Raw genomic sequence first — 57,671 nt, forward strand, 5'->3', positions numbered from 1 at the left:
CACACTACACACAAATAAAAAAGGTCCTGCAGCAATGCGGGACCTTTTTGCGTTTAGCCGTTACGGGCTATCCATTATTTCTTGAATATCCGTTTCACCGCTTTACCCAGTTTATTCAGATTCGCAATTTGCTCCTGTATAGGCGCCAGCGTCAGATCTTCGGATTGAAGGCCCGCTTCCAGTGAATCAAACTCCCTTTGTTCAGGATACAGCAGGATTACATTATTGTCTTTAAAATGACGTTCCAGTTTAGCGGGAATGCCATCCATATAGGCATGATAGGAAAGCGTGCTTTTACGGGCAGTGACTACCACTACCAGGTCGTCCCTGGTTATTTCCCTTGAAAGGATCAGGAAATCCTCGATGGTATCAAACTGGCGGAAACTAAGGTCCACGCTCATTTTTGTCTGCTCCGCAAAAGCAGTGGTGATGGTTTGCGTTTTCTCATTACAGAAAACCAGTAACCTGGCGCCTGCCTGTTTGGCCAGCATAAACATTTTCTGCATGTAATGCAGGAAGCCCAGCTCGTATTCCGTATTGGGCGGCATTACCAGCACCATTTTTTTAGTGGTATTGAGTGGCGAGTGGAAGTTGCACACGTACACGGTTTCCCATACCCGTTGTAATACGTTATCAAGCGTGGTACCGAAGATGTTGCCCAGCCAGCGGTCGGTGGTGCTTGTTTTATCGGTCCAGCCCAATATCACATCGCTGATCAGCAGTTCCTTTGTGGCGCGCGTAATACCGTCGGAAACGTTGAGGTCTATGCGGGTCACCACCTGCACCGCGCTTTCCGTGGCAGCAGCATGTATCACCGCTTTTTCCAGCATTTTATTGGTGAGATGGATCTTTTCTTTTGCTTCTTCATTATCCTGTACCACGGCCAGCGGATAAATAGGAGTAGGGGCGTTGCTGTCTTTAATCATTACTGCAAAGTCCAGCAGGGCCTCAATACGGTCGGGGTTGGAAACCGGCACCAGTATGCGTTCGGGCTGATCGTCCGCTTCGGGTTTGCCTTCTGCTTCCTGTATGGCCAGCCGGCGGCCGGCATTTTCTGTTACAAAAGAGCCCACCAGGCAGGTAATGAGGATCAGGATCACCGTACCATTCAGCACATGTTCATCTACAATATGCATATTATACCCGATGAGTATTACTGCAATGGTAGCGGCAGCGTGGGCGCTGCTGAGTCCGAAGATCACCTTGCGCTGGTTGGCGCTGTATTTAAACACCAATTGTGTGAACAGGGCGGCCAGCCATTTGCTGCTAAGCGCCATCAGGGTAAGCGCGCCGGCAATGATGAGGGCTTCGGGGCCTTTCAGCAATACCCGCAGGTCTACCAGCATGCCTACGCTGATCAGGAAAAACGGGATGAAAATAGCGTTGCCCACAAATTCAATCCGGTTCATCAGCGGGGAAGTATGCGGGATCAGCTGGTTCAGTGCCAGCCCGGCCAGGAATGCCCCGATAATACCTTCTACCCCTGCCAGTTCTGCCAGGAAGGCGGAAGCAAATACCAGCGCCAGCACAAATATGAAATGCGAAGTTTTATCGTCTTTAATCTTCTTAAAAAACCAGCGGCCAAGCATGGGCATCAGCCAGAGGATAATAGCGGCAAAAATGGCCAGTGAAATGCCCAGCCGTACCCAGAAGTAAGTATTGAGGTTGCCTGCCTGCGCACCGGTGATCACGGCCAGTATCAGCAGTACGGCCGTGTCGGTAATAATGGTACCGCCCACCGCTACGGTAACGGCCTCATTTTTTGTAATGCCCAGCCGGCTTGCCAGCGGATAAGCCACCAGCGTATGGGTGGCAAACATGCTGGATACCAGCAGCGTAGCCATGAAATTAAATTGCAGTACATAGGTGCATACCACAAACCCCATTGTAAGGGGGATAAAAAAGGTAAAGGCGCCGAAAATCATGCTCCGGTAGCGGTTCTTACGGAATTCCGTCATGTCCAGTTCCAACCCCGCAAGGAACATAATATACAATAGCCCGGCTTTGGCAAAGAGATCGATACTATCTTTCTGTATAATTTTAAAACCATGATCGCCGATCAGCATCCCGGCAATGATCAGCCCTATGATACTCGGTATCCGCAGTTTACGTAACAGGATAGGCGCCAGCAGTATTATAAACAACACCAGCGAAAAGATCGGCACCGGATCTTTTAACGGCAAATTTGTATTCATCAATAAAACCAGTCCGTTCATCATAACCATTTTTTAAATTCGGAAGTATCCTGAAATCAACAGATCTCTGCTAAATATGGATAAATTAACGAATAATCCATGTAATTTTGCATAAAGCTTTTATTAAAGATGAGCGATCGTACAAGTACAAAAGGATTACCAGAGGAAGAGGTAGATGTGCTGGTGGCGGAAGATGAACAGTTTCCGTTCAGCCTGGTAGTCTGGAATGATGAAGTGAATACATTCGACTGGGTCATTGCTTCACTGATGGAGGTATGCGGTCATACGCATGAACAGGCAGAGCAGTGTGCGCTGATCATTCATTTTAATGGAAAGTATGCCGTAAAACAGGGCGAATACCTGAAACTGCGCCCCCTGTGTGAAGCCCTGCAGGAGAGAGGATTAAGCGTTACTATTGAAGAAATGGCAGGCAGCTGATTCCTGATATGTCCGTTTTCCGTCTTAACAAGCAACTGATTTTTCCGCCCGTTCAGCTTTCCGAGCCGGACGGATTACTCGCCGTGGGTGGTGATCTGTCTGTAGAAAGATTGCTGCTTGCTTACCGCTCCGGTATCTTCCCCTGGTATGATGAACCCCCTATCCAGTGGTGGAGCCCCGATCCCCGCTTTGTATTATTTCCGGATGAACTGAAAGTATCTGCCAGCATGAAACAGGTGCTGCGCAAAAAAGAGTTCCGGATTACGTTCAATGAAGATTTTGCAGGCGTAATTGCCCGCTGCAGCAGTATTCCCAGGGCAGGGCAAACCGGTACCTGGATTACCCGCGAAATGCAGGAAGCCTATATCCGGCTGCACGAGGCAGGCTACGCTATGTCGGTGGAATGCTGGCAGAACGAAGCGCTGGTGGGTGGCCTCTACGGTGTTAAAACAGGCCCTTTCTTTTTTGGGGAGTCGATGTTCGCTACCGTCAGCAACGCTTCCAAAGCGGCTTTTATCACCTTTGTACAAACCTATGCACACGAGCTGGAAATGATCGACTGCCAGGTACATACCGACCACCTGGCCTCACTGGGCGCGGGATTTATTACCCGGGAGGAATTTCTGGAGATCATCGGTTTTTCGTAACTTACTTACTTATCTTTCTTCTTACTTACTATTACCCCCATTTACTGGCACTTAAAATATTATCCACGATGAAAAAACTAGCGCTGTTACTCGCTATTGCTGTCTTTTCTGCGGTCACTGCTTTCCGGCCTGGTACCAGCGTCAGGGAAGACAGAAGCCTCCTGATCACCCAGCTGCAACAAACAAAAGATCAGCTCCTGAAGGATGTACAGGGACTCACCGATGCACAACTGGAATATAAGCCTGCGCCGGATCGCTGGTCAGTGATCGAGTGCGTGGAGCACATCATGCAGATTGAAAAAGCTATCATGGAAGGAGAGCAGCACCTGGTACAGCAACCCGCCAATCCTGAAAGAAGAAAGGATATCAAAATTACCGATGAACAACTCATTAAGAATGTGGAAGACCGCAGCCACAAAGTAAAGGCGTCTGAAGCCGGTATTCCCAAACACAGCTATTCCTCCAATGCAGAAGCTATAAAAGCTTTCACAGACCAGCGGGATAAACTGATTGAATATGTAACCAGCACAAAAGACGTCATGCGTGATCACATCATGGATCACCCGGCGCTGGGGCCTATCGATGCTTACCAGTTATTGTTGCTGGATGCAGCGCATACCAACCGGCATACACAGCAGTTGCAGGAAGTAAAAGCAGATCCCGGCTTCCCGAAATAATTACCGGAGATCCCAGTCGATCAGCTGGTTGTGCCATTCCTGGCGGAAAGGAGTGGTTACCTTGATGTAGTTATCGGTGTAACCTTCCATCATACCATCTTTACCCAGCGATTCAAACAGCACCTTCCTCGTTTGATGGAGGTGTTGTTCGTTAAAGTATTGCTGTTTTTTGTGGCTGAGGTTACGCAGCATTTTGTTGCGTTCGTTCCTGATATGAACGGGTACTACCGGTTTTATATCCAGCGCAGTGGTGTTGGAGCGTTCTGAGTAGGTGAATACGTGCAGATAAGATACATCCAGTTCATGCAGGAAGTCGTAGGTTTCGCGGAAATGCGCATCGCTTTCAGATGGGAAGCCTACAATCACATCCACGCCGATGGCGCAGTGTGGCATAAATTGTTTAATCAGGGCTACTTTTTCTGCATACAGTTCACGGCGGTAACGGCGGCGCATCAGCCCCAGGATTTCGTTACTGCCGCTTTGCAGCGGAATATGAAAATGAGGCATAAACCTGCGGCTGTTGGCCACAAATTCAATGATCTCGTTAGTGAGCAGGTTAGGTTCTATAGAAGAAATGCGATAGCGGGAAATACCTTCCACTTTATCCAGTTCCTGCGCCAGTTCAAAAAAGGTTTCTTCTCTTTTCTTACCCCCTTCAAAGCCTTTACCAAAATCACCCAGGTTTACACCGGTGAGCACAATTTCCTTTACACCGGTAGCGGCCAGGTCCTGCGCATGCTTTACCACATTGGCAACACTGTCGCTGCGGCTTTTGCCACGGGCCATTGGAATAGTACAGAAGGCACAGGTATAATCACAGCCGTCCTGTACTTTCAGGAAAGTGCGGGTACGGTCGTTAAGAGAATAGGAAGCATGGAAACTATTTACCTCGTCGATATCGCAGGAGCAGATTTTAGCGCTGTCTCCTTTGGTGAGTGTTTTGAGGTGTTCGGCGATATTGAATTTTTCGGCGGCGCCCAGAACCAGGTCCACCCCCTCAATAGCCGCAATTTCGGCGGGTTTCAGCTGGGCATAGCAACCGGTAATTACCACCATGCTGCCCGGCGCGCGGCGTTGTATACGGCGTACCAGCATACGGCACTCCTTATCGGCATTGTCTGTTACAGAACAGGTGTTGATCACATATACATCCGCTGTTCCATCGAAATCCGTTTTTACAAACCCGTCCTGTTCCAGCAACCTGCTTATTGAGGAGGTCTCTGAAAAATTCAGCTTACAGCCGAGGGTATGAAATGCTACTGTTTTTACCTGTTCCATAAAGGGAAGCAAAGGTAGGAACTTTTTATGTCATAGTCAGGTAAGGAATTTTTGACTATTTTGCGCGGCGTTCTATTGTTTTTATGAAATCAATGCAAAAGTACCTTCCCGTTCTCCTTTTATCCATCTTATTGCTTGCCGGCTGGCAGCAGAAGTGGTGGAAAAGTGCGCCCACAGCCCCTTCCACGGGCAGCCGTCCCGTGGTAGCCCGTAGCAACTCCAACAGTCCCGCTATTGCCGGCGAAGTTATTAACCGGCATGCCCATCTTGAATATACCAAACATGCCATTTGTCGGATGGATTGCCGTCAGGTGACAACCGCCGAAGTGGAGGAAATCCTGGCAGAAGGTAAGATCAACCCGGAAAAGTCCAACCCGGAAGACCATCCCTGTCCAACCTATGCCCTGGAAGGCTATTCCAGCGAAGGCCAGCACCTGCGGATCGTTTTTGCGCCCTGCGATTCACAGAACGCCAAAGTAATTACCTGCATCGACCTGGATAAGGACTGGGTTTGTCACTGCGATTAAATCGGCGCCCGGTTCCACGTAATTAGTAATTTTCTTCGTAGTTTTCCGCCATATTAAACCTTCCGAGGCGTTTATGAATTTTTTACTGAAACCGTTGCGTGTTATTTATGTGATATACGCCGCCGCCACTTTCCTGGGCATCATGTTTTTAATATTGCCGCCCATTTTCCTGGCCTCTTTACTGGGCCGGCAGAAAGGAGGTAACATTATATTTTATTTCCTGCGCTTCTGGGCCCATACCTGGTTCCCGCTGGTTGGCATGTGGGTAACCCGTAAATATTTATGTGAGCGCGACAACGAGCCCTGCATCTATGTGGTAAACCACCGCTCTTACCTCGATGCTGCCATCGCCGTAAAAGTAATGCGCCTCCCTTTCCGCCCGCTGGGAAAAGTAGAAATGTCTAAAATTCCGTTCTTCGGTTTTATCTATAAAAATTCTGTGGTACCGGTGGACCGCTCCAGCGCAGCCGCCAGGGCCCGCAGCGTACGGGAAATGATGACCGCCCTCAAAGCCGGCATCTCCATCCTCGTATTCCCGGAAGGCACCACCAACGACACCGATCAGCCGTTACGCCCCTTTCACAACGGCGCGTTCCGGATGGCCATCGAATTGCAAAAACCAATTAAGCCGGTACTGTACCTCGATGCAGGCCACCGCTTACCACATAAAGGACCTATGCACATCTCCCCCGGCAAATGCCGCGTGGTATTCCTGCCGCCAATACCCGTAACAGGAATGACACTCGATGATATCAATACCCTTAAACAACAGGTGTTTGATGCAATGGACACCGAATTACGCAAGTATCACAAGTATCCAACCCTGCAGCCAATAGGATGAAGTACGCAGATGTAATATTGCCATTGGCGTTACCAAAAAATTATACTTACGCGGTTCCTGAAAATATGTCCACCCTGAAGGTAGGAAGCCGGGTAGCTGTACAGCTGGGAAAACAAAAGAAATACGCCGGTATCGTGAAAGCCATTCACGAACAGGCCCCCCTGTATAAAACCAAGCCACTGCTGGATATGCTGGATGCCGAGCCTATCGTATATCCTACCCAGTTAGCCTTCTGGACCTGGGTAGCCGCTTACTATATGTGCACGGAAGGAGAAGTGCTGAATGCCGCTCTGCCCGCCCATCTCAAGCTTTCCAGCGAAACGCTGCTGCTCTTCAACGATGCCTTCGGCGACGACTTTACTTCCCTCAGCGATGATGAATACCTCATTGCGGAAGCACTGCTCATCCGTAAAGAACTGCGGATTGAAGAAGTACAAATGATTCTCGATAAATCTGAAGTATACTCTGTTATCAAAACACTGATAGAGAAAAAAGTATTGCTGGTTTATGAAGAACTGAAAGAAGTATACCGGGAGAAACAGGAGAATTATGTGCAGTTACATGCAGATTACCAGGAAGAAGAACAACTGGCCGCATTGTTCAACGATATGGGCCGCGCACCCAAGCAGATGGAACTCCTGCTCGCTTATCTTCACCTGCTGAAAACACAGGGCGTTGTACTGCAAAAAGAACTGCTGAAAAAATCCGGCGCTACTACCGCCCAGCTAAAAGGACTGGTAGACAAAAACATCCTCTGGGTGGAGAAACGTACGGTAGACCGTATTCCTACCGGTAAGGTAGATACGCAGATCGATTTTGACCTGAGCCCCGCACAGGAAACGGCCCTCGCAGAAGTACAAACACACTTTAAAGATAAACAGGTAACCCTGCTTCACGGCGTTACCTCCAGTGGTAAAACACAGGTATATGTGAAGATGATGGAAGCGTGCCTGGCCACCGGCAAACAGGTGCTGTACCTGCTGCCCGAAATAGGACTTACCACGCAAATCATCCGCCGCCTGCAGAAACATTTTGGCGCCAGCATCGGCATCTACCACTCCCGGTTCAATAACAACGAACGCGTGGAAATATGGAACAAGGTAAAAACCGGGGAGCTGCAAATTATACTGGGCGCCCGTTCCAGCCTGTTGCTGCCTTTCCGCGACCTGGGCCTCATCATCCTTGATGAAGAGCACGATGCCTCCTATAAACAGCAGGACCCTGCCCCGCGCTACCACGCAAGGGATGCGGCTATTTATTATGCCGGCCTCTTTAAAGCTAAAGTGCTGCTCGGCTCTGCCACGCCGTCCCTGGAATCGTATTTTAACGCCCAACAGGGAAAATATGGACTTGTTGAACTGAATGAACGCTATGGCGGCGTGGAAATGCCCACCATAGAAATAGTGGATATCAAAAAAGAAATGGCGGAGAAAACAATGGACGGCCATTTTACCTCCGCCCTGAAAGTTGCCATCACACAAAGTATGGCAGAGGGCAAACAGGTGATCCTGTTCCAGAACCGCCGCGGCTATGCGCCTTTCCTGTTATGCACCACCTGCGGATGGATCCCGCATTGCAAACAATGCGATGTATCTCTCACCTATCACAAAAACCAGGATAAGCTGCACTGCCACTATTGCGGCACAAGATATCCATATGTACATACCTGCGCCGCCTGCGGCTCGCAAACCATTGAACCAAAAAGTTTTGGTACCGAGAAAATAGAAGACGACCTCCAGGTGGCCTTCCCGGAAGCCCGCATTGCCCGTATGGATGTGGATACGGTGAGGAACAAAGACAGCCACAATAAACTTATTCAGCTGCTGGAAGACCGCAGTATAGATATCCTCGTGGGCACACAAATGGTGGTAAAGGGGCTGGACTTTGAAAACGTAAACCTGGTAGGGATCCTGAGCGCCGATAACCTCCTGGGCTTCCCCGACTTCAGGGTGAACGAAAGGGCCTTCCAGATGATGGAACAGGTTAGTGGCCGCGCCGGCCGTAAAAACGGGCTGGGAAAAGTACTGATCCAGGCCAGCAACACCCGGCACCCGGTATTGCATTATGTAATGGCGCACGATTATAAAGCCATGTTTGAAGCAGAAATTGCCGAACGGCAGGTATTTGGGTACCCGCCCTTTTTCCGTTTACTGAAACTCACCATCCGGCATAAAAACCAGCAAACAGCAGAACAGGCCGCACAGATCCTGGCCAGCTGGCTGCAGCCGCATATCGGCGCACAACTGGTAGGACCGGCAGCTCCGCTGGTGGCAAGGGTGCGCAATAACTATTTGCAGGAAATGCTGATCAAACTGCCGCGTGAAGCCAGGCTGATCACCCATATCAAAAGGGTATTGCAGGAGTTCATTATTCAGCTGAAAACGGAAAAAAGATTCCGTTCCGTAGTGATTATTCCGGATGTAGACGGGGTGTAGAATTTATTCTTTCACCAGTACCAGGTCCTGCTGCTGAAGCGTATGGATCCTTTCCAGCAATTGCCCGAATACGGCTTTACTGCTTCCGGAGAAATCTGTTTTCTTATACCACTCCAGTACAAAAATGCGCAGTTGATTGCCGTCCTGCTCACACCGCATTTTAAAACCTAATGCAGGATCAGCTCCTTTATCATTTATTTCTGCCGAAAAATCTTCTTTGTTCGCTACTTTATAACCCGCCGGCAGAGGAACAATCACGCGCCTTTCCTGGTAATAAGGAAAAGTAATCTGCACCGGCAGATCGCCTGGCGGAAGCGGGATATCCACAGGTATATTACCACCCAGTAAAGGACCAACGTGGATAACAATGCTGTTATTTTTATTTTCTACGGAAGATGTGGTAAGTAACGTACTGTTCAGCAACACAGGTTTATCCAGGGTGCGGTTATTAAACACTTCGTTTTCTGCTTTCACTTCCGTGGGTTTCCTGATACCCGGTTCAAACGGAAGGATGGCATTATATACCTGCAGCCGGCCTTCCGGTGTGCTGCCGGTACCGCCAAAGGCTGTTTTCAGGTTAGATGCAGGGTAGCCGCCAAAAGATTGCTTTACATCCCAGGTAGGATCTGTTACCGACCGGAGCGTGGCCTCAGTGGTAATGTTACTCAGGGTATACGGCGGCGCGGGTGTTTGAATAAAATCGGTCAGTACTTTGCTTTCTCCCGCCACCAGCGTATCACGGCAGCGCAACGCAGGAATACCGGTCCACAATGAGGGGTAACACGGAAAACGTGTATTTGTTTCCGTTGGCGCCAATGCCTGTTGCAATCCGGGGAAGTACAGCAATACATTGGTGGGCAGCTGCCGGTACACCAGCTGGCTGTCCATCAGTAAACTGTCGCGGGAAGTGGTGAACAATATCTGCGTGGGAATATTCAGCATATAATACACGGCATTCATCAAACGGGTAAACCCTGCTTTCTCTGCCTGCTTATTACGGATAATGGAAATGATATCCACCGTTTCGCCGGTTTCAGAAGGCTCTACCAGCCGGTAATTGGATTTGATAAATTGTTCTACCAGGTAGATCATCTGCGGAACAGGAATCCGTTGTTTCAGGAAAGGCCACTTCTGTAATTCTTTTTCCAGTTGCTTATATTCTGCTTTTGATACTGCCACAAAGGGGATATAACTATCTTCCCCAAACTTTTGCCAGGTCATACGTACGGTATCTTTTCCTTCTATTGCCTGCTTCAATCCGAAATCAATCCGTTTCAGCTGCGGCAGGTAAAAATACAGGTCGCTGTTGGGTAGCGCCGGCATATTCTGCATGCTTAACTGGTAGTAGTGGTTGTTACCGGCAATACTGTCCTGCAACGCGGGTAAACCGGCGCTGGGCTTCACCACAAAATCAAGCGTTTTTGGCGCTATCAGCACAAAGCTAAGCTGGTTGCAGGGAATGCCGGACTGCAGGTAGTCGGTGCCGGCGTAATCGTACTGTACTTTCAGGCTCAGCTCATACTCAATTTCACAGCCGGCTTCCAGCACGAGGTTGTTAGCCACTATTGCTTTCCGTTCGCGGTCCATTTCAATCATCCTTACCTGCTCGTTCAGGCTGGTCACGGTGCCACCGGGATGTATCACCCGGATACGTAAGCCACGCAAGGCTTCGCTGGGCTCCATTGACATTACCAGGCGGGTGAGGCTATCCGCCGCGCGCTGTGTATTTACCTTTATATTTTTGTACAGTGTTTTATAGTGCGAAGTGGCTTGTGCTTTATCACGCGGACTTACATTAAAATCCCTGACCATTCTGTAATCAACGATCGTGTAAGGAGCATCGGTAGATGGAGTGGTATGCAGCTGTGGATTATCTTTCCATATCTCAGGAAAGTAGCTGTTTACCTGCGCCTGCATAGATAGCGGCAGTATTGCAATACCTGCAACAGCCAGAAGAAGGACCCATTTTTTCATACGGGTTAAAGATAAGACTCAAATTCCGGATTTTCACGACTCGCCCATGCTCTGAATAGCATCCGATTCATAGATGCTCACGCCTTCATTATTCTCCTTTGCTGCTATGAGCATGGCATTGGCAACGGTTGCCGCTTTGATGCCCCGGTATTTTTTCCATCTTCCCTGTAATAAAAAATAAAAAAGCTGGATAAGATATCTGCCGATCCATTCGCCGAATCTGAATTCTTTACGCTGACCTATCAGCACAGAAGGCCGGAAGATATTCACGCTGTGGAAACCCACTTTCTGAATGGCTTCTTCTGTTGCTCCTTTTGTACGCAAATAAAAGTTGCGGGAGTTAGGATTGGCGCTGACAGAAGACATCAGCAGGAATTGGGTGACGCCCTGTTCCTTTGCAATCCGGGCACATTTCACAGGAATATCATAATCCACTGCCCTGAAACGTTCCTGGCTGCCGGCCTTTTTGATAGTGGTACCGATACAGCAAAAGAGAATGTCCCCGTGCAGCGCCGCCGCCAGGCTCTCTTCATCTTCAAAGTCCACAATGATGCTTTCCAGTTTTGGCCTGGCATGCGCCCAGGGCCGCCGCACCAGTACCTTCACTTTACTGAAGGCCGGGTCGTGCAGCAGGGCTGCCACCAGGTGGGTGCCGGTGAGTCCTGTTGCGCCTATTACAATCGCCGTTTTATTCATGAAACTGGATTATAGGATTTATGATTTCTAAATGATTTGCGGCTATCTTTGCTGACCATAAATTTAAGTTATTATGCAGGTATCAGAAAATGTTCTGCTCAAATCATATAATACTTTCGGTATCAACGCCACTGCACGTTATTTCGCGTCCTTTTCCTCCGCGGAAGAGCTGAAGTCGTTCGCAGAACATCAACAGCAGGACGGCCTGCCCCAGATGATCCTGGGCGGCGGCAGCAATATCCTCTTCACACAGGATTTTAACGGCTGGCTGCTGAAAAATGAAATCAAAGGCATCACCGTTACCGGGGAAGATAACGACTACGTATATGTGAAAGCAGGCGCAGGAGAGAACTGGCACGGGTTTGTGCAACACTGCATCGCGCAAAACCTCGCCGGCCTGGAAAACCTCTCCCTGATACCAGGTAACGTAGGCGCCAGTCCCATGCAGAATATCGGCGCCTATGGCGTGGAAATAAAAGATGTATTTCATGAGCTGGAAGCCCTGCACCTGAAAGATCACAGCATCGTTACTTTCAATAATGCCGATTGTCATTTCGGTTACCGCGAAAGCATCTTCAAAAAAGAGTACAAAAACCAGTTTGCTATTTTATCCGTTACTTACCGGTTAAGCAAACAACCACATTTTAATACCAGCTACGGCGCTATCAACGAAGAACTCCAGCGTATGAATGTGCGGGAGCTTTCTATCCAGGCCATCAGCCAGGCAGTGATAAACATCCGCTCTTCCAAACTGCCCAACCCCGCAGAAATAGGGAATGCAGGTAGTTTCTTTAAAAACCCCACTGTCACTAAAGCGGTATATGAACAACTGCATGCAGCGTTCCCCGCTATGGTAGCCTACCCCGTAGCAGATGAACATTTCAAGCTGGCCGCCGGCTGGCTCATTGAACAATGCGGCTGGAAAGGATACCGTAACGGCGATGCCGGCGTACACGCCCGGCAGGCGCTGGTACTAGTGAATTACGGTCATGCAAAGGGAAGCGAAATTTACCACCTGTCCCAGGAGGTAATGGATAGCGTAAAGGAGAAGTTTGGGGTGGAGCTGGAGCGCGAGGTGAATATTGTTTAGGATCGCCGCGGATTTTGTCTTTCTCAGGATTAAACTGATTCAACTGATTTCGTTGATTTTATTTTGGGGATTTTATAAATGATTTTGGGAGATATAAACGAATATTTTCGCTTATATCTCTCAAAATCAGTTTAAATCAAAAGTGATCAAATCAACGAAATCAGTTGAATCAGTTTAATCCTGAGAAAGACAAAATCCGCCAGCGCCGAAGGCGCTGCTCTACGCATTCGTTTTTATGTGCTTCATAATCTTCTCCGCATGATCCCGTGAGTTTTCAATAAACCACACATGCGTGTTCATCCCGCCGCAAACCACGCCGGCTAAGTAAATCCGCGGCATATTGGTTTCCATCGTTACCGGATTATACGCAGGTAGTTTGAGCTTATCATCCGACAAAGCAATACCGGACTTTTGCAGCAGGCTGAAATTAGGCTGGTAGCCGGTCATGGCGATAACGAAATCATTGGCAATGGTAACAGGACCATCGGGGGTGGCAATATCCACTTCTTTATCGCGGATGGCGGTAAGCGATGAATTAAACCACGCTTTGATGGAGCCCTCTTTGATACGGTTTTCAATATCCGGGCGTACCCAGTATTTTACGCGGGAGCCAATGTCTTCCTGGCGGATTACCATTGTTACGCGGGCGCCTTTACGGTAAGTTTCCAGTGCGGCATCCACGGCGGAGTTATGGGCGCCTATCACTACTACGTCCTGTGTGGCGTAGAAGTGAGGATCTTTGTAATAGTGCGTTACTTTGGGAAGATCTTCACCGGGTATGTTCAGCAGGTTGGGGATATCGTAAAAACCGGTGGCAATTACTACATGCCGCGCATGATAAACACTTTTTCTGGTAGTAATCGTATATTCGCCGGCGTTAGGCGTTACCAGCTCCACTTCTTCAAACAGTTTTATATTCAGTTCATGCGAAGTGGCCACCCTTCTGTAATATTCCAGCGCCTCCGGCCGGGTAGGTTTCGGGTTGATGGACACAAAGGGAACATTGCCAATTTCCAGCCGCTCAGAGGTAGAGAAAAAAGTCATGTACAACGGGTAGTTGTACAGGGAATTCACCACACAACCTTTTTCGAGGATAATATAGCTCAGTCCCGCTCTTTTGGCTTCCAGCCCACAAGCGAGACCAATAGGTCCTCCGCCGATAATCAAAACATCAAACGCAGCAGTCATACAATTATATTTTATTTACAGCACTGCCATATAATCCAGCAGGCGGTACATGGTTTCAGTGTTTTGCGTCAGCAGGTTCATATGCTGGCGGATCTTCTCTTCATTTTGCACAAACGGCCCGCCAGCGGCAATGGCGCCGGCGCCGTGCAGGATCATTTCCTGCAAACTTTCTGCCGTTAATTCCATATGGAACTGGAGACCAATTACGCGGTCGCCGTAAATGAATGCCTGGTGGCTGCAGGCTGCGGAAGCCGCGAAGCGGGTAGCGCCTGCGGGCACATCAAAGGTATCGCCGTGAAAATGAAAGGTACTAAAATGATGGGGCAGCACTGTTTCCAGTGGAGCTGCCTGACCCTGGAAAGTGAGGTCCAGCGGGAACCAGCCGATTTCCGGCTGCGTATGCGGGTATACGTTAGCGCCGAGAGCCGCCGCAATCAGTTGTGATCCCAGGCAGATGCCCAATACCTTTTTATTTTGTTGGATAGCTTCCCGGATAAGGGCTATTTCGGTGGTCATCCACGGATGATGATCCTGTTCATACACGCCCATTGGCCCACCCATGATGATGAGCCAGTCCGCCGTTGCAAGTGCGGTAGTGTCAGTGCTTTCATACCAGCGGGTATAGGTTACCTGGTGCTGATGACTGCAGGCCCAGTCGGCAATGCAGCTGAGTCCTTCAAAAGGCACATGTTGAAAGTAGTGAATATGCATATGCAGAACGCTAAAATGATGCACCGAAGATACGGCTGCTATTTCACTTCTGCTCTTACTACTCTTAAATATTCATAGCCTTTCATCTGCTTACTCTTTTCTCCGAAATATTTTGCGCGGTAATCCCCGCCGCCGCCATCATAGTGCAGTTTCATATGATGTAATTCCAGGAAGGCATACAATTCTGCCGGACGGATACCAAAATCCCAGTTCTCACCGGCACGGCTTAGCAGCTTATTTATACGCACAAATCCATAAAATGCGGTTGGGTTTTCCAGCACTGCTTTTTCTACATAGGTAAAGATGATCTGTGTACCCGGACTAAAATTTTTCACATGGTGGAAAATCGTTTCCGCCTGTTTGGCTTCCTGCCGGGTAGTGATTCCTTCCCAGAGGAACAATGTTTTTAAATGCGCGCCGTAGAAGAGTTCCGGGAATACTTCAGAGATCTGTTGCGTGTTCAGATCCAGCTGCACATAATCCACATGAATGGTTGGTAATCCTACCAGGCCGGCAAGTATTTTCTTCTTGGTATACTGAAGTGTTGGGTGATCCATTTCCACATAATGCAGTGGTACACCAACATTCAGGCGATGCGCCCTCGTATCAAAAGTAGCGTTGAGAATGATCACCTGGTTGATACCCTGCGATCTTACCGCATGGATGATCATGTCGTCAATCAGCCTCGTTCTGGCAACAGCGGCGGTGAAGCTGCCGGGCCAGCGGAACTGTATACAGGCAGTAACTATTTTCCTGATGAAAGCAATCGTGCAACCCGCCAGTAAGATCTGATAAAATCTTGACAGAAACGCGCTGGCAAACGGATCATACAACAGGCGCTCTTTCTCAGGTTTCGTACTTTCTATTGCCCGGAATGCAGCCATATAAGTGCCGGATTTGGTAGCAGGAGACCGGCTCATAAATTACGTGTAGTCATCTTGGTTATTGAGATAAATGATGCGAGTATCACAAATGATCGATGATCAAATATATGTAAAAATGAGAATAGGATTATCACGGGATTTTCCCCGGTATCAGGCCAGGCAGCAGATGGCCAGCAGGGTTCCGGCACTGATCAATACCCATAGTATTACCCCGTGGATCAAGGGTTTGCGGCCGATTCCACGCAACGCCTCGCGGCTGAGATTGGTGCCTATCAGGAACAGGGTGAGCGACAAACCCGTTTTGGCACTTTTTACCAGGAAGGGGCCTGCCTGCTGAAACAACGGCACCCAGGTATTAAGCAGCATGGCAGCAATGAACACGGCAATAAACCACGGGATCCTGATGTTGCCCGTATCTGTTTTAAACAACAGGGTGGTGATAAACGCCACGGGAACAATCCACAGGGCGCGCGAGAGTTTCACGGTGGTAGCTATTTGCAACGCCTCTTCACCATATTTGTTGGCGGCGCCTATTACAGAACTGGTATCATGAATAGCGATGGCACTCCACAGGCCAAACTGTTGCTGGGATAAATGCAGCCCGTGGCCTACTGCCGGGAAAATAAAAAGTGCCAGTGCATTCAGCAGGAAGATGATGCCCAATGCCACGGAAACCTGTTTCTCGCCGGCTTTCATCACTGGTGCAATGGCGGCTATAGCGCTGCCACCGCAGATGGCGGTGCCGCAGGAAATAAGATGAGCGGTTTTTTTATCAATCCCCAGCAGCTTGCCCAGTACGGCGCCTGTTAGTAAGGTGCCGGCAATGGCAGTAATTGTAAAAAGAAAACCTTCACTGCCGGCTTTCAGTGCGCTGTGCACATTCATGCCAAAGCCCATTCCTATAATTGACAGCTGCAGTAGCCAGTGGGTAATGCGTGGTGTTACTGTGGTGAAAGGATTACCACTGGTTTGCGCCAGGGCAAATCCCAGCAACAGCGCCACCGGCGGGGTTACTACCGGCAGCAGCGTAATAGCTGCTGCGGTGAGGAATATAATTTTCTGCGTGTTCTCCGGTAGCCACGTGGCCGCTGTCTTCTCTTGTTGCATACACGAAACGTTTGTAATTGGATTACAAAGGTCCGTATCACAGGCCCGGAAGTCAAATGTCTATAAGTGATAGGTGATAACCAAAAGTTATGGACTTAATCAACAGAGAGAATGAACTTGTTGAACTTTACGGCGAAATCTTCTTTCAGGCTTTTATCGATGCCGTTGAGATAGTTGACAGTAAAGCCGCGTTGCAACCTGCGCGGAGTGCCGCCATCGAGTTGAATGGGCCGGGAGTGCAGCACGCCTATGAGTTGTTTTCCCTGGAAAATAAGGGCCAGGCGATACAACGGGCTGGGATCATCAATACCGCTTTCATAATTGAAATACAGCACATAGGGCTTGAGGGTGGTTTCTTCTTCCAGTTTGAAATTGTGGATAAAGGGTTCCATATCAGCGGCGCTGCGACCGGTATGTTGTTTCAGGTAGCTGCTTAAAGCAGATTCAATGATGGTGCCGTTACGGATACTTTTCTTTTGCGTATAGCCGTTAATGGTAGCCCACATCTTTTCCCCGTTGGTGGCTACGGGCAGTTTGATGTCGCGTTGCAGTACGCCTGCATCCACGCCATTTACTTTTATTTTGCGGCCTTTGTGAAAAAGCGGCTTGCTGAATTCATCTTTCGTAATATCAAAATCCACGCTTACCGGGTACCAATCCTTTTTCACCGGCGCACAACGCAGCGGGATATAATCTACCAGGGTAACCAGTGGTTCTCCGCCGGGATTATTCAGTATGGTGGCGGCGCCGTTAATTCTTTCGCCAACAATAGGAGCCTTGCTACGGGCGGATTTGGGGGTTGTTTCGGCAGCAGTTTTTTTATTGTTTTTTGCAACGTTTTCTTCGTTATCGTATTTGCCTGGCTTGTTATCCAGGTTGCACGATACCAGTAATACTGCCAGTGTGAGGCAGGATAAATATTTATTGAGATACATATGAAAGTTACTGTTTTACGGGAATGGAAGGACTCCGGCTTCCATCCGCTGCTGCACCTGCACAAAGATTAGGCCTAGAATTCCGTGAATATAACGGTGTCGCCTATCTGCAGGCGGCGAACCTGTTTCATGGTGGAAAACGGGTCCAGAGGGGACCAGTCCTGCGCTGTATAAAGCTGTATGTTTTTACCCGTCAGTTCTTTTTCCAGTGTTTTTAAAGAGAGGCTGGTATTGGTTTTACGGGAGATGTAATAGATCCTGGGATCTTCCTTCAAATGGATAATAATGCCGGGAGGACCCGCTTTAATTTCCTTTACCACTCCGGTGATAGCAGTGCAGTGCTTCTTATCTGCCTTATGGGCAGAGGGAATACCGGAAATAAGCAATACCAGTATTAAAGTGGCTACCAGCAATAATGCGGTAGCGCCTTTTTTGTTGGCTTGTTTTTTCATGATCCGTTGGCGTAAGTCAGGTTAGATACAGCGGACTCAATTTACAAAATATATGCATTAAAAAAGCAGGCCGTAAGCCTGCTTATATTCAAGGTGTTATTTTTCTTTTTTATCACTGGCTTCCTCATCCCATTCATCATCTTCCTCCCAGTCTTCATCCTCTTCCCAGTCATCGTCTGCCTCGTCATCATCAATCAGCAAACTTTGTTCTGAGCCGGGTTCTATGTGGTTTTCCCGCCAGTGGGCCACAATTTCATCTGCTTTCTTTTGCACAGGGGCAAAGTCGCTGATGACTGAACCTTCAAATTCAACCTCCACATCGGGTAAAGCCTGAAGGGCATTGAAGCAGTCCTGCAGGAGACTGATAGTTACGGGAGCGTTGCGTAATGCGCTGTAAGATAGCCGGATAGCGTCGAAAGGGCCGCTGTTATGAAATACTTCCTCCCCGTTGATCATGGGGAAAAGCCATATCAGTACGTCGTCGCCTGATTCTTCGCTGTTAAGGATACCAAAAAAATCATCGAGTTGTTCAAAACCCAATGGGGCCAGCTGTGCGAATGCTTTATTCCTGGCCGGAAATTTAGGATGCTCTTCTCCTGTAATTAAGAATAATTCACCGAACCTGGGCTTCTCTTTTGCAGCAAACCTAAAGTCAATGAGGATATCGTTTTCCATTGATGGCTATTCTGTTTTCTACTGTAATTTAATAGTTTAATCGGAAGGCGTTGAAAAAATATTCTACTGGATAACGGCGGCCGCTATCCGGCGGTAAGCGTGCAGGTATTTGTTCAGGCGGGCAATATCTTTTTCCTTTACGTCGGTCATACGTCTGATATCCATGTTGTCTGTAAGGTCGTTGAGTTTAACCATACAGGCCAAACGGTTCTGGAGGGTACGGTCTACAAAGTGGTCGTAGTCTTCGTCTTCATCCAGTTTGGTTACACAGTAAAGAGCGGCCAGCAGGTGAGGGGCCAGTCCTTCCTGTTCAAGGGCTTCAAAGGTCCAGCTGGTGTCTTCTACCACATCGTGCAGCACCCCTACAATCTTTTCGTCTTCAGTGCGGCCCATTTGCATTACACGGAACACATGCCCTATATAAGGCTGCCCGTATTTGTCTACCTGGTCTTTATGGGCGGTGGTGGCTATTTCTATGGCTCTGCTCAGATTCATATAAAAAAATAAAGGGACTGCGATGGTTATCACAGTCCCCTAAAATTATGATTTATTTACATAAAATGGTAACGTACAAATGCTTCCATAGCGGCATACTTCTGTAAACCTAAACGGTCGTACAGGTCGGCGGTGTTGGCGTTACGGTCTTCAGCACGCTGCCAGAATTCGCGGAGATCGGTTCCCTGGAAAGGCACCACATCTTTCTGACTCTGGTGAATGAAGATACCAAGACGCTTCTGCATCACCTGGTCAGGGCTCATGGGAACAGCCATTTCAATTTCATGTATTTCCCACTCCTGCCATGCGCCTTTATACAGCCATACCCAGCAATCTTTGGCCCAGTCTTCTGTTTTCACAATTTCCAGTGCAGCAAAGATGATGTCCAGGCACACCTTATGCGTTCCATGCGGATCGGCAAGGTCACCGGCGCAGAAGATCTGTTGTGGTTTCAGCTTACGCAGCAGCTCTACTGTCAGTGCCACATCTTCTGGTCCCATTGGTTTCTTTTCCACCAAACCGGTTTCATAGAAAGGCAGGTTCATGAAATGGGCGTTTTCTTCCGCAATACCTACATAACGGCAGGTAGCTTTTGCTTCGCAACGACGGATCAAACCTTTGATAGCGCGGATTTCAGCAGTATCTTTCTGGCTTGGCTTCTTGGTGCGGATAAATGCTTTTGCTTCATCCAGGATCAGGGAGCTTTTGCTTTTATCGATGTCGAACATACCTTCAAAACCTACGGCAAAGTCGATGAAACGCAGCAGGAACTCATCTGTTACGGCAATGTTGCCGGAAGTCTGGTAAGCTACATGTACATCATGTCCCTGTTCGTGCAGGCGGATGAAAGTACCACCCATAGAAATGATATCATCATCAGGATGCGGCGAGAAGATCAGCGCACGCTTTTTAGCGGGTTCTGAACGCTCCGGGTGGTTTGGTAATTGTGGACCAGGCTTGCCACCAGGCCAGCCTGTAATGGTATCACGGATGGCGTTAAACTCTTCGATATTGAGCTCATAGGCAGAACCATACTGTACGATCAGGTCGTTCAAACCGTTTTCGTTATAGTCCTTGTCAGTGAGCATCAGGATAGGCTTGTTCAGTTTCAGCGCCAGGCTGGTTACTGCTTTGCGGATCAGGCCCGGAGTCCATTCGCAGTCGCCGGTGAGCCACGGTTCATTGAAACGGGTCAGTTCAGCTGCTGCCTGTTCATCAATGATAAACTTGCAGTTAGGATGCTGTTGCAGCAGGGAAGCAGGCACCTGGTCGGTACTGTGTCCTTCTACAGAACGGCGAACGATTTTGGATTTATGCGAACCCCACGCCATCAGTAAGATGCGTTTTGCCTTAAAGATGCTGCTAAGGCCCATTGTAATCGCCAAACGGGGCACCTGGCTCATATTCGGGAACTCATACGCATTGGCCAAACGGGTGCTGTTGTCCAGCGTAACGAGACGGGTGTGTGAATTGATATTAGCGCCTGGTTCGTTGAAACCAATGTGGCCGTTGTTACCAATACCCAGCACCTGGATATCGATACCGCCTAATTCTTCAATACGTTTGTCGTAAGCCTCACAATATTTCTTGATCTGATCCTTTGGAATGGTACCATCCGGAATGTTGTACTGACCTTCAGGGATATCAACATGATTGAACAGGTGCTCTTTCATAAAGCGGTGGTAGCTCTGTAAAGCATCCGGCTCTATAGGATAATATTCATCCAGGTTAAAGGTGATGACGTTCTTAAAGCTGAGTCCTTCTTCTTTGTGCAGACGTACCAATTCTGCGTACAGATATTTAGGAGTAGAGCCGGTGGCCAATCCTAAAATACATTTTTGGCCGGCAGCCTGCCTTTCGCGGATCAGCGCGGCAATTTCCTGTGCTACTGCTTTGGAACCCTCTTTGGCAGAAGGATGTATTTCCACAGCAATTTGTTCAAAGCTGTCGATCAGTTCGATTTCCTGATGATTAATCGTCATTTGTAAACGTTTTTGATTAGATGCGGTTTAAAAACGAGCCGGAAAATTAAAGAATTTACTGCTAATGCGCATTATTATTTAGCAATATTTAAATTATATTTCTTTAGCTTGTTATAAACCATTTAATATTTGATCTCGTTAATATGTTTAGCACACAGCGGTTGAAGGCCGTATCATATATTTTGGTGTAGGAGTCATAAAATGAAAACCGTTCCGCATTTGCCGGGACGGTTTTCGATTTTTTAGTTTATGATAAACTCATCAGCAAACAACCATGCGCCGTTGCCTGCTCCTGCTGCACCGGCAGGGATCTTACCAAAGTTCTGCATCTGCACTTTTACAAAACGGCCGCGAACAGCCTGCAAATGGCCTCTTACCTTATTGATGCCCTGCTGTGCAAAAGTGTTCTGTTTGTACACTTCCTTATAGCTTTTACCATCGTCAGATACGGAGAACACTACCAGCTTCGGTGGGTAGATCCAGTCGCCCTTCACATTGATCGTATTAATGCCTACCAGGTGAATATCCTGCACACTGTCCAGCTCCACTACTGCTTCCATATCCGTTCCTTTAAAGCCAAACCATTCGTTATCGTTGTAAGCAGCATTGCCTTCCACGCCATTTACCAGGGTAAAGTCGCTGGCAGGGCGGTGAGCTGCATCCGCTGCAGAAGCCATGCTTACCTTTTTAGCCAGTCCTTTGTGAAACAGGAACGTTTGATCGTACTCGTTGCCAAAAGGTTTGCCATCCAGGAATACCTGCGCACGGAGCGTTCCGCTGCGGGTAATTTGTACAGGCGCTGTATAAGGAGTCGCCTGAGGGGTAGGAGCAGTACTATCGGTAGTGAAAAATATTTTACCGCCATCCAGTTTTGAATTCAGTACTACAGCCACGCCGCCTTTGCCATTATCGGTTACTTTGCCGGTAACTTCAAAAACATGTTTGGCATAATTTACCTTCTTCAGGTCCAGCCTTTTTACATGTATTTTCAAACGGTCTACAAAGCTGTCGTAGTTACGTTTATCCTTTGGCGACCACAGTACTTCTGATAATGCGGCTGCACGCGGGTATACCATGTATTCCAGGTAATTGGTATTGTTGATGTATTCTGTCCATACGTTGGCCTGCGCACCTTTGATGTATTTAGCTTCATCGCTGCTCAGTTCCGCCGGAATGGGCTCGTAGGAATACACCTGGCTCACCGGCAGGAATCCGCCTATCGCCAGTGGTTCATTCGAGCCTTTGGACTGGTAGTGGTCAAAGTAGCAGAATTCGCCCGGCGTCATTATTACATCATGTTTTTGTTTGGCAGCTGCAATACCGCCTTCAATGCCTCTCCAGCTCATTACGGTAGCATTGGGGGCCAGGCCGCCTTCCAGGATCTCGTCCCAGCCAATGATCTGCCGTCCTTTGCTGTTCAGGTATTTCTCCATCCGCTGAATGAAATAGCTCTGCAACGCATGTTCATCTTTCAAACCTTCCTGCTTCATACGCGCCTGGCATTTAGGACATTTTTCCCAGCGTACTTTGGGAGATTCGTCTCCGCCGATGTGGATATACTTGCTCGGGAACAACGCCATCACTTCATCCAGCACGTCCTGTAAGAAAAGATAAACGCTGTCGTTGCCGGCGCAGTATACATCATCGTATACGCCCCAGCGGGTGCCTACTTCATACGGGCCACCGGTGCAGCCCAGGTTGGGATACGCGGTAAGCGCCGCAAGTGAATGCCCCGGCATTTCAATTTCAGGAATCACCGTGATGAAGTGATCAGCAGCATACTGCACTACTTCTTTCACCTGTTCCTGTGTATAAAAGCCGCCATAAGGTTTGCCATCGTATTTATTGTCGGCATAACGGCCGGCCATTGTTTCTTTCCTTTTGGAAGCTACTTCCTGCAGGCGCGGGTATTTTTTGATTTCAATACGCCAGCCCTGGTCCTCTGTCAGGTGCCAGTGAAACGTATTCATCTTGTGCATCGCCATCAGGTCGATGTACTTCTTTATAAAATCAACAGAAAAAAAATGGCGGCCCACATCCAGGTGCAGCCCGCGGTAAGCGAAACGGGGCGCATCGGTAATATTCACACCAGGTATAAACATGGCGCGCGCTTTTTCTACCGGCAGTAGCTGGATCAGCGTCTGTACGCCATAAAAGGTACCGGCGCCGCTGTTGCCTTTGATGGTAATGTGGTTGTGATCTGCAGTAAGCGTATATCCTTCTGCGTTAGTAGTGTCATTGCCGGTTTGTAACAGGATGGCATTCTTATCTCCCTGTTCTTTTACCGCCAGTTCATACCCGGTTAATTCTTTGAGCCAGGCATTAAATAAAGCGGCTGTTTTTTTGTCGCTTTCATTATTGGCAACAATCACCGTTTGCTTGTCCAGTAAAAAAGAATCAGCTGTTTCGCTGACACTGGCAGGCATAGGAATGATGCTCACACTGCCTTTGGGGGCAACGGGCTGCTGAGTGGTACAACTCCACAGTCCTGCTGCTGTCATCAGTAAGCACAGGTGAATTACTCTTTTCATTGTCATATAATGGATTGTTTTTTCTCTTATTTCATTTCAAGTTCACACAACACCGGGCGATGATCGGACGCCACTGTTTCTTCAATGATACGGGCGCCGGTGATTGTCCACCGGTGTTTGGGAGCAAGCATGATATAGTCCAGTTTTATTGTTGGTGAATCAGCAGGAAAGGTTGGTCCCATCTGGCTGGTGGCATCTGCAAATACCTGTTTGAGCACATTGATTTCCTTTGAAGCAGGCGGGGCGTTGAAGTCGCCCGCAATAATCACAGGAGTGGCCGTTGCCTTGAAATAGTCTGCCAGTGCGTTGGCCTGTGCAATGCGGTCGGTAGCCTTTTTGCCAGCATCCAGGTGAGTGGTTACAAACTGCAGGGAGCTGTCTCCGGGGAGCCGAACGGTAACAATACCGGCAGCCCTGGGTTCATTGCCTTTTGCAGAAGGTAACATCAGGGTAGTATTGTTGCTGATGGGAAAACGGGAAAGGATGCCGGTGCCATAACCGCCGCCGTCAAAATCCATTGATTTGGCAAAATACGTGTACATGCCGGTGATGGAGGCCAGTTCTTTCAGCTGATCACTTTGACTGGTGCGGCCGGTGGCGCTGTCTACTTCCTGCAGTGCCACCAGGTCGGGATTGGTAGCCAGTATTACATTGGCGATTCCCTGAAGATCCAGTACCTGTTTCATGTTTTCCCCGTGATGAATGTTGTAGGTGAGCACCTTTACTTTTTGCGTTTGCGCAAAAAGGACACTACCTGCAAAACATACCACCGTAAAAAGCAGCATTTTTTTCATATCAATATCATTTGAACGCTTCCGTCACTGGCCTTCCGGTCCACACCTGCGGTGTTTTCAACCCAAAGATCCAGGCAAGAGTTGCAGCAGTATCGTAGGTAACTACGCTGCTTTTAATCTCTTTGTTTTTTGCCACACCAGGGCCACGGATGATCCAGGGAATCTGCATTTCTTCCATCGTTTTGCCGCCATGTCCTTTCTTGATACCGCCATGATCAGCTGTCAGCAGGATAATCGTATTATCCCACATCCCTGCATCTTTCACTGCCTGCAGAATTTTTCCCAGCAACACATCATTCTTTGCTACCTGGTCGAAGTAAGGCTGTATATTATGACCAATATTATGCCCGGTTCCATCGGGTTCATCAAAATGGATGAACAGGAAATCCGGTTTCTTTTCTTTGATATAGGCTACAGATGCCGCGGTAGCCAGGCTGTCGTTGTCGTGTGTACCAAGATCTTTGTTTACCGCTGCTTTGGGAAACAAATAACCGATACCATCCCAGCTATAAATAACGCCTATCTCTGCCTTTGGTTTCTGCTCACGTAAAATGGTGTATATAGAAGGAAACATGCCATACTGATCCAGCTCGCGGGAAGGCAGTTCAGGTTTCCGGCTGTCCCATTCTGTATAACCGTGTATTTCAGGACCGGCGCCCATTACCATAGAGGCCCAGTTAACCGCACTGGAGGAAGGCAATACACTGCGGGCCTGTAAAGTCCACGCACCATCCTGCATCATTTGTTTCATATTGGGGTTGTTCACTTTCGGAAAACAGTAAGCGCCGAAGCCATCCATGCCTATCAGGATAACGTGCTTTACCCCTTTGGTCTGTGCCTGCGCGAAGAATCCGCCAAGCAACAAACCTGTTGCAATGATCAGTTTTTTCATTTCGTTGTTCACTTTTAAGCTAACATGCGTTAGCCCGTAAAATTAATACTGGGTTTTCAATAAATCTTTAGCTAAACATCGTGGGCTAAGATAGTAATGTTTTCTCGCCTATTTCACGGATTAATGTTACTTCTTTTTTCTGTGTGGCGGAGATGCCATATTCAGGAACGCCGGGAATGCCGCCCATACTCACATTGGGATTGCGATAAGTCATCCCGCTTTCTTCATAGCCTTTTGCGGAAGTATGATATTCCGTAATACCGGTAGCGGTAATTAATTGTGCAATATTGTTGGCTCGAACGCCGGAACCGGCCATAATGGCGATGCGGTCGTTAGCTCTTTCCACCAGCTCTTTCAGCAGGGAAGCGCCTTCCAGGGCGGTATTGTGTGCGCCGGAAGTAAGGATCCGTTCGCAACCAATGGAAATAATATCTTCCAGGGCTTCAAACGGGTTGTCTGTCATGTCAAAGGCACGGTGAAAAGTAACGCCCATTGGCCACGCCAGGTCAACGAGTATTTTGCATCTTTGTTTATCCACCCGGCCATCAGGCAGGAGGATACCAATTACCACACCGTTGCAGCCCAGTAGTTTGCTCTGCTCAATATCGCGTTTCATCACTTCAAACTCCAGGTCGGAGTAAAGGAAATCGCCGCCACGCGGGCGGATAATAGGGTAGAGGTCTATTTTTACTTTTTCCCTGGCCAGCGCAATGGTGCCATAGCTGGGCGTAGTGCCGCCTTCCAGCAGGTTGTCACAGAGTTCTATCCGGTTTGCGCCACCTTCTTCCGCAGCAATGCAGGATGCTACTGATCCTGCGCATATTTCGAGGGTGAAAGGCATAAAAAAACAGCTTTTGAAATGAGGTACCAGTACAGGGATCAGCGATAACGGCTGATCCCTGCCTGCTAAAAATGATGTTTCCCGTCAATTAAAATATTGCTGGTATCACTGGTGCACACAGCATAGCTAAAGCCTTTCTGGAGGCAGTAAGCGCCATGTTCTCCTTTTTTATTGAGGGCCAGGAAACCAACCTGGATTTCTTTTGCTTTGGAAGGACTTCTTTTCACAATACGGTCTACCGCTTCTTTACAAGCCTTTTCCGGTGGATAACCCTGACGCATCAGTTCCACCACCAGGTGGCTGCCTACAATTTTGATCACTTCTTCTCCAACACCGGTGCTGGTAGCAGCGCCCACTTCATTGTCTACATATAATCCTGCACCGATGATGGGAGAATCGCCCAGGCGGCCATGCAGCTTAAAGGCCATGCCGCTGGTAGTGCAGGCGCCCGACAGGTTGCCGTCGGCGTCCATTGCTACCATGCCTATTGTATCGTGGTTGTATACATTCCCCGGCAGCATCAGCGGATTAAACGCGGTGGCGCCGTTGGAGGGTGTATACGATTTGTTTTCTATGTTGATGATGGGCTTATATTCTGATGTTTTGAGCCACTCTTTCCATGCTTTTTCTGATTCCGGTGTCAGCAGGTTTTCTTTCTGGAAGCCATTGGCCAGTGCAAACTGCAACGCGCCATCGCCTACCAGCATTACATGCGGCGTTTTTTCCATCACCAGGCGGGCTACTGAAATAGCATGGGTCACGTGTTCCAGCGCACCTACGGAGCCGCAGTTGCCATGTTCATCCATGATGCAGGCGTCGAGCGTAACACGGCCATCACGGTCGGGGTAACCGGAGAAACCAACGGTGTGGTTGTTGGGATCTGCTTCTGGTATCTTTACGCCGGCTTCCACAGCGTCGAGCGCGCGGCCGCCTTTTTTCAGCACCTCCCAGGCGGCAGCATTGGCCGCACGGCCAAAGTCCCACGTAGATACTACAATCGGCTTTCCTTTTACGGGTCCGCGTTTCCCCTGCGAACGTGCAGGCGTTCCCGTTACTCCATCCAAAGAGAAAACAGCGGCGCTGAGGGCCGCTGTTTTCAGGAATGATCTTCTATTACTCATATAAAGCATTTTATACTTTTCTGCTTCCGCTGAAAGCTAGTCTTTCATTTCCCATGCCAGCGCACTGGCGCCCAGAATAGCTGCATCGCTTTCTTTCAGTTCAGAGAACAGCAATTTAACTTTATTCTGGAAAATAGGAAGCAGGTTCTTCTCCATATGCTCCCGTACCGGTTTCATGATGAGGTCTCCGGCTTTGGTTAAACCGCCGAACAGCACAATGGCTTCCGGACTGGAGAACATCACAAAATTGGCGAGGGCTGCACCGAGTATCTTACCGGTGAACTCATATACTTCCATCGCCAGGGGATCACCCTTCATGGCGGCTTCGTAGATGAGCTTGGAATTGATCTCTTCTTTGGTATGCTCCCGCATTATGCTGTGCGTATCCGGGCGGGTAGCCAGGAATTCTATGGCAGTATTGGTAACGCCGGTGGCAGAAGCATAGGCTTCCAGCGAACCATGCGCTCCGGTACCGGCATGCAGCCTCCCGTCGGGGATCACAATACAGTGACCCAGCTCGCCGGCAAAACCATCATGACCATAAATCAGTTGCCCGTTGGCCACAATACCGCTTCCCACACCTGTACCCAGGGTGATTACGATAAAGTCTTTCATTCCCCTGGCAGCGCCATAGATCAGCTCACCCAAAGCTGCCGCGTTGGCGTCGTTGGTGAGTACGGTTGGTAAACCGAATTTCTGTTCCAGCAAACTGGCCAGTGGCACTACGCCTTTCCAGCGCAGGTTTGGCGCATATTCTATATTACCGGTATAGTAGTTCCCGTTGGGAGCGCCTACACCAATGCCTTTCATGTTTTCAATGCCGCCTGCCTCGTTAATGAGGATAGACAGGTGTCCATGTAATTCGTCCAGGAAGCCATTTACATCTTCATGCTGATTGGTCAACATCCGACCATCACCAATAATATTACCCCTGCGATCTACAATACCGAATTTGGTGTTAGTACCCCCGATATCAATGCCCACCGCTAACTGCTGACTCATAATCAATTCCTTGAGATTTTAAAATGGTTTTAACTCTAAATGCGAAGAACGCGAGATAAGCAAAGCACAGCGCCGGAATAACATAAGAGGCGTGGATACCAATGCTTGCAATGTCTGCCAGACCGCCCTGTACAGGAGGAATGAGAGAGCCACCGAGGATCATCATTACCAGGAACGCAGAGCCCTGACCAGTATACTTGCCCAGACCTGCGATTGATAATGCGAAAATGCTTGGCCACATCACAGAGCAGAATAATCCGCCGCTGATAAATGCAAACGTAGCCAGCTGACCGGTGGTAAATAATCCGATCAGAACAGAACCAACACCCAGCAAACCAAAGATGGTAAGGGTTTTGGCAGGTTTGTCCTGGCCGGCAAAGAAGCCAATGATCTGCACCACTATACAGATAGCATATGGATATAAAACACTGATATCATTGCCCTTGATGCTGTTGGCGCCGAGAATAACACCATAAGCTACAAAAGGAACAACTACACAGAGAATATTACGGGTGGTTTTAGATACGTTGAATACGCTGATGGCGCCGGTCCAGCGGCCAATCATCATACTTCCCCAGAACAGGGATACATACGGATCCAGTTCTGATTCTGCCAAACCTTTTACGGTCAGGAAACCAGGATGCTTCAGCAATGCGCCGAGGTTACTGGCAATGGATACTTCCACGCCCACATAAATAAAGATAGCCAGCATACCCAGGATCAGCTGCGGATATTTCATCGCGCCCCAGCCTTCACTGTTGCTGGCAGATGCCATTTTGGTATAAAAGAGGATACCGATAATACCCACAATACCTGCAATGAACATCGGCAACTCAAATTTCAGTATCAGCCCCATGAGGATCAACACAAACATAAATGTGATAGCCAGTAACGACCTGGTAGCTTTGGGAGAAGATTCAAAACCTTCTGTATCCTGACTTTCCGGCATCTTCACAAAAGCAAAAATAGCAGCAGCAACGAGGAACAGTCCGATGAGAAGGAAATATAAAGTATTGATTTTGCTGATATCCGTACTTACTTCGCCACCTTTAATATTACCAAACAGCAACATGCTCACGATAATAGGTCCGATGGTAGTACCAAAGGAGTTAACACCTCCCGCCAGGTTCAGGCGGTGAGTACCTTTGGCAGGATCTCCCAGTAAAATTGCAAATGGATTGGCAGCGGTTTGCTGCAGTGAAAATCCTAAGGCCACTATAAATAAGGCCATGAGGATAAGGGCAAAATATCCAAACGTAACGGTTTGTTTATAGTCAGTATCCAGTACAGTTACTATTTTTTCCAGGTTAGCTTTCGTAAAGGTGGCAGCATACTGTTTATGCTCCTCATCTTTTGTAAAGCCTCCGGAAACTGCGGAAATTAACTGCGGATTTGTGGTGTACTTTTCAGCGGATTCATTACTGCTGATCAGGAGGGAATAGGTATCCGGATTTTTCTCACGGCGGATCTTCACCTGCCTGTCGGAAGTCTGCAACTGTTGCTCTACCTGGAAACCGCTGATGTCAGCAATCGTTTCTTTGATAGGAACAATCTTCTCCTTATTCACACATGGAATCATAATTACCGAGCCAAGCACGGAAATCAGCAACCCGTAAATAATACCCTTCTTGTACCCGATCTTGTTGAGGATGTCCACTTTTCTTGCGGTGGAAGCCAGGTACAGGATCAGCGAACCTATAAAATAGGCACTGTAAAAAGAGAAGTCGATAAGCTGAGACTCCAGCTGGGTAAGGTTAAAGTGAGATTTGCAAAACGGGATAAAGATACTGTTGGATGCAGCCAGAAATCCCCAGAAAAAGAAAACCAGAATAAGCACAAAGAACGAAGGATGGGTGCTTTGTGCGTTTTGTTTTGATTGCTGAATCATAAACGTGTTAAGTTACGGTGAAATTTTGCCGGTTAAATGTATAATTATTTTTTTAAAATTTTTTAAAAAGTCAAAATATTCTTGCAATTTAGTGATTGGGTAAAACGTTTTAGCAAAAATAATTGCGAAATATACAAGAAATATAGGAGAAGTTTAATTATGTTCGTGCTTATCAAAAAAAATAATTCTGACAGCTTATGTCCAACCAAACAGTAACAATGAATGTCCCTCCCAAACAGGCCGGGTATGCGCAATCAATGGCCATTATCGGCATATTGTTTTTCGTATTCGGGTTTGTTACCTGGCTCAATGGAACACTGATCCAGTTTTTCCAGATCGTATGTGAACTGAACGTATCCCAGGCGCTGCTGGTAACTATGGCCTTTTATATGGCCTATTTCTTCCTCTCCATTCCTTCTTCCTTTATCCTGAACAAAACAGGTTTTAAGAACGGGATGGCCTTAGGACTCCTCATCATAGCCATTGGCTCCCTGGTGTTTATACCTGCCGCCAACGCACGCAGCTTCGCTATGTTCCTCACCGGCCTGTTCATCCAGGGCGCCGGATTATCATTGCTGCAAACCGCTTCCAACCCTTACGCCAGTATCATCGGGCCAAAGGAAAGTGCGGCCAAGCGTATCAGTATCCTCGGTATCTGTAATAAAAGTGCAGGCGCCCTGGCACCGTTGATCCTCAGCTCTATTGTACTGAAAGGAGCCGACAAGCTGGAAAAAGATATTGCTGCTGCGGTAGACGCGGTACAGAAAAATGCTTTACTCGATAGCCTGGCCTCCCGCGTAATCGGACCCTACGTAGCTATCGCCATCATATTAACTATACTGGCGTTTCTCCTGAAACGTTCTTCTTTACCGGAAATTGATACTAATACGGAAGATGCAGCCACCGCTGCAGCTACCACCGGTAAAACGAGCGTATTCCAGTTCCCTCAGCTGGTATTGGGCGTGCTCTGCATCTTTGTTTATGTAGGCGTGGAAGTAATGGCCGGCGACGTAATCGGTCAGTACGGAAAAGCCCTCGGCATGAGTGTGGACGATACCAAGTACTTCACCACCTTTACCCTGATAGCCATGCTGGCAGGTTATGTAATAGGTATTGCTACCATCCCGAAATACCTCTCCGGTAAAAAAGGATTACAGATCTCCGCTATACTGGGCGTACTGTTCACCGTAGCCGCCTATTTCGCTACCGGCTTCTCCGCGGTAACGTTTATCGCTTTACTCGGACTGGCCAATGCGCTCATGTGGCCCGCTATTTTCCCAATGGCTATCGACGGACTGGGCCGCTTCACCAAAATAGGCTCCGCTTTACTGGTAATGGGTATCGCCGGTGGTGGCGTGATCCCGCAGATCTACAGCGGTATGTTTGATCAGCACAGCATGTTCAGCTTCCTCTACAGCAGCAGCATCGATTTCAGACACGCATTCCTGTACTGCATGGTGCCCTGCTACCTGTACATCCTGTTTTATGCCCTGGTAGGCGATAAAGTAGGCAAGAATTAACTACTCCTGATATTTTTTGAAAGGTTGTTCTGATTTTCAGAACAACCTTTTTTTATTCTCAATCATTTTTATATTTTTAGGTGTAAATTTTACGTTTAATAATCTTTTAATGATACAAGAAACCAGGGAGCAGTTTATCCACTTATTTGAAAAAGAGCCACTGATGGTCGTTTCCCCCGGACGCATCAACCTGATCGGTGAACATACAGATTATAATGATGGTTTTGTTTTACCCGCAGCTATCGATAAGAAAATTGTATATGCCATCGCGCTCAACAATACACAGCAATGTAATGTACATGCCGTTTTTACTAATGAAACGGTGTCGTTCAGCCTGGAAGAGGTAAAACCAACTCCCGGATGGATCAACTATCTCATGGGAGTAGTGTATCAACTGCAGGAACGCGGGCTGCCCGTACAGGGCTTCGACTGTGTACTGGCCGGCGATATCCCCGTAGGCGCAGGCATGTCTTCTTCCGCCGCTGTGGAAGGAGGTCTTGTTGCCGCACTGGATCATATCTTCGCATACGGACTGGATCGCATGCAAATGGCCCTCATCGGTCAGAAAGCAGAACATACCTTCCCGGGTGTAAAATGCGGCATCATGGACCAGTTTGCAAACCTGCATGGTAAAAAAGACCAGGTAATGCGCCTCGACTGCCGCAGCCTGGAATTTGAATATTTCCCTTTCAACTTCCCCGATTACAAAATAGTACTGTGCAATTCTATGGTACATCACTCCCTCGCTTCTTCTGAATACAATGTACGCAGGCAGCAGTGCGAGGAAGGCGTTAAGGCCATCCAGGCAAATCATCCCGCCGTGAAATCCCTGCGGGACGCAGATATGCACATGCTCAACGAAGTTCGCGCACAGCTTTCTTCCAAAGTATACGACCGCTGTAATTACGTGATCGCTGAAATACAACGGGTACAGGATGCTACCGCACTGCTGAAAAAAGGCGATCTGCAACAGTTCGGTGAACTGATGTATGCCACCCACGAAGGGCTGAGCAAACTCTATGAAGTAAGCTGCCCGGAACTGGACTTCCTCGTATCACTGGCCAGGGAGAGAAAAGAAGTAGCCGGCGCCCGCGTAATGGGTGGTGGTTTTGGCGGTTGTACCATCAACCTCGTAAAAGCGGATAAAGTAGAGGAATATGTATCCTTCATTAAATCGCGCTACCTGGATCAATATGGTAAGGAACCGGAAGTATATGTAACCATTATTGAAGAAGGGGTTTCCATTATCGACTAAGCGCCTTCGGCGATTTTAAATTGTCCTGGAACAGGATCAGGCTGATTATACTGATTTCATTGATTTGATCATGTTTGATTTTTAAAGATTAAGGGAGATAAAAGCGAATATATCCGCTTATATCTCCCTTTTCTTTTTATAAAATCCCAGAAAATCAAATCAATGAAATCAGTATAATCAGCCTGATCCTGTTCCAGGACAATTTAAAATCGCCGAAGGCGATCCTCCTAGTACTGATCGTCCAGTGCGAAGATTGGCTTTCTGTTCATCCAGCGGCCACGGGTGAAGTCCGGAATGAACTGCACGCTGCCGCTTTCTGCTACGGATTGCTCACTCAGCGGAGTGATAGCATACCAGGTAGCCATGTCGTAAACATCCAGCGGATAGGGCGCACCACGTTTGATACACTCCAGGAAAGAGTTGAGTACAAACCAGTCCATACCGCCATGACCCGCACCTGCAGCATCGTTGGCATACTTTTTCCACAATGGGTGGTCGTATTTGCCAAAGTAGCTGTTGGGATCTTTAAAGTCGCCGGTCTTTTCCCACTCGTCGTGTTTACTTTTCTTTTCTACGTAAATAGATTCCTGGTCATCCATCCACAAACCATTGGTCCCCTGAACACGGAAGTTCAGTGAGTAAGGCCGCGGAGAGTTGGTATCGTGCGACAGCATAATCGTTTCACCATTGTTGGTTTTGATCAGGGTAGACACGATATCGCCCAGTTTGAATTCTACTTTCGCGTTTGGATGGTTTTCACCGCCGTTATCCACAATGTATTTATGTAAACCACGGGATTTGGTAGCCACGGATGTCAGCGACAACAAGCGGTTACCACGGTTAATATTGATGTAGTTGTTGACCGGACCCAGGCCATGCGAAGGATACAGATCACCGTTGCGGTATACAGAGTGGGCAGTTCTCCACTTGGCTTCAGACAGTGCTTTTTCTCCGAATTCCACACCACCGCCATAATACTGCTTGCCGTTGTTAAACTTAACGCCACGCAGATCGTGCTGGTAACCACCCTGCAGGTGGATCAGCTCACCAAATAAACCCTGGCGTACCATGTTCAGTACGGCCATCACATCCCTGCGGTAACATACGTTTTCCATACCAAATACAGGGATACCGGTTTCTTCACTGGTATTTACCAGTTCCCAGCATTCCTGGATATCTGATGCACCACAAACTTCCACCGCCGGTGTTTTGCCTGCTTTCATACAGGCTACCGCCATGATAGAATGCCATTCCCACGGAGTGGCAATGATCACCGCATCAATGTCGTCACGTTTCAGCATGTTGCGGAAATCTTCCGGACCGTTCGTGTATTCAGCTACTTTTCTTTTGCCGCCGTATACCTTTTCGATCATGGCCCGTACCTTTGGGAGGGTGTAAGTGGTATCAGGATCCGCGAAAGCAACAACTTCCGCGTCTTCACGATGGAGACAGAAATTCAGGTGACCGAGTCCGCGGGCGCCAACACCTATCAGACCGATTCTAACTTTTGGTTTCTTTTCGTTGGCAAATAATTTGGCAGAAGAGCCGAGCATAGAAAGTCCTACGCCAGCTGCTACCGTGTTTTTCAGAAAACTTCTGCGATGCAGTGGATTTTTATTCATTGTTCAAAGTTTATCAGCGTATACATTATACGTCTTAGGAGGGACTAAATTTATAAAAATTGATTTATCTAAACCAACCCACCATAGAATAATCTTACATTTTTGTGATAAACGGCGGGTTATCACTACTTATCCTGCCCTCTACAGATGAGGGAAAGCGTATCAAGTCCACCTCAAAGGCATGTCAAAAGCATATCAAGGGGTGGGTTTTTGCAGGCGCCATTTAGGGATAACCCGTAGATAAGCCGTATATGAGCCGTATATAAGCCGTAGATAACCCGTACCTATAATGATACGGGTTATCTATGAATCATCACCGTCTTTTTTATAGATAGAGTATAATTATACCTGGGCAGATCCCAGGATAGTTTATTGTTCAGGGCTTTTCTTATGATGGTATTTCCCTACGGTTAACTAAACCTTTGGGGCCGGTTTAAGCTAAAATTGAATTAATAATAGGGAATTTGAGATTGAAGGGTTCTGATTATCTGCTATATCTTCGCTCACATCGTAATCCGTAACTTTTATTTCAGGCAATGAAGAAAAACACGTTACTCCTCGCGGGGCTGCTCGGCTTCAATATGGCAATGGCCCAGGAGATCAAACCTTACGGCGCCCTGCCTTCCAAAGCGCAGGTATCCTGGAATGACATGGAATATTACATGTTCATTCATTTTGGACCCAACACCTTCACCAACAAAGAATGGGGACATGGCGATGAAGATCCGAAAGTATTCAATCCTACCCATCTGGATGCCCGTCAGTGGGCGCGTACCGCCAAAGCGGCCGGTATGAAAGGAATTGTGATCACCGCCAAACACCATGATGGCTTCTGCCTCTGGCCCAGCAAATACAGTACCCATACTGTGCGTGAAAGCGCCTGGAAAGATGGTAAAGGCGATGTGCTGGCCGAACTGTCGGCCGCCTGCAAAGAGTACGGTCTGAAGTTTGGCGTGTACCTCTCTCCGTGGGACCGCAACCATCCTGAATACGGGAAGCCTGGTTATAACCAGGTGTTTGCCAATACGCTTAATGAAGTGCTTTCCAGCTACGGCCCCGTATTTGAACAGTGGTTCGATGGCGCCAATGGCGGTAATATCAAGCAGCCGTACGACTGGAACCTGTTCCACAGCGTAGTCTATAAAAATCAGCCCAATGCCGTGATCTTTAGTGATGTGGGACCGGGCTGCCGCTGGGTGGGTAATGAGAACGGTATTGCCGGCACTACCAATTGGAGTACACTGAATGTAAAAGGTTTCGCACCGGGCGCAAATGGTCCGGCTACCAAGTCACTCAATGAAGGTAATGAGGATGGCGAACAATGGATCCCCGCAGAATGCGACGTATCTATCCGGCCAGGATGGTTTTACAGCCCCGAAACAAACGATAAGGTAAAATCTGTGTCCTCGCTGCTCGATATCTATTACGGCTCCGTGGGCCGCAACGGTAACCTGATCCTCAATGTGCCGGTAGACCGGGATGGTCTTATCCATCCGAACGACTCTACCCGCCTGATGGAGCTGCGCCGTGTGCTGGATGCGTCTTTCAAAAACAACCTGGCAAAACGTGCAGTAGTAACTGCCACCAACACCCGCAGCAACAATAAAGCTGTAAAGGTGTCTAACCTGAATGATGGCACCAACACCACTTACTGGGCCACTACCGACGATGCCACCACTACTACCATCACGCTTACCTATAAGCAGCCGGTTACCTTTAACAGGCTGGTGCTGCAGGAATACATTGCGCTGGGTCAGCGTGTGAAAGCCTTCAACGTAGAAGTGCTGGAACAGGGCGCCTGGAAGCAGATTGCCAGCGAAACCACCATTGGTCACAAGCGTATTTTGCGTTTGAAGGATTACACCACCACACAGGTGCGCATCAATATCCTGGATGCAAAGGCGGCGCCGGTGATCAGTGAAGTGCAGCTGTATAAAGCGCCGGGGTTACTTACTTTGCCGCAGATTGGCCGTACTGCCGACGGGAAAGTATGGATCCACAGCGAATCCGGCGATCCTGATATTCACTACACCCTGGATGGCAGCGAACCTACCGTGAAGTCGCTGAAGTATATCTCTGCAGAAACTACTGTTATCAACTTGCCCCGGGGCGGCGTGGTACGCGCCAAAGCGTTCCTGGATAACGGCAAAACTGCCAGCGAAACAGTTACCACCACCTTTGATATCGCTGCTGCCAAATGGAAAATAATTTCCCCGGAGGCTGCCGCCAAAGACAATGACCCTGCTAAAGCCATAGATGGCAGCAACGCCACTGTTTATGTGGCAGGCAATAAAGGATATCCGCATGAGTTGCAGGTGGATCTGGGCGAAACCCTTTCCCTGAAAGGATTTACGTACACTCCTCCGGTTGGCGAAGGCATCATTTACGGCTATGAGTTTTACACCAGCACCGACGGTAAAAACTGGAGCAGCCCGGTAGCCAGCGGTCAGTTTGCCAATATCAAAAACAACCCGGTGCAGCAAACGGTGGCTTTCAAAAAGACCAGCGCCCGCTACATCCGCTTTGTGGCTACTTCGCCGGCAGATGAAAAGCAGCCGCAGGCGGCCATTGCCGAGTTAGGCGTGATTACCCGCTGAGAGCGAAGTTTGTCTTTCCCGGGATTCGGCTGATTATACTGATTACTTGGATTTTGCTTTTGGGATTTTAAATGATTTGGGGAGATAGAAATGGATGTTCCATTTTTATCTCCCCAATTTTGTTTAAAATCAGCATAATTGGCTAATTATCAGTATAAAAATCACAATATATAATTAACCAAATCAACTCAATCAGTGTAATCCCGGGAAAGACAACATCCGCGTTTGTTAAAATTCTTCTCAACTCAAAAAAAATTCGACTATTTAAAAGGATATTGTTATAACTTTGCCGATAATCTAAACTAAAGACAATATTTATAACAATTTAACGCTGAACTGAAGTTGGAAAAAACCGCAACTCATACCAACATTTCTGCATATCATCCCGCTTTAACCGAGGGGGTATATTCTGTTGGGTTCAATGTCTTTAGATTTCTTTCCCGACGACCTAGAATTTGATAGCGCTTGTCTGAATATGGCCGCTATCGCACCGTGATTCCCCAATCCTCCGGTGAACCTTTCCAGCAATGGAATTTCAAGTTAGTTTATTGATTCACGATTTCAATTTAAAAAGTTGGAAAATCAACATATCATCGTTAGGGTAGCCACTCCTGACGATATTCACTATTCAAATACCATCACAGACGAGATGGAATCATCTGCAAAAGCAAGAGGAACCGGCATTGCGAAGCGTTCCCCTGACTATGTAGAGCTGAAAATGAACGAAGGCAAGGCGGTAATTGCTGTTACCGATAAGGGCGAATGGGTAGGCTTCTGCTATATTGAAGCCTGGGGTCATGAGAAATTTGTGGCGAATTCGGGTCTGATCGTTAATCCCGCCTTCAGAGGCCACGGTGTGGCTAAATCGATCAAAAAGAGAATATTCGAACTGTCGAGAGAGAAATACCCGGATGCCAAGATCTTCGGTTTAACCACCGGTCTCGCAGTAATGAAAATCAACTCCGAACTCGGATACGAGCCGGTAACCTATTCTGAACTCACCGATGATGAAGAGTTCTGGAAAGGCTGCAGAAGCTGCGTGAACTTCGACATCCTCACTGCTAAAGAAAGGAAGAACTGCTTGTGCACGGCCATGCTGTACAACCCGCTGGAAAAACTGAAGGAAGCAGAAGAAAAAGCAATGGCCGACAAAGCGCCGGTTCCTGAACCACAACCGCAGCCACAATTATCCGTGAGCGCAAGCGGCCATATGCACCACGCCAGACGCCGCCGCAGATTTAAAGGAAACATAAAGCTCTACGAGCGATGGTTACGTTTTAAAAGATTTGTTTTGCTGAAAAGCAAAAAAGAAGGTGGCGCCACCGGATCTAAAAAGAAATTTTTCCTGTTCTGACTACAGGATCATCAATATTGTTATCTGGATTTATAAAAAAAGATGTCATAATGAAAAAAGTAGTACTGGGATTTAGCGGAGGACTTGATACTTCCTATTGCGTTAAATATCTGACCGAAGAAAAAGGATATGAAGTGCATTCAGTGATTGTAAACACTGGCGGTTTTTCTGAAGAAGAGCTGCAGGAAATAGAAAAGCGCGCTTACAGCCTGGGCGTTAAAAGTCATAAAACTGTTAATGCAATACGTTCTTATTATGATGGTGTGATCAAATACCTCATCTTCGGTAATGTACTGAAAAATAATACCTACCCGCTGAGCGTAAGCGCAGAGCGCATGAGCCAGGCACTGGCCATCGCGGAATATGTGAAGGAAGTAGGAGCCGACGCAGTAGCGCACGGCAGCACCGGCGCCGGTAACGACCAGGTACGTTTTGATATGGTGTTCCATATTATGATCCCCGGCGTGGAAATCATTACCCCGATCCGTGATCTGAAACTGAGCCGCGAAGAAGAGATCTCCTACCTCAGATCCAAAGGAGTAGAAGTGAACTTTGAAAAAGCCATGTACTCTATCAACAAAGGTATGTGGGGAACTTCTGTTGGCGGAAAAGAAACACTCACCTCCAACGGTATGCTGCCTGAAGCGGCATGGCCTACCCAACTCACAAAGCAGGGCGAAGAGCAGGTGAAATTGACTTTTGAAAAAGGTGAGCTTACTGGTGTGAACGACAAAACTTTTGGTCATCCATCTGAAGCTATTCAATATTTACAAACCATCGCCGGTCCTTTTGCCATTGGCCGCGATATCCACGTAGGCGATACCATCATCGGTATCAAAGGACGTGTAGGATTTGAAGCCGCTGCGCCGATGGTAATCATCAAAGCGCATCACGCACTGGAAAAACATGTGTTAACAAAATGGCAGTTGAGCTGGAAAGATCAACTGGCCCAGTTTTATGGTAACTACATGCATGAAGGTCAGATCATGGACCCGGTTATGCGCGACATCGAAGCCTTCCTGCAAAACACCCAGGAAAATGTTTCCGGCGAAGTATTTGTTACCCTTATGCCTTACCGTTTCCAGGTTACCGGTATCAACTCTCCTTACGACCTGATGAGCAGCAAGTTTGGTAAATACGGTGAAATGAACACCGGCTGGAGCGGAGATGACGTAAGAGGGTTCAGCAAAATTTTTGGTAACCAGACAATGATCTGGCACCAGGTTAAAAATTCTATCTAAATCAGCAGGCAATGGCAAATGATAAAAAGATAAGAGCAGGAATTGTAGGCGGGGCAGGGTATACAGGCGGTGAAATGATCCGGCTTTTACTGAATCACCCGGATGTTACTATTTCGTTTGTACATAGCCGTAGTAATGCTGGCAATCCTTTGTACGCAGTACACGCAGATCTGTTAGGAGAAACAGAACAACTGTTCACCGGCGAGCTGAGCAACGATGTTGATGTGATGTTTCTTTGCCTGGGCCACGGCGAATCTAAAAAGTTCCTCGAAGCAAATGAGGTGGCTGCCCATGTAAAAGTGATTGACCTGAGCCAGGATTTTCGTTTAGGCGAAACCGTAAAGGACCGCGCTTTTGTATACGGTTTACCCGAAATGCAACGCGACCTGATAAAAACTGCGCAGAACATTGCCAACCCCGGCTGCTTTGCTACCGGTATCCAGCTGGGCCTGTTACCACTGGCAAAGGCGGGGCTGCTCACGGAAGTACATACCACCGGTATCACCGGTTCTACCGGGGCGGGACAAAGCTTACAGGCTACCTCGCATTTTACCTGGAGGGCCAATAATATTTCCACCTATAAAGTGCTGAATCATCAGCACCTGAAAGAAATACGACGAAGCCTGCAGCTGTTGCAGCCAGGCTTCAATGGTGAGGTGAATTTTGTTCCCGTACGCGGCGATTATCCAAGAGGAATCTGGGTAACCTCGTACCTGCAAACCGACTTATCGCTGGAAGAGGCTGTGAAGCTGTATAAAGACTTCTACGCCGGTCATCCGTTTACACATGTAAGCGATAAACAGATCGATCTGAAGCAGGTAGTGAACACCAACAAGTGTTTGATTCAACTGGAAAAAACCGGTAACAAACTGGTGATCCATTCCATTGAAGACAACCTGCTGAAAGGCGCTTCCGGTCAGGCAGTGCAAAACATGAACCTGATGTGCGGACTGGATGAAACGGCAGGACTGAAACTGAAGTCCATCGTGTTCTAAGTGTTTTTATCATTTTCAATTTATTGCCAACATGAAACTGTTCGACGTATATCCCGTTAACGATATCATTATAGAAAAAGCCCAGGACTCCCACGTTTGGGACAACAAGGGCACACAATACCTGGACCTGTATGGCGGGCATGCAGTGATCTCTATTGGTCACACGCATCCACATTATGTAAAGCGCCTTACAGACCAGTTGCATAAAGTAGGCTTTTATTCCAATTCTGTAAAGATGCCTTTACAGGAAGAGCTGGCCGCCTTGCTGGGCAAAGTTTCCGGTAAGGAAGACTATCAGCTGTTCCTGTGCAACTCCGGTGCGGAAGCCAATGAAAATGCACTGAAGCTGGCCTCTTTTTACAACGGTAAAAAGAAAGTCATTGCTTTTAAGAAAGCATTTCACGGCAGAACCTCCCTGGCAGTAGCGGCTACCGACAATCCGAAAATTGTAGCGCCGGTAAATGAAACAGACAACGTGGTATTTTTACCCTGGGAAGATGAAGCCGCACTGGAACAGGCTTTCCAGCAGTATGAAGTATCCTCCGTGATCATTGAAGGTATCCAGGGTGTAGGTGGTATCAACGTAGCCAGCGAATCTTTCCTGCGGAAGATCAGGAGCCTGTGTGATGCGCACAACGCCGTGTTCATTGCAGACTCCGTACAGTGTGGATATGGCCGCAGCGGTAAATTCTACTCGCACGATTTTGCGGGTGTAAACGCGGATATCTACAGCATGGCGAAAGGAATGGGAAATGGTTTCCCGATCGGCGCCATCATCATTGCACCAAAATTCCATGCGGTGTATGGTATGCTGGGCACTACCTTTGGTGGTAATCACCTGGCCTGCGCAGCAGCCCTGGCAGTACTGGAAACCATACAGGCGGAAAAACTGATGGACAACGCAGCTACGGTAGGTAACTATCTCATGGAACAGCTGCGCACATTTGATAAGGTGAAAGAAGTAAGAGGCCGTGGTTTGATGATCGGTATAGATCTCCCGGAAGAATTATCACACGTGAGAAAAGAACTGCTGCATACCCATAAGATCTTCACCGGTGAAGCAAAACCAAACGTGATCCGTTTGCTTCCTTCCCTGGCGCTTACACAGGCCCACGCAGATCAGTTCCTGGAAGCATTCGGAAAAGCATTAAATAAATAAGTAAACAACCATGTACGGCAGGCAGTGTGCCTTTAACATCTTTCCACTGCCTGTTTAAAGCCTATAAGCGAAATGAAACAATTTATTTCTACAGCAGATGTTCCCAGTGTCCCGCGGTTAGTGGACATTGCGCTGAACTACAAGAAAGATCCTTTCAGGGATAAGGAATTAGGTAAGAACAAAACAGTGGGAATGATATTCCTGAATCCCAGTTTGCGAACACGTTTAAGTACACAGATCGCTGCAAAGAACCTGGGTATGGAACCGATCGTGTTTAACATCGATAAGGAAGGATGGGCGCTGGAAATGAATGATGGCGTGGTGATGAATGGAAACACCACCGAACACGTGAAAGAAGCGGCGGCAGTAATGGGACAGTACTTTGATATACTGGCCATCCGTACTTTTCCGGGGTTGAAAAATAAAGAAGAAGATTATACAGAGAAATATATTAACCAGTTCATTAAGTATGCCGGTGTGCCGGTAGTAAGCCTCGAAAGCGCTACCCTGCACCCTTTACAGAGTTTAACAGACGTAATTACCATCAAGGAAAACTGGCAGCAAACCCGTAAACCTAAAGTGGTAATGACCTGGGCGCCTCACGTAAAAGCGCTGCCACAGGCTGTTCCCAACTCTTTTGCACAATGGATGAACGCATGGGGCGAAGCAGATTTTGTGATCACCCATCCGGAAGGCTACGAACTGGACGAGAAATTTTCCGGTAATGCACAAATTGAATACGATCAGGATAAAGCCTTGCAGGACGCGGATTTTGTATATGTGAAAAACTGGTCTTCTTATAGAGACTATGGCAAAATTACCTGTACAGATCCTTCCTGGATGTTTACCAACGAAAAACTCAAACTCACCAATGCGGCCAAAGTAATGCACTGCCTGCCGGTAAGAAGGAATGTAGTGATTGCAGATGAAGTACTGGACGGTCCGCAATCCATCGTTATCCGGGAAGCCGGTAACCGGGTATGGGCAGCCCAGGCAGTGTTGAGTGAAATACTGAAAGGATAATTATGATCGACTTATTTATTATCAAAGTAGGCGGAAACGTAATCGATAACCCGGCATTGCTGCAAACCTTCCTGGAGAAGTTTGCAGCAATTCCCGGTAAAAAGATCCTGATACACGGCGGCGGTAAAATCGCTACCCGTATCGGTGATAAGCTGGGTATTGAATCGAAATACGTAGACGGCAGACGGATCACCGATGCAGACACTATCGACGTGGTAACAATGGTATACGGTGGTTTGGTAAACAAACAGCTGGTAGCCAAATTACAGGCCAATGGCTGTAATGCCATCGGTTTAACCGGTGCCGACGCCAACATCATTCCTGCGGTAAAAAGACCGGTAAAGGAAATCGACTACGGTTTTGTAGGAGATATACGTACGGAGATCCTGCATACAGGTCCGCTGAAAGCATTGCTGGATACCGGGATTACGCCGGTGTTTGCCCCGCTTACGCATGATGGTAATGGCCAGATCCTGAATACCAATGCAGATACCATTGCCTCTTCGCTGGCTATTGCTTTATCACAGCACTACAGTGTACGGCTGATTTACTGCTTTGAAAAGAAAGGGGTGTTGCGTGATCCTGCAGATGATGAATCCGTTATTAATCTCATCAACAAAGAAATTTACCAGCAACTGCTGGAAGAAAAAATACTGACAGACGGGATATTGCCTAAACTGCAAAATGCTTTCGGGGCAATTGACAATGGTGTAAAAGAAGTGCTGATAGGGCATGCAGACGATGTTCTGAGCAATACAACCCCGAAAGTGGCAGGCACTCTAATATGCTAACCTATGTGGAACGAAAAACTATATGATGTGGCGGTGGCCCTGCTCAAACAGATGATCGCCACCCCTTCATTAAGCCGCGAAGAAGACGGCACCGCGCAACTGATCAGTGAGTTCCTGACGGCAATGGATATTCCGCATGAGCGGCATCTCAATAATATCTGGGCCCTCAATAAACATTACGATCCCTCCAAACGTAATATACTCCTGAACTCCCATCATGATACCGTAAAACCCAATCCACAATATACCCGCGATCCTTTTAGTCCGGATGTGGAAGACGGAAAGCTCTACGGCCTCGGTAGCAATGATGCCGGCGGTTGCCTGGTTAGCCTGATTGCGACGTTCCTGCATTTTTATCATCGCAGTGACCTGGGCTACAATATCATCCTCACAGCCACTGCAGAAGAGGAGATCAGTGGCGCCAACGGGATAGAAAGTATCCTGCCGAAACTGCCCGCTATTGAGTTTGCTATTGTGGGAGAACCCACTTTAACACAACTGGCCATCGCCGAAAAAGGACTGATGGTACTGGATTGCACCAGCTACGGCAAGGCAGGCCACGCCGCCAGGGAAGAAGGAGAAAATGCGTTGTATAAAGCATTGCCTGATTTGAACTGGTTCAAAGATTTCCGTTTCCCGAAAGTATCGGAAACACTGGGCCCCGTGAAGATGAGCGTCACCGTGATCAATACCTCCAATAAAGCGCATAACGTAGTACCGGCCGACTGCACCTTTGTAGTGGATGTACGGGCTACCGATCAATATACACTGGAAGAACTGCTGGAAATGATCCGGGCCAATGTATCCTGCGAAGTAAAGCCACGGTCCATGAGAATGCGGCCTTCCTTTATTCCAATGGAACATCCGTTTGTACAGGCAGGCATAAGCGTGGGTAAAACCTGTTACGGATCGCCTACCACGTCCGACCAGGCGCTGATCCCGGCTACCTCTGTGAAAATGGGTCCCGGCGATTCTGCCCGCTCACATACCGCAGATGAATATATTCACCTGCATGAAATCAAAGACGGTATCCAGAGCTATATCCAGTTACTGGAAATGATCCAGTAGTGTATCTTTGGTAAATATGATTTTTAATTTCACGCTTTAACACCGCGTGGAAAAACTATAGTATTATGAAATTGTGGCAAAAAGATAAAGCCTCCTTAGCAGCGGTGGAAACATTCACCGTAGGAAAAGACCGTGAAATGGACGCCTTCCTGGCGCCGTTTGATGTGCTGGGTTCTATGGCACATATCACCATGCTGCAAAGTATAGGATTGCTGGAAGCAGAAGAACTCACGATATTAAAACAGGAACTCAAAAACATCTACCAGGAAATTCAATCCGGTGATTTTAAACTGGAAGAAGGAGTGGAAGATATCCACTCACAGGTAGAACTGTTGCTGACCCGCCGTTTGGGCGAAGTAGGCAAGAAGATCCACAGCGGGCGTTCCCGCAACGACCAGGTTTTAGTAGATCTGAAGCTGTTCCTGCGTCATGAACTGCAAACCATGACCGAGGAAGTGCTTGCGTTGTTCCACCTGCTACAGCAAAAAAGTGAAGCATACAAAGCACACCTGATACCGGGTTACACCCACCTGCAAATTGCCATGCCTTCTTCCTTCGGATTATGGTTTGGCGCCTACGCCGAAAGCCTGGTAGACGACCTCACCATGTTACAGGGCGCTTATAAAGTAGTGAACAAAAACCCGCTCGGCTCCGCAGCCGGTTACGGATCTTCGTTCCCCCTTGACCGTGAGCTTACCACCGCTTTGCTGGGTTTTGATGCGCTCAACTACAACGTAGTATACGCACAGATGGGACGCGGTAAAACGGAGAAAATAGTGGCTTTTGCACTGGCTGGCATCGCAGCTACCATTGCTAAAATGGCAATGGATGCATGTTTGTTCATGAACCAGAACTTCGGCTTTATCAGCTTCCCGGATGAACTCACCACCGGCTCCAGCATTATGCCGCATAAAAAGAACCCGGATGTATGGGAACTGATCCGCTCTCATGGCAACAAACTCCAGGCATTGCCCAATGAAATTGCCATGATGACCACCAACCTGCCTTCCGGCTACCACCGCGATTTGCAGCTGCTGAAAGAAAATTTATTCCCTGCTTTCCAAACGCTGAAAGACTGTATCCGCATGAGCCGCCTGATGCTGGAAAATGTACGCATAAAGGAAAACATACTGGATGATGATAAGTACCAATACCTGTTCAGTGTGGAAGTGGTAAACAACCTGGTGTTGCAGGGTACGCCGTTCCGTGAAGCCTATAAGAAAGTAGGCATGGACATTGAAAATGGTACCTTCTCTCCTGATAAAGCCGTGAAGCATACCCATGCAGGCAGCATCGGCAATTTAGGTACACAACAGATTGCCGCGCAAATGGATGCGGTGATAAAAGGCTTCCCTTTTGAATCGGTGGATAAAGCGATAGAGAAATTACTAAATAGTTGATAAGATACAGGCATAAAAAAAGCGAGGTGATTACCTCGCTTTTTTTATGCCTGTATCTTTTAGAATCCTATAGTTACTCCGGCAAAGAAATTAATCCCTGCCATCGGGTAATAATAATTGTCGTACACCACGCGGTTGCTGGCCTGATCGTAGCTGCTGTAGGTACTTCCGTTGGGTTCATACTTCACGTTGAAAATATTGTTCAGCATGAATTGCAGTCCTAGTTCACGGAATAACGGTTGCGGCACTACGTAGTTGATACGCAGGTTGTTTACAAAGTAAGCATCCAGGCTGCCAGCTACATTAGAGGTGTTATCCATATACTGGCGGCTTACATATTTGCCCAATACATCGATGTTCAGGTTCTTCACCGGTTTCACGGTTAACGTTAACCCACCTACGAAGGAAGGAGAGAACGAGATATCTGTTTTGTTGAACACCTGTGTATGCGGCGTATAGCCGGCATCGTAAGTAATGGCATGATAGTCCAGTACTTTGTTCTGGCTCAAAGCTGCATTGGCGGCTACGCTCACGAGGCTGCCCAGTTTTACATTTCCATTTACTTCAATACCCATGCGGTAGCTTTTGGGAATGTTGGTGCGGATGTATGCGCCAACATCGTTGAGCATACCTGTTTGCACCAGCTGGTTTTTATAGTTCATGTAATAAACGTTCGCCTGGATAGCAGCGATGTTGTTGTTCCATGAATAGCCGGCTTCCACATCGCGGAGTACTTCCGGTTTGGGTGTTGCTGTGCCGAAGTTGTTTTCAAAGTCAACACGGTTAGGCTCTTTGTGCGCAATGGCTACCGAAGCGAATACACGGTTGGTAGGGTTAATGTTGTAGGAGATACCTGCCTTCGGATTAAAGAAATTATAATTCACGTGTGCCATGTATGTAGGTGCAGCTTCAAAGCCATCCATGTTGTACATGATGTTGCGGTACTGCATATCTGCAAAAATGCTCAGTGCAGATGTGAGTTTATATTCTCCTTTCCAGTAAACATTGAAATCGTTTTTGGCAGCGGGATATCTATAATATTCATGGTCTTTATCGATACCTGTTTGCGCCCAGATGATTTTGCCATAATGATCGCCGGTATAGCGGTTCCAGCCGCCGCCCAGGCTCCAGTTGAATTTGTTGCCGGTGCGGTTTACGGAAAATACGGAACCATAGAAGTAGTTATCCAGCCACAGCTGCCGGACAAGGTCGGTGGTATCTACCTGTTTGCCGTTGATCACGGGTCCTGTCAATCCGTATTCCGAGAAGGCTTGCTGCGCTTTATATTGTTCGTAGTAGCCGCGTCCGCGGGTAAGGTGGAAGGCTACGTTGAAGTTGAGATGTGAATTTATTTCCTGGTTCAGGAATAGCTGGTAATGATCCTGTTGGTAGTTATCCGTTTCATTATCGTAAGGAGTGCCTGGTTTATCGGTGCCGGCAGAATTGTAGGTGCGGTCTGTTTCCAGGAGTGCCTGTGGTACGCCATTCCATGCCTGGTATGTTTTTTCTTTTCCGGAGAAGACATTGAGCCTGATGGCTGTTTTGGCAGAAACATAGGCGGCGGAAGTATAGAAAGAGCGCAGATCGGAAGTGGCGCGGTCGATATACCCGTCTGATGATATTTTGGAGAGGCGGGCATCAATGGTGAAGTGATCGTTGATGAGGCCGGAACCTGCTTTCACCGTATGTTTCCAGCTATTGAAAGAACCGTAGCTGTTGCTGATTTCGCCGTATGCTTTTTCATTGAATTCGTTGGTGCTGAGGTTCAGCGTGGCGCCAAAAGCGGCGGCGCCGTTGGTGGAGGTACCTACGCCGCGTTGCAGCTGAACGCTGCTAACGGAGGAGGCAAAGTCGGGCATGTTTACAAAAAACGTTCCCTGCGATTCTGCATCGTTTACCGGGATACCATTTACCGTAACGTTGATACGGGTGATATCGGACCCGCGTACACGCATGCCGGTGTAGCCGATACCGGTACCCGCGTCAGAGTTGGTTACCACGCCGGGCTGCTGATCCAGCAGAATGGGCAGATCCTGACCGAGGTTTTGTTTTTTAATATCCGCTGCTGTTAAAGTGGTGTTTACGAAAGGCGAATTTTTACCGGCGCGTAAGCTGCTGATCTCTACCGGCTTTACAAACAGTGCGGTTGTTTCCAGTGCAATGTCCGTCAGTTGCGTGGCATTATTCGCCGTGATGGTAGTAGTAAATGTTTTGAAGCCGATGTAGCTGGCGGTTAAGGGATAGTTTCCTTTTTTAGGAAGATGAATACTGTAGTGGCCTCTGCTGTCGGTAACAGCGCCGGTTTGGTTGACGGAGATGGTAACACCCTCCAGTGGCTGGCCGCTGGCTTTACTGGTAACGGTACCGGTAACCAGGGATTGTGCATGTAAAGCGCCTGCTATAGATAGCAGCACTAATAACATTAGCTGTTTCATTTTAAGTATGTCTGTTTTCTGTTAGTTCATTCCTAACCAGCATTACCTGGTCCAGGTTCATTGGGTGTGATCTCAGCCTGAAAGTAAGGCACCCCATGTGTTGTGTTAATGCAAAGGTATACTTGTATCTATAATAAATCAGAAATTATTTTTTGGGAGAAGGAAAAAGGTGTAATTTTCAGAGATACTTCTCTCAGTCATCTTTCATAAATTTTTAATCATTTAAATCTTTATTTCTGATGATGAAACTTCAGTTTATCGGGCATCTTGGCCGCGATGTAGTGAAAAAAGAAGTCAACGGCGCCACTGTTTTCAATTTTCCGGTAGCGGTAAATGAGCGTTTTAAAAACGCGCAGGGCATACTGGAAGAAAGAACCACCTGGGTGGATTGCTCGCTCTGGGACAAGGCCAATGTAGCTCCTTATTTAACGCAGGGTGTAATGGTGTACGTAGAAGGCGCTCCAAAACTGGAGGCTTATGTGAGTACCGCTACCGGTGCGTTATGCGGGGCCATCAGGCTCCGGGTGTTTTCGCTGCAGTTACTCAGCCGTAAGGATGAGGAAAAGCGGAAGACACCGGTTGCTGAAATGACCGTACCCGAGGCAGAGCCCGTTCAGGAGCAGCCCGCTGACGATCTTCCATTCTAACAATGTATGAAGCATTCCAATATGAAAGCCAACCAGTTACGGTTGGCTTTTTGTGTTTCTTTTAAAAAAGATTTGGAGTGGATTGAAATATTTGTATCTTTGCACCCTCATTGCGAGGTAGAGCAGAGGTAGCTCGTCGGGCTCATAACCCGAAGGTCAGTGGTTCGAATCCGCTCCTCGCTACAAAATAGGACTGAGGAGTCCATAAAAAAGATTAAGAGCCGAAGAAATTCGGCTTTTTTTATTTCGGTAAGTTTGAGTTGTGAAAGCAACATCACCAGGTTTTAAATGTCATCATGCATAAGGCAGGTTTTGTAAATATTTTTGGTAAGCCCAATGCGGGAAAAAGCACGTTGCTGAACGCCATTATCGGCGAGAAGCTGGCTATTATTTCCCCCAAAGTGCAAACCACGCGGCACCGTATTACAGGCGTATTAACGGATCCTGCGTATCAGATCGTTTTTTCTGACACGCCGGGTATCATTGATCCCAAATACAAGCTGCACGAGAAAATGATGGGTGCGGTTAAATCGGCCCTCGAAGATGCGGATGTGGCTTTGCTGATCATGGATTCGAAAGATTCTATGGAAGAAAACCTGGAATTGTTTGATTCACTGAAACTCAAAGTACCCATTGTTCTCATCCTTAATAAAATGGATAATATCCTCAAAGAGGATATGGAAGTTTTAGTAGAACGCGCCAAAGCCTGGGGCAAAGCAGCAGCGGTAGTACCCGTGTCTGCTATGCAGAAGAAAGGTATTAAGGAGCTGCTGGCTGAAATAATAAAGCTGCTGCCTGATGGCAACCCGTTCTACCCGGATGATACACTAACGGATAAGTCTACACGCTTTTTAGTGGCAGAAATGATCCGTGAAAAAGTATTCCAGCTGTTTGAAGAAGAGATTCCTTATCACACCACGGTAATTGTTACACAATTCCAGGAGAAGGAAACACTGACGAAGATCACTGCTGAAATCATCGTAACCCGCGACACCCAGAAAGGAATTATCCTCGGTGAAAAGGGCAAATCCATCCGCGAGCTGGGAACATTAGCCCGGCAGGAGATAGAGAAATTTATTGAGCGGAAAGTATTCCTGGAACTGTTTGTGAAAGTTCGCGGCAAATGGCGCGACAACGACACTTTCCTGAAGGAATACGGATATTAATCATTGAAAAATTCCTGGATGTATTATCCAGGTTAGTACGACAAAATATAATAAAAAATGGCAGGATTTACAGTAGCTATAGTGGGTCGCCCCAACGTAGGCAAGTCAACGTTGTTCAATCGTTTACTGGAACAACGGAAGGCCATCGTGGATGACCAGAGCGGTGTAACCCGCGATCGTCAATACGGTATTGCCGACTGGAACGGCAAAACCTTCAACGTAATCGATACTGGCGGATTTGTAACCAACAGTGATGATGTATTTGAGCGGGAGATTCGCAAGCAGGCAAAAGTGGCAATGGAAGAGGCCAATGTAATCATCTTCATGTGTGATGTAACCACCGGTATTACCGACCTGGATGCAGACGTGGCAAATATCCTGCGTCGTACTTCCAAACCGGTTTTCCTGGTAGTAAATAAAGTAGATAACAGTCAGCGTCAACTGGAAGCCACAGAATTTTACAGTATGGGCTTCGATCATATCCACTTCCTTTCTTCCATGACGGGTAGCGGTACCGGCGAATTGCTCGACGACGTGGTAAGCTTTATTACCCCGGAGATGGAAGACGCAAGACTGGATACAGATATTCCTAAAATAGCGATCATTGGTCAGCCTAACGTAGGGAAGTCATCCCTGCTGAATGCATTGGTAGGCGTAGAGCGTAATATCGTTTCCGATATTGCAGGTACTACCCGCGATACCATTCACACCCGCTATAATATGTTCCAGAAAGATTTCATGCTGATTGATACCGCAGGTATCCGTCGTAAAACGAAGGTGCATGAAGACCTGGAATTTTATTCCGTGATCCGCGCCATCAAGGCGGTAGATGAATCTGATGTGGTAATGCTGTTGCTGGATGCTGAAAAAGGTATCACGGCACAGGATCTCAGCATTTTCAGTCTCGCTGCCCGTAAAGGCAAAGGCGTAGTGGTACTGGTGAACAAATGGGACCTTGTGGAAAAAGGTACCAACACCGCGAGGGATTATGAAAAAACGCTGAAAGAGCGACTGGCGCCATTTTCTGATGTGCCCATCATCTTCACCTCTGTAACTGAAAAGCAGCGTATTTTCAAGGCTATTGAAACAGCGCTCGACGTATACGAAAACCGTAAACGCCGGATCCAGACTTCCGTACTGAATGATGTGTTGCTGAAAGCGATTGAAGCATATCATCCACCGGTGGTAAGGGGTATTCCTATCCGTATCAAGTACGTAACGCAGATTCCTACGCATACACCGGCATTTGCCTTTTTCTGTAACCTCCCGGATGATGTGAAAACACCGTATCGTAACTACCTGGAGAACCAGATCCGTACGAAATTTAATTTCACGGGTGTGCCTTTGAAGATCTTCTTCAGAAAAAAATAAATACTTACCGGAAAAAAGGAGTGCAGATTTTGTATTTTATAAATTTTGCATACCTTTGCGGCGGTTTTAAAAATAAAACAACCTAAAAAATGAAAAAATTATTCGTATTCGCTGTTGCCGCTGGCATGTTCTTCGTTGCTTGTAACGGTGGTAGCACTCCTGCTACTGATTCTGTTGCAACTGCACCAGTAGACACTATGAACGCTGCTCCAGTAGCAACTGCTCCAGTTGATTCTGCTGCTCACGTTGATTCTGCTGCTGTAACTGCTCCAGTTGATTCTGCTGCTGCTGCAACTCCAGCTAAGTAAGAGATTATTATAACAATAATATCTTTTCTTGCAAGAAATTAAAAAGCCCATCGCTTATGCGGTGGGCTTTTTAGTGATGTATACCGGTAACAGGATTAATCTTCGAGTATGCTTGCCAGGTTGATCAGCTCATCCTGTTTGTAAGCGTCTTTGTCGTCCCGGAAGCACTTGGATAATTCTTCCAGTAAGAACTGCACAATGCGTTTGTTGGATTGTGGTTTGAAGTAAGAAGGCACCGGTGGTACGGATACTCTTTTCAGATAGGTATCCACATCCTGCTGGGTGTAGATCTGGCCCTGTATGGGATCTATAAAGAAGAGGATCCGGTGGTCGTCAGGTTCTACCGGGGTGGAAAAATCAATGTAGCTGTCGAAATACGCCAGGATAAACTGCCGCGGGATATTCACCGCATACACCGGTAAATCCAGCATGGCGCACAGGCTCTGATAGATGATCCCATTGGTAACGGGGTTACCTTTTTTGGATTCTATCACCTGGTTAATAAAAAATTGATTTTTACGCTGGTAGGAAACTTCTTCTCCTTTGAGGCCAAAGTAGTTATAGATCATGCTGTTGAGCACATTGATCTGTTCCAGTGGTGTAAGATAATTATTGAGTTCCAGCCAGATATTACGTTTGATCCGGTCTATTTCCGCGATGATCTGTGCATCCATGAGATCGGGAAACTGGTACCGGGCCGCCAGTATGGCGCCCTGCATCAGGTCCTGTGTTTCTGAAAGTCCCCATACACGTAACGCCGCCTGCAAATCCTGGTAATGTACCCGGTGAATGAGCAGTTCTATCCTTTCCTGAATAGCCTCGTCAATTGTATTCTCCCACAAATTCTCCAGGTTCGGAATGATATCTTTACCGTACAGTAATATTTTACTGGCAACCGTATCAAATACCTCCAGATCCGGATCATCCAACAGGTGGAACAAAGCGTTTATTTCTCTGTTTTCGTTCATACCATTATTATGATCATGTGGTAATCATTAAATAATGTGATCCTGTCGGCAAATTAAATAATAAGCATACCCTTCACACTGCAGTTATTATCATTGCCCCATTTTTCAGCATATTCTTACCACAGTGTTATTCAGCTTTCTTCTTTCTGGGAGGGGCCTTTTTCTTCGGTGGATTGGCTTTAACGTCTTCAATGATCGCTTTGGCATCTTCCACTGTTAAATCAGCTGCGTTATCTATTTTCTCCTTTGGTATCTTATAGTTCTTCAGGCCTTGCTTAATATAAGGACCATATGGGCCCTTCAGGATCTGAATTTTCTCTTTTTCAAATATCTTAATGGTCCGTTCGTCTTTGGCAGTGCGTTTCTCCGCAATCAGCGGCGCTACTTCATCCAGTTCCACGGTGTAAGGGTCCATTTCCTTTTTCAGGGAATAAAACTTCTTATCGTGCTGTGCATAAGGACCAAAACGGCCAATGTTTACAATTACGTCGGAGTCCTCAAACTGCCCCAGATTACGAGGCAATTTAAACAATTCCATCGCTTCATCCATCGTGATGGTTTCGATGCTTTGTGTGGACTTTAATTTGGCAAAGCGTGGCTTTTCCTCATCTTCCACACTGCCTATCTGGATCATGGGGCCATAGCGGCCCATACGGGCTACAATTGGCTTACCACTGGCGGCATCGGTACCCAGCGGACGTTCTCCTTTTACACGTTCTGCATTTTCCAGGGTGTTTTCCACATCTTTATGGAAAGGAGAATAAAATTCGCTGATCATCGTGTTCCACACCTTCTTACCACTGGCAATTTCGTCAAATTCCCCTTCAATTTTGGCGGTAAAGCCGTAGTCCATTACATTATTAAAATACTGGTTCAGGAAGTCGGTTACAATCATTCCCAGATCGGTGGGGAATAATTTTGATTTTTCCGCGCCGGTATTTTCTGCATCGGTTTGTTTAGTGATCTTATCTGCCTTGAGGGTCAGGATACGGAAATCTCTTTTTATTCCTTCCTTATCTCTTTTTTCTACATAATTACGCTTCTGGATGGTGGTAATAGTAGGTGCGTAGGTAGATGGACGGCCAATGCCCAGTTCTTCCAGTTTCTTTACCAGGCTGGCTTCCGTGTAACGGGGAGCCGGGCGGGAGAACCTTTCGGTGGCTTTCATCTCTTTCAGGTCCAGCGATTGTTTTACTGCCAGTGGTGGTAAGGAGCCTTCCTGTTCTTCTTCTGTTTCATCCTCATCGTCGTGGCTCTCCATATATACTTTCAGGAAGCCGTCGAATTTCAGTACTTCCCCACTGGCGCTCAGCTCTTCGTGGTTGGTAGAGATATCGATTTTGGCGGTGGTTTTTTCCAGTTCCGCATCCGCCATCTGGCTGGCGATGGTACGTTTCCAGATCAGTTCGTACAGTTTGCGGGTATCGCTGTCATCTACCGTGGTGTTTTCCATGTAGGTAGGACGGATGGCCTCATGCGCTTCCTGTGCGGACTCATTTTTATTTTTGAATTTCCGGTGTTGATGGTATTTGTCACCGAAACTGGTTTTAATTGCTTTTTCAATTTCACTGATGGCGGTATCCGACAGGTTTACGGAGTCAGTACGCATGTAGGTGATATTACCGCTTTCATACAGCTTCTGGGCCAGCAACATGGTTTTGGAAACGCTGTAGCCTAATTTGCGGCTGGCTTCCTGTTGCAGGGTGGAAGTGGTAAAAGGCGCTGCGGGCGATTTTTTACCCGGTTTAACCTGTATGTCTTTTACCGTATAGGCAGCTCCAACACATTGTTCCAGGAATTTCTCCGCATCTTCCGCGGTTTTGAATTTGCCGGGGCCATCTGCCTTGAAAGAAATGCTTTTACCATTTATATCCTTACCGGTGAAATAGGCTTCCACTTTAAAGGTGCTCACTGAAGTAAAGGTATTGATCTCTCTTTCCCTTTCTACGATCAGTCGCACTGCCACGGATTGTACGCGGCCGGCGGACAGGGAGTTGCGCATACTCATTTTGCGCCACAGTACCGGGGAGATTTCAAAACCTACGATGCGATCCAGGATACGGCGGGCCTGCTGAGCGTTTACACGGTCCATATCCAGTTTGCGTGGATGCTGTACTGCGTTTTCTATAGCCGGCTTGGTGATTTCATGGAAAACAATACGTTTGGTCGTTTTAGGGTCCAGGTTCAACACCTCACACAGATGCCAGGAAATGGCCTCCCCTTCACGGTCCTCATCCGTTGCCAGCCATACCTCATCGGTATCCTTCGCCAGCTTCTTCAGCTCTTTCACCACCTTTTCCTTATCTTCCGGGATCACATACTTAGGCTTGAAGTTATTTTCAATGTCTATCCCCATGTCATCCTTCTCCAGGTCACGTATGTGACCGAAGCAGGACCTGACTTCGAAGTCTTTGCCCAATATTTTTTCTATGGTCTTGGCTTTCGCCGGGGACTCAACTATAACTAAATTTTTTGCCATGTATGCTTCTTTATTGTGCTGCTAAATACGCAAAATTCTGTAAAATAATTACTTCAATGAATTCCGCAATAATATAAAAGTACCTTCAAATTAAAAAATAAGGCCACTTTTAAACGTTAAAATACGTTGTAATGTAATGAAAAAAACGGGGACCCGCTAAAACACGTATATTAGAAACCACGAATCAGATGGATACCGGCGGTTTGTTATTTTAAAATTAATTATAATGGATGTAGTTATCGTTGGCACTGGCAATGTTGCGCATTGTTTCGGACACCTCTTAAAAATTCATGGTCACCAGGTAAAACAGGTGCTGAGCCGGAACAAGGAACACGCCAGGGAACTGGGAGAAATGCTCCACGCAGGTTATACAGATGATCTGCAGGATATAAATATGGACGCAGATGTGTACCTGCTCGCGGTAAGTGATGCTGCCATCCCCGAACTGAACGACCAGCTGCGCTTAGGAAAGCGTATGGTGGCGCATACAGCAGGGGCTGTACCCCTGGCAGCTATCTCCCGGATATCGTCTAATACCGGCGTGGTATACCCCTTACAATCGATCCGCAAGGAGGTGAAGAGCTATCCGCCTATCCCGGTGATGCTGGAAGCCAGCAACGACGAAGTGCTGCGGCGGCTGCAATCGCTGGCCCAGAGTATTTCCGGCAGCGTTACCATTACTACTTCAGAACAACGGCTGAAATATCACCTCACGGCTGTATTGTGTAATAATTTTACCAATCACCTGATTGCGCAGGCAAAGGCGTATTGTGAAAAAGAGCAGCTTGACTTTAATTTGCTGCAACCTATTATAAAGGAAACTTTCGACCGGCTGGAAAAATTTGCACCGGAGTCGGTACAAACCGGTCCGGCGCTTCGCCAGGATGAAACCACCATGAGCCTCCACCGCGAATTGCTGGCCGGTGATCCCTATCTGCAACTGGTTTACCAGGTAATGTCTGACGCCATTTACCAGTTCCATAATAAATAGAGAATAAGCGATTGTTAATGCGTAATTGGCTATTTTTGGCCCCATGAACGTATTGGCTTTATTTAAATCTATCACCACCTTTGTGCTGGACGTGGATGGTGTACTCACCGATGGCACCCTGCAATTGCTGCCGGGTGGCGAAATGTCCCGCAGGATGAACATTAAGGATGGTTATGCTTTACAGCTGGCGGTAAAAAAAGGTTATCGTGTGGTGATTATCTCCGGAGGAAAATCAGAAAGTGTGGTGAGCAGGTTACAGGGACTTGGTATAAAAGATATCTTCACCGGTGTACACGATAAGCAGGAGAAGCTGCAGGATTATGTTTTTGAAAATGATCTTCGCTGGGAAGAGATATTATATATGGGAGATGATATCCCGGATTATCTGCCTATGCAACTGGTGGCTTTGCCCACCTGCCCCGCAGATGCGGCGGCTGAAATAAAAAGTATTTCCAGGTACGTGTCCCCATTGCCCGGAGGCCACGGTTGTGTGAGGGAAGTCATGGAAAAAGTATTGAAACTGAACGGACATTGGTTAATGGATGAAGGAATAGCATCGAAATAATAAAAGAGAAAACTATGAAGCTCTGGGCTGCATTTTTTAAACTGATCAGGTACCCGAATCTGATATATATTGGCCTCACCCAGTTTTTACTGCAATATTGCGTAGTAGAGCCGGTTTTACGCAGCTCCGGCGAAGAGCCGTCACTGCCGGTTCCCCAATTTATTTTACTGAGCCTGTCTACCGTACTGGTGGCTGCTGCCGGCTATATTATCAACGACTATTTTGATATCAACATAGACATTGTTAATAAGCCGGATAAAATGGTGCTGGACAAAATTATCAGCCGCCGCTGGGCAATGGCCTGGCACACCATGCTTAACCTGGCCGGCGTGTCGCTGGGTTTCCTGGTAGCGTGGAAAACAGGACAGTTTTACCTCGGCTTCACCCAGGTGATCTGTTCCCTGCTACTCTGGTTTTATT

Annotated in this window: 48 protein-coding genes, 1 tRNA gene, 1 pseudogene and 1 riboswitch (1 of these 51 running past the window's edge); of the genes and pseudogenes, 26 read left to right on the plus strand and 24 right to left on the minus strand. The window is 47.5% G+C overall.

All coding sequences use genetic code 11. The annotated features are described in order from the left end of the window. Positions 1-74: 74 nt before the first annotated feature. Positions 75-2,219 carry a cation:proton antiporter gene (locus tag PV783_RS09295; protein ID WP_420987815.1) on the minus strand — a complete coding sequence of 715 codons (2,145 nt, stop codon included), beginning with the start codon at positions 2,217-2,219 and terminating at the stop codon, positions 75-77. 105 nt (positions 2,220-2,324) lie between these two features. On the opposite strand from PV783_RS09295, the gene PV783_RS09300 reads away from it, so the two are divergent. From PV783_RS09300 to PV783_RS09310, 3 genes are all read left to right on the plus strand, one after another. Then, positions 2,325-2,633: an ATP-dependent Clp protease adaptor ClpS gene (locus PV783_RS09300; protein WP_079469023.1), complete on the plus strand. Its 309-nt coding sequence runs from the start codon at positions 2,325-2,327 to the stop codon at positions 2,631-2,633. 8 nt (positions 2,634-2,641) lie between these two features. Further along, complete coding sequence (gene aat, locus PV783_RS09305) at positions 2,642-3,280, plus strand: leucyl/phenylalanyl-tRNA--protein transferase (RefSeq protein WP_079469022.1); 639 nt, start codon at positions 2,642-2,644, stop codon at positions 3,278-3,280. Between the two features lie 68 nt (positions 3,281-3,348). Further along, positions 3,349-3,957 carry a DinB family protein gene (locus PV783_RS09310; protein ID WP_420987816.1) on the plus strand — a complete coding sequence of 203 codons (609 nt, stop codon included), beginning with the start codon at positions 3,349-3,351 and terminating at the stop codon, positions 3,955-3,957. Here the strand turns inward: PV783_RS09310 and mtaB are convergent, their stop codons facing one another. Beyond that, on the minus strand, positions 3,958-5,247 hold the full coding sequence (gene mtaB / locus PV783_RS09315) for a tRNA (N(6)-L-threonylcarbamoyladenosine(37)-C(2))-methylthiotransferase MtaB (protein WP_420987817.1): 1,290 nt from the start codon (positions 5,245-5,247) through the stop codon (positions 3,958-3,960). Positions 5,248-5,327: 80 nt separating this feature from the next. Between mtaB and PV783_RS09320 the strand changes: the two genes are divergently transcribed. The 3 genes from PV783_RS09320 to priA all read left to right on the plus strand — a co-directional run bounded on the left by PV783_RS09320 (position 5,328) and on the right by priA (position 9,038). After that, on the plus strand, positions 5,328-5,762 hold the full coding sequence (locus PV783_RS09320; RefSeq protein ID WP_420987818.1) for a DUF4258 domain-containing protein: 435 nt from the start codon (positions 5,328-5,330) through the stop codon (positions 5,760-5,762). Between the two features lie 73 nt (positions 5,763-5,835). Beyond that, the gene (locus PV783_RS09325; RefSeq protein WP_079469018.1) at positions 5,836-6,603 is read left to right on the plus strand and encodes a lysophospholipid acyltransferase family protein; all 768 of its coding nucleotides are present in this window, start codon (positions 5,836-5,838) and stop codon (positions 6,601-6,603) included. Beyond that, the gene (priA, locus tag PV783_RS09330; protein ID WP_420987819.1) at positions 6,600-9,038 is read left to right on the plus strand and encodes a replication restart helicase PriA; all 2,439 of its coding nucleotides are present in this window, start codon (positions 6,600-6,602) and stop codon (positions 9,036-9,038) included. The genes PV783_RS09325 and priA overlap by 4 nt, the downstream gene beginning before the upstream one ends. Positions 9,039-9,041: 3 nt before the next feature. Here the strand turns inward: priA and PV783_RS09335 are convergent, their stop codons facing one another. Both PV783_RS09335 and PV783_RS09340 read right to left on the minus strand, forming a co-directional pair. Beyond that, positions 9,042-11,012, minus strand: coding sequence for a DUF3857 domain-containing protein (locus PV783_RS09335; RefSeq protein WP_420987820.1), 1,971 nt, complete (start codon positions 11,010-11,012; stop codon positions 9,042-9,044). A gap of 33 nt (positions 11,013-11,045) precedes the next feature. Next, entirely contained in the window at positions 11,046-11,708 is a 663-nt protein-coding gene (locus PV783_RS09340; protein WP_420987821.1) for an oxidoreductase, read from the minus strand. 73 nt (positions 11,709-11,781) lie between these two features. Between PV783_RS09340 and murB the strand changes: the two genes are divergently transcribed. Then, the gene (gene murB, locus PV783_RS09345) at positions 11,782-12,798 is read left to right on the plus strand and encodes a UDP-N-acetylmuramate dehydrogenase (protein ID WP_420987822.1); all 1,017 of its coding nucleotides are present in this window, start codon (positions 11,782-11,784) and stop codon (positions 12,796-12,798) included. 219 nt (positions 12,799-13,017) lie between these two features. On the opposite strand, the gene PV783_RS09350 is transcribed toward murB, so the two are convergent. From PV783_RS09350 to PV783_RS09425, 16 genes and pseudogenes are all read right to left on the minus strand, one after another. Beyond that, entirely contained in the window at positions 13,018-13,986 is a 969-nt protein-coding gene (locus PV783_RS09350; RefSeq protein ID WP_420987823.1) for a YpdA family putative bacillithiol disulfide reductase, read from the minus strand. Positions 13,987-14,001: 15 nt separating this feature from the next. Then, on the minus strand, positions 14,002-14,697 hold the full coding sequence (locus PV783_RS09355; protein WP_420987824.1) for a type 1 glutamine amidotransferase: 696 nt from the start codon (positions 14,695-14,697) through the stop codon (positions 14,002-14,004). Between the two features lie 38 nt (positions 14,698-14,735). After that, entirely contained in the window at positions 14,736-15,617 is an 882-nt protein-coding gene (locus PV783_RS09360) for a class I SAM-dependent methyltransferase (protein ID WP_420987825.1), read from the minus strand. Between the two features lie 114 nt (positions 15,618-15,731). Continuing rightward, positions 15,732-16,688: a YeiH family protein gene (locus PV783_RS09365; RefSeq protein WP_420987826.1), complete on the minus strand. Its 957-nt coding sequence runs from the start codon at positions 16,686-16,688 to the stop codon at positions 15,732-15,734. 95 nt (positions 16,689-16,783) lie between these two features. Continuing rightward, a complete protein-coding gene (locus PV783_RS09370) occupies positions 16,784-17,623 on the minus strand; it encodes a hypothetical protein (RefSeq protein WP_420987827.1) in 840 nt (279 codons plus the stop codon). Positions 17,624-17,697: 74 nt separating this feature from the next. Continuing rightward, a complete protein-coding gene (locus PV783_RS09375) occupies positions 17,698-18,075 on the minus strand; it encodes a hypothetical protein (RefSeq protein ID WP_111579450.1) in 378 nt (125 codons plus the stop codon). A 96-nt stretch (positions 18,076-18,171) separates the two neighbouring features. Beyond that, positions 18,172-18,750: a hypothetical protein gene (locus PV783_RS09380; RefSeq protein WP_079469007.1), complete on the minus strand. Its 579-nt coding sequence runs from the start codon at positions 18,748-18,750 to the stop codon at positions 18,172-18,174. 63 nt (positions 18,751-18,813) lie between these two features. Continuing rightward, positions 18,814-19,245, minus strand: a complete 432-nt coding sequence (locus PV783_RS09385; protein WP_079469006.1) for a phosphohydrolase — start codon at positions 19,243-19,245, stop codon at positions 18,814-18,816. A 56-nt stretch (positions 19,246-19,301) separates the two neighbouring features. After that, positions 19,302-21,233, minus strand: a pseudogene (gene nagB, locus PV783_RS09390) (glucosamine-6-phosphate deaminase); the annotation flags it as partial. Between the two features lie 236 nt (positions 21,234-21,469). Beyond that, a complete protein-coding gene (locus PV783_RS09395) occupies positions 21,470-23,764 on the minus strand; it encodes a beta-N-acetylhexosaminidase (RefSeq protein ID WP_420987828.1) in 2,295 nt (764 codons plus the stop codon). Positions 23,765-23,784: 20 nt separating this feature from the next. Next, positions 23,785-24,552, minus strand: a complete 768-nt coding sequence (locus PV783_RS09400) for an endonuclease/exonuclease/phosphatase family protein (protein WP_079469004.1) — start codon at positions 24,550-24,552, stop codon at positions 23,785-23,787. A 7-nt stretch (positions 24,553-24,559) separates the two neighbouring features. Continuing rightward, positions 24,560-25,444, minus strand: a complete 885-nt coding sequence (locus PV783_RS09405; protein ID WP_420987829.1) for an alkaline phosphatase — start codon at positions 25,442-25,444, stop codon at positions 24,560-24,562. 85 nt (positions 25,445-25,529) lie between these two features. Next, entirely contained in the window at positions 25,530-26,285 is a 756-nt protein-coding gene (locus tag PV783_RS09410; protein WP_079469002.1) for a copper homeostasis protein CutC, read from the minus strand. A 65-nt stretch (positions 26,286-26,350) separates the two neighbouring features. Next, positions 26,351-27,406: a N(4)-(beta-N-acetylglucosaminyl)-L-asparaginase gene (locus PV783_RS09415; protein ID WP_079469001.1), complete on the minus strand. Its 1,056-nt coding sequence runs from the start codon at positions 27,404-27,406 to the stop codon at positions 26,351-26,353. A gap of 36 nt (positions 27,407-27,442) precedes the next feature. Further along, positions 27,443-28,408, minus strand: coding sequence for an ROK family protein (locus PV783_RS09420; protein ID WP_079469000.1), 966 nt, complete (start codon positions 28,406-28,408; stop codon positions 27,443-27,445). Further along, positions 28,380-30,296 carry an MFS transporter gene (locus tag PV783_RS09425; RefSeq protein WP_200817217.1) on the minus strand — a complete coding sequence of 639 codons (1,917 nt, stop codon included), beginning with the start codon at positions 30,294-30,296 and terminating at the stop codon, positions 28,380-28,382. The genes PV783_RS09420 and PV783_RS09425 overlap by 29 nt, the downstream gene beginning before the upstream one ends. Positions 30,297-30,493: 197 nt before the next feature. Here PV783_RS09425 and PV783_RS09430 point away from each other — a divergent pair, with 197 nt between their 5' ends. Both PV783_RS09430 and galK read left to right on the plus strand, forming a co-directional pair. After that, a complete protein-coding gene (locus PV783_RS09430) occupies positions 30,494-31,816 on the plus strand; it encodes a sugar MFS transporter (protein ID WP_079468999.1) in 1,323 nt (440 codons plus the stop codon). 109 nt (positions 31,817-31,925) lie between these two features. Continuing rightward, complete coding sequence (gene galK / locus PV783_RS09435) at positions 31,926-33,071, plus strand: galactokinase (RefSeq protein WP_420987830.1); 1,146 nt, start codon at positions 31,926-31,928, stop codon at positions 33,069-33,071. 227 nt (positions 33,072-33,298) lie between these two features. Here galK and PV783_RS09440 read toward each other — a convergent pair whose 3' ends face one another. Beyond that, positions 33,299-34,693, minus strand: coding sequence for a Gfo/Idh/MocA family protein (locus tag PV783_RS09440; RefSeq protein WP_079468997.1), 1,395 nt, complete (start codon positions 34,691-34,693; stop codon positions 33,299-33,301). A gap of 536 nt (positions 34,694-35,229) precedes the next feature. On the opposite strand from PV783_RS09440, the gene PV783_RS09445 reads away from it, so the two are divergent. The 9 genes from PV783_RS09445 (at position 35,230) to argH (ending at position 46,321) form a co-directional block, all read left to right on the plus strand. After that, a complete protein-coding gene (locus tag PV783_RS09445; protein WP_420987831.1) occupies positions 35,230-37,290 on the plus strand; it encodes an alpha-L-fucosidase in 2,061 nt (686 codons plus the stop codon). Between the two features lie 574 nt (positions 37,291-37,864). Further along, positions 37,865-38,644, plus strand: a complete 780-nt coding sequence (locus PV783_RS09450; RefSeq protein WP_079468995.1) for a GNAT family N-acetyltransferase — start codon at positions 37,865-37,867, stop codon at positions 38,642-38,644. Positions 38,645-38,694: 50 nt separating this feature from the next. After that, positions 38,695-39,885: an argininosuccinate synthase gene (gene argG / locus PV783_RS09455; protein WP_227024651.1), complete on the plus strand. Its 1,191-nt coding sequence runs from the start codon at positions 38,695-38,697 to the stop codon at positions 39,883-39,885. An 11-nt stretch (positions 39,886-39,896) separates the two neighbouring features. Beyond that, positions 39,897-40,880 carry an N-acetyl-gamma-glutamyl-phosphate reductase gene (gene argC / locus PV783_RS09460; RefSeq protein ID WP_420987832.1) on the plus strand — a complete coding sequence of 328 codons (984 nt, stop codon included), beginning with the start codon at positions 39,897-39,899 and terminating at the stop codon, positions 40,878-40,880. A 31-nt stretch (positions 40,881-40,911) separates the two neighbouring features. Then, positions 40,912-42,039 carry an aspartate aminotransferase family protein gene (locus PV783_RS09465; protein WP_336387205.1) on the plus strand — a complete coding sequence of 376 codons (1,128 nt, stop codon included), beginning with the start codon at positions 40,912-40,914 and terminating at the stop codon, positions 42,037-42,039. Between the two features lie 72 nt (positions 42,040-42,111). Then, positions 42,112-43,062: an N-acetylornithine carbamoyltransferase gene (locus PV783_RS09470; protein WP_420987833.1), complete on the plus strand. Its 951-nt coding sequence runs from the start codon at positions 42,112-42,114 to the stop codon at positions 43,060-43,062. 2 nt (positions 43,063-43,064) lie between these two features. Continuing rightward, on the plus strand, positions 43,065-43,853 hold the full coding sequence (argB, locus tag PV783_RS09475; RefSeq protein ID WP_336387203.1) for an acetylglutamate kinase: 789 nt from the start codon (positions 43,065-43,067) through the stop codon (positions 43,851-43,853). Between the two features lie 3 nt (positions 43,854-43,856). Then, entirely contained in the window at positions 43,857-44,921 is a 1,065-nt protein-coding gene (locus PV783_RS09480) for a M20 family metallo-hydrolase (protein WP_420987834.1), read from the plus strand. Positions 44,922-44,986: 65 nt separating this feature from the next. Continuing rightward, positions 44,987-46,321 carry an argininosuccinate lyase gene (argH, locus tag PV783_RS09485; protein ID WP_079468987.1) on the plus strand — a complete coding sequence of 445 codons (1,335 nt, stop codon included), beginning with the start codon at positions 44,987-44,989 and terminating at the stop codon, positions 46,319-46,321. A 59-nt stretch (positions 46,322-46,380) separates the two neighbouring features. Here argH and PV783_RS09490 read toward each other — a convergent pair whose 3' ends face one another. After that, on the minus strand, positions 46,381-48,756 hold the full coding sequence (locus tag PV783_RS09490; RefSeq protein WP_420987835.1) for a TonB-dependent receptor: 2,376 nt from the start codon (positions 48,754-48,756) through the stop codon (positions 46,381-46,383). A 12-nt stretch (positions 48,757-48,768) separates the two neighbouring features. Continuing rightward, positions 48,769-48,862: riboswitch (TPP riboswitch) on the minus strand. A gap of 133 nt (positions 48,863-48,995) precedes the next feature. Between PV783_RS09490 and PV783_RS09495 the strand changes: the two genes are divergently transcribed. From PV783_RS09495 to PV783_RS09515, 5 genes are all read left to right on the plus strand, one after another. Further along, positions 48,996-49,403, plus strand: coding sequence for a single-stranded DNA-binding protein (locus PV783_RS09495; protein WP_079468985.1), 408 nt, complete (start codon positions 48,996-48,998; stop codon positions 49,401-49,403). A 111-nt stretch (positions 49,404-49,514) separates the two neighbouring features. Beyond that, positions 49,515-49,586, plus strand: a tRNA-Met gene (locus tag PV783_RS09500). Between the two features lie 113 nt (positions 49,587-49,699). Beyond that, positions 49,700-50,569, plus strand: a complete 870-nt coding sequence (gene era, locus PV783_RS09505; RefSeq protein ID WP_079468984.1) for a GTPase Era — start codon at positions 49,700-49,702, stop codon at positions 50,567-50,569. Positions 50,570-50,626: 57 nt separating this feature from the next. Next, positions 50,627-51,940, plus strand: coding sequence for a ribosome biogenesis GTPase Der (gene der, locus PV783_RS09510; RefSeq protein ID WP_079468983.1), 1,314 nt, complete (start codon positions 50,627-50,629; stop codon positions 51,938-51,940). Positions 51,941-52,029: 89 nt separating this feature from the next. Then, a complete protein-coding gene (locus PV783_RS09515) occupies positions 52,030-52,248 on the plus strand; it encodes a hypothetical protein (RefSeq protein ID WP_079468982.1) in 219 nt (72 codons plus the stop codon). A gap of 95 nt (positions 52,249-52,343) precedes the next feature. On the opposite strand, the gene PV783_RS09520 is transcribed toward PV783_RS09515, so the two are convergent. Both PV783_RS09520 and topA read right to left on the minus strand, forming a co-directional pair. Continuing rightward, a complete protein-coding gene (locus tag PV783_RS09520; protein ID WP_079468981.1) occupies positions 52,344-53,216 on the minus strand; it encodes a transglutaminase-like domain-containing protein in 873 nt (290 codons plus the stop codon). Positions 53,217-53,343: 127 nt separating this feature from the next. Beyond that, positions 53,344-55,695 carry a type I DNA topoisomerase gene (gene topA, locus PV783_RS09525; protein ID WP_079468980.1) on the minus strand — a complete coding sequence of 784 codons (2,352 nt, stop codon included), beginning with the start codon at positions 55,693-55,695 and terminating at the stop codon, positions 53,344-53,346. Positions 55,696-55,921: 226 nt separating this feature from the next. Between topA and PV783_RS09530 the strand changes: the two genes are divergently transcribed. The 3 genes in view from PV783_RS09530 to PV783_RS09540 are tightly spaced (at most 43 nt apart) and all read left to right on the plus strand, a layout consistent with a single transcriptional unit that may run on beyond the window. After that, positions 55,922-56,686, plus strand: a complete 765-nt coding sequence (locus tag PV783_RS09530; RefSeq protein ID WP_079468979.1) for a Rossmann-like and DUF2520 domain-containing protein — start codon at positions 55,922-55,924, stop codon at positions 56,684-56,686. 43 nt (positions 56,687-56,729) lie between these two features. Beyond that, positions 56,730-57,251, plus strand: a complete 522-nt coding sequence (locus PV783_RS09535) for a KdsC family phosphatase (RefSeq protein ID WP_079470014.1) — start codon at positions 56,730-56,732, stop codon at positions 57,249-57,251. Between the two features lie 14 nt (positions 57,252-57,265). Then, positions 57,266-57,671: the start of a geranylgeranylglycerol-phosphate geranylgeranyltransferase gene (locus PV783_RS09540; RefSeq protein ID WP_111579459.1), read on the plus strand. The gene runs 536 nt beyond the window's last position; only the first 406 of its 942 coding nucleotides appear in the window; the start codon lies at positions 57,266-57,268; its stop codon lies beyond the right edge, outside the window.

Source organism: Chitinophaga sp. CC14, assembly GCF_048957795.1.
Taxonomy (GTDB): Bacteria; Bacteroidota; Bacteroidia; order Chitinophagales; family Chitinophagaceae; genus Chitinophaga; species Chitinophaga ginsengisegetis.

Excerpts from the sequence above, each read along its gene's own strand:
- argH (WP_079468987.1), top strand. The coding sequence starts at position 44,987 with ATGAAATTGTGGCAAAAAGATAAAGCCTCCTTAGCAGCGGTGGAAACA.
- PV783_RS09420 (WP_079469000.1), bottom strand. The coding sequence starts at position 28,408 with ATGAGTCAGCAGTTAGCGGTGGGCATTGATATCGGGGGTACTAACACC.
- PV783_RS09535 (WP_079470014.1), top strand. The coding sequence starts at position 56,730 with ATGAACGTATTGGCTTTATTTAAATCTATCACCACCTTTGTGCTGGAC.
- argG (WP_227024651.1), top strand. The coding sequence starts at position 38,695 with ATGAAAAAAGTAGTACTGGGATTTAGCGGAGGACTTGATACTTCCTAT.
- PV783_RS09385 (WP_079469006.1), bottom strand. The coding sequence starts at position 19,245 with ATGAATCTGAGCAGAGCCATAGAAATAGCCACCACCGCCCATAAAGAC.
- PV783_RS09530 (WP_079468979.1), top strand. The coding sequence starts at position 55,922 with ATGGATGTAGTTATCGTTGGCACTGGCAATGTTGCGCATTGTTTCGGA.
- PV783_RS09350 (WP_420987823.1), bottom strand. The coding sequence starts at position 13,986 with ATGACTGCTGCGTTTGATGTTTTGATTATCGGCGGAGGACCTATTGGT.
- PV783_RS09440 (WP_079468997.1), bottom strand. The coding sequence starts at position 34,693 with ATGAATAAAAATCCACTGCATCGCAGAAGTTTTCTGAAAAACACGGTA.
- der (WP_079468983.1), top strand. The coding sequence starts at position 50,627 with ATGGCAGGATTTACAGTAGCTATAGTGGGTCGCCCCAACGTAGGCAAG.
- PV783_RS09360 (WP_420987825.1), bottom strand. The coding sequence starts at position 15,617 with ATGAGCCGGTCTCCTGCTACCAAATCCGGCACTTATATGGCTGCATTC.
- PV783_RS09295 (WP_420987815.1), bottom strand. The coding sequence starts at position 2,219 with ATGATGAACGGACTGGTTTTATTGATGAATACAAATTTGCCGTTAAAA.
- PV783_RS09310 (WP_420987816.1), top strand. The coding sequence starts at position 3,349 with ATGAAAAAACTAGCGCTGTTACTCGCTATTGCTGTCTTTTCTGCGGTC.
- PV783_RS09335 (WP_420987820.1), bottom strand. The coding sequence starts at position 11,012 with ATGAAAAAATGGGTCCTTCTTCTGGCTGTTGCAGGTATTGCAATACTG.
- PV783_RS09370 (WP_420987827.1), bottom strand. The coding sequence starts at position 17,623 with ATGTATCTCAATAAATATTTATCCTGCCTCACACTGGCAGTATTACTG.
- argB (WP_336387203.1), top strand. The coding sequence starts at position 43,065 with ATGATCGACTTATTTATTATCAAAGTAGGCGGAAACGTAATCGATAAC.
- PV783_RS09320 (WP_420987818.1), top strand. The coding sequence starts at position 5,328 with ATGCAAAAGTACCTTCCCGTTCTCCTTTTATCCATCTTATTGCTTGCC.
- PV783_RS09400 (WP_079469004.1), bottom strand. The coding sequence starts at position 24,552 with ATGAAAAAAATGCTGCTTTTTACGGTGGTATGTTTTGCAGGTAGTGTC.
- PV783_RS09490 (WP_420987835.1), bottom strand. The coding sequence starts at position 48,756 with ATGAAACAGCTAATGTTATTAGTGCTGCTATCTATAGCAGGCGCTTTA.
- PV783_RS09410 (WP_079469002.1), bottom strand. The coding sequence starts at position 26,285 with ATGCCTTTCACCCTCGAAATATGCGCAGGATCAGTAGCATCCTGCATT.
- PV783_RS09380 (WP_079469007.1), bottom strand. The coding sequence starts at position 18,750 with ATGGAAAACGATATCCTCATTGACTTTAGGTTTGCTGCAAAAGAGAAG.
- topA (WP_079468980.1), bottom strand. The coding sequence starts at position 55,695 with ATGGCAAAAAATTTAGTTATAGTTGAGTCCCCGGCGAAAGCCAAGACC.
- PV783_RS09365 (WP_420987826.1), bottom strand. The coding sequence starts at position 16,688 with ATGCAACAAGAGAAGACAGCGGCCACGTGGCTACCGGAGAACACGCAG.
- PV783_RS09375 (WP_111579450.1), bottom strand. The coding sequence starts at position 18,075 with ATGAAAAAACAAGCCAACAAAAAAGGCGCTACCGCATTATTGCTGGTA.
- PV783_RS09355 (WP_420987824.1), bottom strand. The coding sequence starts at position 14,697 with ATGCATATTCACTACTTTCAACATGTGCCTTTTGAAGGACTCAGCTGC.
- PV783_RS09465 (WP_336387205.1), top strand. The coding sequence starts at position 40,912 with ATGAAACTGTTCGACGTATATCCCGTTAACGATATCATTATAGAAAAA.
- PV783_RS09495 (WP_079468985.1), top strand. The coding sequence starts at position 48,996 with ATGATGAAACTTCAGTTTATCGGGCATCTTGGCCGCGATGTAGTGAAA.
- PV783_RS09405 (WP_420987829.1), bottom strand. The coding sequence starts at position 25,444 with ATGAAAAAACTGATCATTGCAACAGGTTTGTTGCTTGGCGGATTCTTC.
- murB (WP_420987822.1), top strand. The coding sequence starts at position 11,782 with ATGCAGGTATCAGAAAATGTTCTGCTCAAATCATATAATACTTTCGGT.
- PV783_RS09470 (WP_420987833.1), top strand. The coding sequence starts at position 42,112 with ATGAAACAATTTATTTCTACAGCAGATGTTCCCAGTGTCCCGCGGTTA.
- PV783_RS09520 (WP_079468981.1), bottom strand. The coding sequence starts at position 53,216 with ATGAACGAAAACAGAGAAATAAACGCTTTGTTCCACCTGTTGGATGAT.
- PV783_RS09515 (WP_079468982.1), top strand. The coding sequence starts at position 52,030 with ATGAAAAAATTATTCGTATTCGCTGTTGCCGCTGGCATGTTCTTCGTT.
- PV783_RS09445 (WP_420987831.1), top strand. The coding sequence starts at position 35,230 with ATGAAGAAAAACACGTTACTCCTCGCGGGGCTGCTCGGCTTCAATATG.
- era (WP_079468984.1), top strand. The coding sequence starts at position 49,700 with ATGCATAAGGCAGGTTTTGTAAATATTTTTGGTAAGCCCAATGCGGGA.
- PV783_RS09415 (WP_079469001.1), bottom strand. The coding sequence starts at position 27,406 with ATGAGTAATAGAAGATCATTCCTGAAAACAGCGGCCCTCAGCGCCGCT.
- priA (WP_420987819.1), top strand. The coding sequence starts at position 6,600 with ATGAAGTACGCAGATGTAATATTGCCATTGGCGTTACCAAAAAATTAT.
- PV783_RS09480 (WP_420987834.1), top strand. The coding sequence starts at position 43,857 with ATGTGGAACGAAAAACTATATGATGTGGCGGTGGCCCTGCTCAAACAG.
- PV783_RS09300 (WP_079469023.1), top strand. The coding sequence starts at position 2,325 with ATGAGCGATCGTACAAGTACAAAAGGATTACCAGAGGAAGAGGTAGAT.
- aat (WP_079469022.1), top strand. The coding sequence starts at position 2,642 with ATGTCCGTTTTCCGTCTTAACAAGCAACTGATTTTTCCGCCCGTTCAG.
- PV783_RS09430 (WP_079468999.1), top strand. The coding sequence starts at position 30,494 with ATGTCCAACCAAACAGTAACAATGAATGTCCCTCCCAAACAGGCCGGG.
- argC (WP_420987832.1), top strand. The coding sequence starts at position 39,897 with ATGGCAAATGATAAAAAGATAAGAGCAGGAATTGTAGGCGGGGCAGGG.
- PV783_RS09425 (WP_200817217.1), bottom strand. The coding sequence starts at position 30,296 with ATGATTCAGCAATCAAAACAAAACGCACAAAGCACCCATCCTTCGTTC.
- PV783_RS09340 (WP_420987821.1), bottom strand. The coding sequence starts at position 11,708 with ATGAATAAAACGGCGATTGTAATAGGCGCAACAGGACTCACCGGCACC.
- galK (WP_420987830.1), top strand. The coding sequence starts at position 31,926 with ATGATACAAGAAACCAGGGAGCAGTTTATCCACTTATTTGAAAAAGAG.
- PV783_RS09325 (WP_079469018.1), top strand. The coding sequence starts at position 5,836 with ATGAATTTTTTACTGAAACCGTTGCGTGTTATTTATGTGATATACGCC.
- PV783_RS09395 (WP_420987828.1), bottom strand. The coding sequence starts at position 23,764 with ATGACAATGAAAAGAGTAATTCACCTGTGCTTACTGATGACAGCAGCA.